This is a genomic window from Ensifer sp. Root127 (genome assembly GCF_001425225.1).
In the GTDB taxonomy this organism is placed as follows: domain Bacteria; phylum Pseudomonadota; class Alphaproteobacteria; order Rhizobiales; family Rhizobiaceae; genus Ensifer; species Ensifer canadensis.
Map to the genome: position 1 here is coordinate 1 of NZ_LMDX01000026.1, position 47,451 is coordinate 47,451.

At 62.9% G+C, this 47,451-nt stretch carries 33 protein-coding genes; 10 read left to right on the top strand and 23 right to left on the bottom strand.

Annotated features, from left to right (window positions below; genetic code table 11):
• Both ASD03_RS26170 and ASD03_RS26175 read right to left on the bottom strand, forming a co-directional pair.
• A partial coding sequence (locus tag ASD03_RS26170) for a biotin carboxylase N-terminal domain-containing protein (protein ID WP_156408075.1) occupies positions 1–1,199 on the bottom strand: 1,199 nt, incomplete at its 3' end.
• Positions 1,200–1,314: 115 nt separating this feature from the next.
• Positions 1,315–2,055 (bottom strand): autoinducer binding domain-containing protein, encoded by a 741-nt coding sequence (locus ASD03_RS26175; protein ID WP_057210879.1) that lies wholly within the window; start codon positions 2,053–2,055, stop codon positions 1,315–1,317.
• Positions 2,056–2,443: 388 nt separating this feature from the next.
• On the opposite strand from ASD03_RS26175, the gene ASD03_RS26180 reads away from it, so the two are divergent.
• Both ASD03_RS26180 and ASD03_RS26185 read left to right on the top strand, forming a co-directional pair.
• Positions 2,444–4,201: a glucan ABC transporter ATP-binding protein/ permease gene (locus ASD03_RS26180; protein WP_025425240.1), complete on the top strand. Its 1,758-nt coding sequence runs from the start codon at positions 2,444–2,446 to the stop codon at positions 4,199–4,201.
• 349 nt (positions 4,202–4,550) lie between these two features.
• Positions 4,551–4,853, top strand: coding sequence for a hypothetical protein (locus ASD03_RS26185; protein WP_025425241.1), 303 nt, complete (start codon positions 4,551–4,553; stop codon positions 4,851–4,853).
• 248 nt (positions 4,854–5,101) lie between these two features.
• Here ASD03_RS26185 and opgC read toward each other — a convergent pair whose 3' ends face one another.
• The 3 genes from opgC to ASD03_RS26200 form a co-directional block, all read right to left on the bottom strand.
• The gene (gene opgC / locus ASD03_RS26190) at positions 5,102–6,259 is read right to left on the bottom strand and encodes an OpgC domain-containing protein (protein ID WP_025425242.1); all 1,158 of its coding nucleotides are present in this window, start codon (positions 6,257–6,259) and stop codon (positions 5,102–5,104) included.
• A gap of 212 nt (positions 6,260–6,471) precedes the next feature.
• Positions 6,472–15,087: a cyclic beta-(1,2)-glucan synthase gene (gene ndvB, locus ASD03_RS26195; RefSeq protein WP_057217355.1), complete on the bottom strand. Its 8,616-nt coding sequence runs from the start codon at positions 15,085–15,087 to the stop codon at positions 6,472–6,474.
• Between the two features lie 370 nt (positions 15,088–15,457).
• Positions 15,458–16,351 (bottom strand): LysR family transcriptional regulator, encoded by an 894-nt coding sequence (locus ASD03_RS26200; RefSeq protein WP_025425244.1) that lies wholly within the window; start codon positions 16,349–16,351, stop codon positions 15,458–15,460.
• 113 nt (positions 16,352–16,464) lie between these two features.
• On the opposite strand from ASD03_RS26200, the gene ASD03_RS26205 reads away from it, so the two are divergent.
• From ASD03_RS26205 to ASD03_RS26220, 4 genes are read left to right on the top strand one after another with little or no spacing between them, the layout of a single operon-like run.
• Complete coding sequence (locus ASD03_RS26205) at positions 16,465–17,865, top strand: VOC family protein (protein WP_025425245.1); 1,401 nt, start codon at positions 16,465–16,467, stop codon at positions 17,863–17,865.
• A gap of 10 nt (positions 17,866–17,875) precedes the next feature.
• On the top strand, positions 17,876–19,297 hold the full coding sequence (locus tag ASD03_RS26210) for an FAD-binding oxidoreductase (protein ID WP_025425246.1): 1,422 nt from the start codon (positions 17,876–17,878) through the stop codon (positions 19,295–19,297).
• Positions 19,298–19,327: 30 nt separating this feature from the next.
• On the top strand, positions 19,328–20,860 hold the full coding sequence (locus ASD03_RS26215; protein WP_025425247.1) for an aldehyde dehydrogenase family protein: 1,533 nt from the start codon (positions 19,328–19,330) through the stop codon (positions 20,858–20,860).
• Positions 20,861–20,869: 9 nt separating this feature from the next.
• Positions 20,870–22,102 (top strand): pyridoxal phosphate-dependent aminotransferase, encoded by a 1,233-nt coding sequence (locus tag ASD03_RS26220; protein ID WP_057210881.1) that lies wholly within the window; start codon positions 20,870–20,872, stop codon positions 22,100–22,102.
• A 182-nt stretch (positions 22,103–22,284) separates the two neighbouring features.
• On the opposite strand, the gene ASD03_RS26225 is transcribed toward ASD03_RS26220, so the two are convergent.
• Complete coding sequence (locus ASD03_RS26225; RefSeq protein ID WP_025425249.1) at positions 22,285–22,833, bottom strand: cupin domain-containing protein; 549 nt, start codon at positions 22,831–22,833, stop codon at positions 22,285–22,287.
• 149 nt (positions 22,834–22,982) lie between these two features.
• Between ASD03_RS26225 and ASD03_RS26230 the strand changes: the two genes are divergently transcribed.
• Entirely contained in the window at positions 22,983–24,320 is a 1,338-nt protein-coding gene (locus ASD03_RS26230; protein ID WP_025425250.1) for an aspartate aminotransferase family protein, read from the top strand.
• 87 nt (positions 24,321–24,407) lie between these two features.
• Here the strand turns inward: ASD03_RS26230 and ASD03_RS26235 are convergent, their stop codons facing one another.
• The 9 genes from ASD03_RS26235 to ASD03_RS26275 form a co-directional block, all read right to left on the bottom strand.
• Positions 24,408–25,679: a glycerate kinase gene (locus ASD03_RS26235; RefSeq protein ID WP_025425251.1), complete on the bottom strand. Its 1,272-nt coding sequence runs from the start codon at positions 25,677–25,679 to the stop codon at positions 24,408–24,410.
• Positions 25,680–25,684: 5 nt separating this feature from the next.
• Positions 25,685–26,002 (bottom strand): Dabb family protein, encoded by a 318-nt coding sequence (locus tag ASD03_RS26240; protein WP_025425252.1) that lies wholly within the window; start codon positions 26,000–26,002, stop codon positions 25,685–25,687.
• An 8-nt stretch (positions 26,003–26,010) separates the two neighbouring features.
• Positions 26,011–27,666, bottom strand: a complete 1,656-nt coding sequence (locus tag ASD03_RS26245) for a GMC family oxidoreductase N-terminal domain-containing protein (RefSeq protein WP_025425253.1) — start codon at positions 27,664–27,666, stop codon at positions 26,011–26,013.
• Between the two features lie 107 nt (positions 27,667–27,773).
• On the bottom strand, positions 27,774–28,553 hold the full coding sequence (locus ASD03_RS26250) for a 3-ketoacyl-ACP reductase (RefSeq protein ID WP_025425254.1): 780 nt from the start codon (positions 28,551–28,553) through the stop codon (positions 27,774–27,776).
• Complete coding sequence (locus ASD03_RS26255) at positions 28,550–30,049, bottom strand: GMC family oxidoreductase (protein ID WP_025425255.1); 1,500 nt, start codon at positions 30,047–30,049, stop codon at positions 28,550–28,552. Before ASD03_RS26255 ends, ASD03_RS26250 begins: the two co-directional genes overlap by 4 nt.
• 6 nt (positions 30,050–30,055) lie before the next feature.
• Positions 30,056–31,171 carry a sn-glycerol-3-phosphate ABC transporter ATP-binding protein UgpC gene (gene ugpC / locus ASD03_RS26260; RefSeq protein ID WP_025425256.1) on the bottom strand — a complete coding sequence of 372 codons (1,116 nt, stop codon included), beginning with the start codon at positions 31,169–31,171 and terminating at the stop codon, positions 30,056–30,058.
• A gap of 4 nt (positions 31,172–31,175) precedes the next feature.
• Positions 31,176–32,057 (bottom strand): carbohydrate ABC transporter permease, encoded by an 882-nt coding sequence (locus ASD03_RS26265; protein WP_025425257.1) that lies wholly within the window; start codon positions 32,055–32,057, stop codon positions 31,176–31,178.
• Entirely contained in the window at positions 32,054–32,935 is an 882-nt protein-coding gene (locus tag ASD03_RS26270; protein WP_025425258.1) for a sugar ABC transporter permease, read from the bottom strand. The genes ASD03_RS26265 and ASD03_RS26270 overlap by 4 nt, the downstream gene beginning before the upstream one ends.
• 179 nt (positions 32,936–33,114) lie before the next feature.
• On the bottom strand, positions 33,115–34,359 hold the full coding sequence (locus ASD03_RS26275; RefSeq protein ID WP_025425259.1) for an ABC transporter substrate-binding protein: 1,245 nt from the start codon (positions 34,357–34,359) through the stop codon (positions 33,115–33,117).
• A 304-nt stretch (positions 34,360–34,663) separates the two neighbouring features.
• Between ASD03_RS26275 and ASD03_RS26280 the strand changes: the two genes are divergently transcribed.
• Positions 34,664–35,728, top strand: a complete 1,065-nt coding sequence (locus ASD03_RS26280; RefSeq protein ID WP_025425260.1) for a LacI family transcriptional regulator — start codon at positions 34,664–34,666, stop codon at positions 35,726–35,728.
• Positions 35,729–35,930: 202 nt separating this feature from the next.
• Here ASD03_RS26280 and ASD03_RS26285 read toward each other — a convergent pair whose 3' ends face one another.
• From ASD03_RS26285 to ASD03_RS26305, 5 genes are read right to left on the bottom strand one after another with little or no spacing between them, the layout of a single operon-like run.
• The gene (locus ASD03_RS26285) at positions 35,931–37,439 is read right to left on the bottom strand and encodes an aldehyde dehydrogenase family protein (RefSeq protein ID WP_025425261.1); all 1,509 of its coding nucleotides are present in this window, start codon (positions 37,437–37,439) and stop codon (positions 35,931–35,933) included.
• Positions 37,439–38,218, bottom strand: a complete 780-nt coding sequence (locus ASD03_RS26290; RefSeq protein WP_025425262.1) for an enoyl-CoA hydratase/isomerase family protein — start codon at positions 38,216–38,218, stop codon at positions 37,439–37,441. Before ASD03_RS26290 ends, ASD03_RS26285 begins: the two co-directional genes overlap by 1 nt.
• Entirely contained in the window at positions 38,211–39,830 is a 1,620-nt protein-coding gene (locus ASD03_RS26295) for an acyl CoA:acetate/3-ketoacid CoA transferase (RefSeq protein ID WP_057217357.1), read from the bottom strand. Before ASD03_RS26295 ends, ASD03_RS26290 begins: the two co-directional genes overlap by 8 nt.
• A gap of 4 nt (positions 39,831–39,834) precedes the next feature.
• A complete protein-coding gene (locus tag ASD03_RS26300; protein WP_025425264.1) occupies positions 39,835–40,836 on the bottom strand; it encodes a Gfo/Idh/MocA family oxidoreductase in 1,002 nt (333 codons plus the stop codon).
• On the bottom strand, positions 40,833–41,876 hold the full coding sequence (locus tag ASD03_RS26305; RefSeq protein WP_025425265.1) for a LacI family DNA-binding transcriptional regulator: 1,044 nt from the start codon (positions 41,874–41,876) through the stop codon (positions 40,833–40,835). The genes ASD03_RS26300 and ASD03_RS26305 overlap by 4 nt, the downstream gene beginning before the upstream one ends.
• 317 nt (positions 41,877–42,193) lie before the next feature.
• Here ASD03_RS26305 and ASD03_RS26310 point away from each other — a divergent pair, with 317 nt between their 5' ends.
• Positions 42,194–43,366 (top strand): dihydrodipicolinate synthase family protein, encoded by a 1,173-nt coding sequence (locus tag ASD03_RS26310; protein ID WP_025425266.1) that lies wholly within the window; start codon positions 42,194–42,196, stop codon positions 43,364–43,366.
• Between the two features lie 65 nt (positions 43,367–43,431).
• Here ASD03_RS26310 and ASD03_RS39340 read toward each other — a convergent pair whose 3' ends face one another.
• The 3 genes from ASD03_RS39340 to ASD03_RS26320 form a co-directional block, all read right to left on the bottom strand.
• On the bottom strand, positions 43,432–43,569 hold the full coding sequence (locus tag ASD03_RS39340; protein ID WP_156408076.1) for a hypothetical protein: 138 nt from the start codon (positions 43,567–43,569) through the stop codon (positions 43,432–43,434).
• Between the two features lie 92 nt (positions 43,570–43,661).
• Positions 43,662–45,725 (bottom strand): M3 family metallopeptidase, encoded by a 2,064-nt coding sequence (locus tag ASD03_RS26315; RefSeq protein ID WP_025425267.1) that lies wholly within the window; start codon positions 45,723–45,725, stop codon positions 43,662–43,664.
• 132 nt (positions 45,726–45,857) lie between these two features.
• Positions 45,858–46,499 (bottom strand): LysE family translocator, encoded by a 642-nt coding sequence (locus tag ASD03_RS26320; protein WP_025425268.1) that lies wholly within the window; start codon positions 46,497–46,499, stop codon positions 45,858–45,860.
• A gap of 515 nt (positions 46,500–47,014) precedes the next feature.
• Between ASD03_RS26320 and ASD03_RS26325 the strand changes: the two genes are divergently transcribed.
• Positions 47,015–47,451 (top strand): isocitrate/isopropylmalate family dehydrogenase (locus ASD03_RS26325; RefSeq protein WP_244494701.1); only part of this gene is annotated, 437 nt, incomplete at its 3' end.

Genomic DNA, 47,451 nt, shown 5'->3' on the forward strand with positions numbered 1-47,451 from the left:
GGATCGTAGTAGCGGGTGATGACCGCGCCCGAATAGGCGGTGCCGCCATCGAGCCGGATGCCGAAGCCGGTTGCGCCGCGATAGGCAGTGATGCGGCCATAGTCCGGAATGAAGTTCTGCTCGGGATCTTCCGTGGTGATGCGGCACTGCAGCGCGTGGCCGTTGAGGCGGATATTTTCCTGCGACGGCACGCCGGATTCCGGCGTGCCGATGGCATAACCGTCGAGGATGTGGATCTGCGCCTTGACGATATCGATGCCGGTGACCACCTCGGTCACCGTGTGCTCGACCTGGATGCGCGGATTGACTTCGATGAAGTAGAATTTGCCGCTGTCGGCATCCATCAGATACTCGACAGTACCGGCGCCGATGTAGTTAGTCGCCTCGGCAATGCGCTTGGAATAGGCGGCAAGCTCTTCGCGCTGGCTGGCGTTGAGGTAAGGCGCCGGCGCGCGCTCGACGACCTTCTGGTTGCGCCGCTGGATGGAGCAGTCGCGCTCGAACAGATGCACGACGTTGCCGTGGGTATCGCCGAGAACCTGGCTTTCGACGTGGCGGGCACGCTCGACCAGCTTTTCGAGGTAGACCTCGTCCTTGCCGAAGGCGGCCTTGGCCTCGCGCTTGGCTTCCGTCACCTCGCGGGCGAGATCCTTCGGGTCGCGGATCGCGCGCATGCCGCGCCCGCCGCCGCCCCAGGAAGCCTTCAGCATCACCGGATAGCCGATCGCCTCGGCCATCTTCGCCACTTCAGCCATGTCTTCGGGAAGCGGTTCCGTCGCCGGCACGACCGGTACACCGATCGAGATCGCCAGGTTGCGGGCGGCAACCTTGTTGCCGAGCTGGCGCATGGTTTCCGGCTTCGGGCCGATGAAGGTGATGCCGGCCTCGGCGCAGGCCTCGGCGAATTCGGGGCTTTCCGACAACAGGCCGTAGCCCGGATGAATGGCATCGGCGCCGGAAAGCTTGGCGACGCGGATCACTTCCTCGATCGACAGGTAACTCTCGATCGGCCCGAGGTCCCGCGACAGATGCGGGCCGCGGCCGACCTGATAACTTTCGTCCGCCTTGAAGCGGTGCAGCGCCAGTTTGTCCTCTTCAGCCCATATCGCGACCGTTTTCAGACCTAGTTCATTGGCCGCGCGAAACACGCGGATTGCAATTTCGGAACGGTTGGCAACAAGGATCTTCGAAATGGGCAAGTCGGACTCCTCAAGACTTGAAACGCGGGAAATGCTGCACCCGCGAAGTAAAGTATTAGCGGGTCGCGGAATGAAGCGCAATTTCAGAGTCGAGCGGAAATCCGAGAGAAATGGATCAGGAAATGAGCCCCAGCCGGAAGGCGATCGCCACGACGTGGTGACGGTTCTTGCCCTTCAGTTTCTCCTGGATGCCGTTCATGTACCAATCGACTGTGTGACTGGAAATATCGAGCACCTTGCTGATATCGTTCGAGGTCATGCCGTCGGCGAGATAGTTGAGCGCTTCCATTTCGCGCCGCGTCATCTGCACTTCGACACGCGATGCGAGTTCGGCTGAAATCTCCGGATCGGTCAGTTCCAGCAGTTTCCAGAACAGACGCTTGGCAATCTGGTCGAACAGGCTGATTTCAATAGGGCTCAAATCGACGACGCGGCCGCCGACCGTGAGATTGCCCAACAGGCCGCGGCGGCCGTGCACCGGAAAGATGTAACCGTCATAGAGGCCGTGGTTGCGGGCCTCGATCATCATGCTTTCCATGCGCTTGCGATGCGGGTCGGAACGGAAGGCAAACAGTGTGTCGCGCCAGCGGAAGCCGCGCTGGGCGTGACCGAGGTAGCGGATGGTCGGATCGATCACGACAAACTTCTTGCGGATGTAGATCTGCGGCCAGCCTTCCGGCCAGCGACCGGCGAGCAGCAGCCTCAACGGGTTTTCGTGAGGCTTCGGCTGCCTGACGACCCCGTAGAAGTCGAAGCCGCAGCGGTCGAGCAACCGTTCGAACTCCGGTACGATTTCTTCGCGCGTCTTCATCTCTTCGATCAGCGCAAGAAATTGCACAAGCAGCGTGATATTCATGGATCACCTTCCAGGTAGAACACGTGTGCGAGGGCCGGAAACCGGACATGAATGAACCGTTCAGGGGCCATTCATGTTGCACCCGCGATAATTCGACATACCACGCCCGGTCTTGTGCGAAAATCGCGAGAAATCGGAATTGGACGGAAAAGATAGCAGACTATGAATACTCTCGCCAAGCCCAACGACGGGCGAACGGAGTTTCGCTATCAAAACCGCCTCAAGCTCCTGTTTTTCCTAAAATATCGCAAATGACCGTCCCAGAGCGGCCTTGGCGGCCGGCAAATCGCGGCCTCGTGCCCGACGGCCGGAGGTGTTGAGGCGTGACGCATTTGCCGCACGAATGTTTGGTGCGGCGCAAAATCCGGTACCCGGAAGGGGTGAGACAGTGTCATTGTTCCAAGTGTATGCAAGAGCGCTTCAGTATCTTGCGGTTCACAAGTTCCGTGTCTCGGCGATCGTGCTCGCCAACGTCGTGCTCGCCGTCATCACGATTGCGGAGCCGATCCTGTTTGGTCGCATCATCGACGCCATTTCCTCCAAAGGCGCAGTAACGCCGATGCTGCTGATGTGGGCAGGCCTGGGTGTGTTCAACACCGTCGCCTTCGTCCTCGTCGCCCGCGAAGCGGATCGGCTGGCCCATGGCCGTCGCGCCACGCTGCTGACGGAAGCCTTCGGCCGCATCGTCTCGATGCCGCTCTCCTGGCACAGCCAGCGCGGTACGTCGAACGCGCTGCATACGCTGCTTCGCGCCTGTGAAACGCTGTTCGGTCTCTGGCTCGAATTCATGCGCCAGCATCTGGCAACGGCGGTAGCGCTCGTCCTGCTCATCCCGACCGCGTTTGCGATGGATGTACGCCTGTCGCTGGTGCTCGTCGTCCTCGGTGTCTCCTATGTGCTGGTCAGCAAGGCTGTCATGAACCGCACCAAGGAAGGCCAGGCCTCGGTCGAGAACCACTATCACACGGTTTTCTCCCACGTTTCCGACGCCATCAGCAACGTTTCGGTCGTTCACAGCTACAACCGCATCGAAGCCGAAACGCGCGAACTCAAGAAGTTCACCGAACGCCTGATCTCCGCCCAGTTCCCCGTGCTTGACTGGTGGGCGCTGGCAAGCGCGCTCAACCGCGTCGCTTCGACCATCTCGATGATGACGATCCTCGTCATCGGCACCGTGCTCGTCCAGCGCGGCGAACTCGGCGTCGGCGAAGTCATCGCCTTCATCGGCTTTGCCAACCTGCTGATCGGCCGTCTCGACCAGATGAAGGCTTTCGTTACGCAGATCTTCGAAGCCCGCGCCAAGCTTGAAGACTTCTTCCAGCTCGAAGATTCGGTGCGCGAACGCGAAGAGCCGGCCGGTGCGATGGACCTGGGCGCGGTCAAGGGCGAAGTGGAATTCCGCGACGTGTCCTTCGACTTCGCCAACACCACGCAGGGCGTGCGCAACGTGTCCTTCACGGCCAAGGCCGGCCAGACGATCGCGATCGTCGGCCCGACCGGCGCCGGTAAGACCACGCTCGTCAACCTGCTGCAGCGCGTTCACGAACCGCGTGACGGCCAGATCCTGATCGACGGCGTCCATATCGCCAAGGTCACGCGCAAGTCGCTGCGCCGCTCGATCGCCACCGTCTTCCAGGACGCCGGCCTGATGAACCGCTCGATCTGCGAAAACATCCGGCTTGGCCGCGACGACGCGTCGCTCGACGAAGTGATGGCTGCCGCCGAAGCGGCTGCCGCCAGCGACTTCATCGAAAGCCGCAACAATGGCTACGACACCGTCGTCGGCGAACGCGGCAACCGCCTGTCTGGCGGCGAGCGCCAGCGCGTTGCGATTGCCCGCGCCATCCTCAAGAACGCACCGATCCTGGTGCTCGACGAGGCGACCAGCGCGCTCGACGTCGAGACCGAGGCTCGGGTGAAGGATGCGATCGATGCGCTTCGCAAGGACCGCACCACCTTCATCATCGCCCACCGCCTGTCGACGGTGCGCGAGGCCGATCTGGTGATCTTCATGGATCAAGGTCGGATCGTCGAGATGGGCGGCTTCAACGAGCTCAGCCAGAGCAACGGCCGCTTCGCCGCCCTGCTTCGCGCCAGCGGCATCCTGACGGACGAAGACGTCCGCATGAGCCACACGGCGGCCTGAGCCGACGCCTTATAGATCACGCAATGCAAAAGGCCCCGGACCCTCCGGGGCTTTTTTCGTTCATGCCGCTCGCATTGACTTGGCTCTTGCAATCCCGTTCAAGTACTGCGCCGTCGTTTGCTGGACGGCACTGCATGCAGCCGCCATTGGCGTCATGGGTTCTCGGTCAGAACGGCCAGCGAATTCGGCGTTAGCGAAGGCCAGCGAACATCCTTCGGAAGGTAGGTCACGATTGACCGTTTTATTCGATGGTCGGGTCATGGCTGATTATCATCAGTTCTAGCTCGCAGACGCTTCCAACAACCTACATCTCCCATCGAACTGGACAGACGAAGACTTCAAGATCCGAATGCTTGCAGGCAACGATGCGCTGGTCGTCGTGACTGCTCGGAACAGGGATGTTGCGGTTATCGTGGAACTGCACGAACAGATGCCGAAGATCGACATCGAAAATGCGGATCATGTCGTCATCGGACGGCTCCACACGTCAGGCCAAATCGTCATAGCCGGGCTAACTGACTATCTTCAAGAGGTTCATGTTCGCGTTCCTGCGGGGCATCTGGACGCCATGGTCGTGTCGACCGGACTTCGCACCCTGAGTGACGTCGGCCTACGCCGGGCGTCTTTATTAGACGCGCAAAGGTCGCTGTAGCCCTTTGAATGGCTGCAGTTTTTGTCCTTCAATCGAATAAGATTAAAGGAAACATGCAGTAGATGGCGATGATCGGTACCGCGTGTATCTCTGGGCCCTGCGAAGCAGGCGGAATTACTGTCCTGCGCGCCAATGGCAAGACGATCGAACTCGAGGGTAGGGGCCCCCAAGTTCCGCGGCCGGCTGCCTACACATTTGAACCGGCGGCCGAGCCTTGATGCAAACCCTTGGTCGTCCTTATCGTTTCATCATGTCGCTCGCATCGGTTTCGCGCTGACGACGCCCCGCAACCATTCCAGATAGTAGCCGTAAACGAAGTGCAGGCCGATGCCGACGATCACGAAGAGCGTGCCGGCGATCGGGTTCCGGCCGGTCACGAACAACAGCACCTGACCGACCATCGCCAGGATAGTGCCGAAAATGAAGATCGGCAGGGAATGGCGGCCGACCATCGCCAGCGGGTGGTCGGCATCGAGCCGGGCGAGGCGATTGACGGCGGGAATGACGGCGACGAGATAGGCGATCGCGAGAACATGGCTTAGCCGCGTCAGTGACAGGAAGGTCTTGTCGAAACCGGTCAGCACCGCCGGAAGACCGAAGGACAGGTCGATGTTCCACCAGGAGAAGAGAACCCACAGCGCCGAAACGACGAGATAGATCGCGGCGATCGCGATCAGCAGCGGCCTGCGCGGCAGGACTGCGCCCTGGCGGATCGCGGTCATCGAGACGATGCCGATGACGAAGAGGAACTGCCAGGACCACGGATTGAGAAACCAGTAGCCCTCGTCGAGGAAGTTGGAGGGCACCAGCTTGAACACCCCGGCCACAAGCCAGAGCAGCGCGGAAAACACGAGGAGCAGCCGGCTGCTGATGCCGTTCAGCCAGAGGATGCCGGGCAGCATCAGGAACAGCACCGCATACATCGACAGGATGTTGTTATAGCCGAGTTGGTGCCCGAGCAGGACCATCGCGACGATGCCTTGCTCGGTCTGCTCGACGAAGGGTCGGATGTTTATCTCGCTGATCAGGTCCTGCCGGCCGAAATAGAGGGCGCCGCCGGCAAAGATCGCCAGTGTGACGATACTGGTCATGATATGGGCGACGTAGAGCGCCAGCGCCCGCCGCCAGATCTTGAGCGTCAGCGCCAGGCATGCGCCGGACACGAACTTGCCGCCATAGGCAAGCCCGACGGAGAGGCCAGAGATGAGCACGAAGGCCTCGGCCGAATCCGAGAAGCCGAAGTTCTTGTGGGTCAGATATTCGAGATATTGCCCGGGCACGTGGTTGACGAAGATCGTCAGAAGGCAGAGCGCCCTCAACACGTCGAGGCGCGTGTCGCGCTCCTTGGGAACCATGCGGGCGGATATCGTCGGGTTCGAGCCGCCCCCAAATGTGTTTTGCAGCATGCGGTCTAGTATCCGGGATCTGGCGCCCCTGCCCCACCCCTGTTGAAACGGGCACCGGACATGCGCTTAGCCCCAGGGGCAAGCGCATGTTCGATGCCGTCGATCGATGCACGAGCCCGTCAGGGTTCGTGCCGCCGGCAAATCAGCAAGAAAAAACCGGCCTTGCCCGTTCGGGTGCAAAGCCGGTTCCAACGTTCATTCAATACCGGCAGTTACAGCAAAATGCCTTCATGCGCGTTTTTTGTGACACTATTATTGATGCTGACGATCGGCTCGCGACTTTTTGCATCGCGCTTGACCGAAATCTTGTGCTTCGTGCCGTTCAGCGTCACTTCCGCCGAGTAGCCGTCCCAGGCCTCCGGCAACACCGGTCGGATGACCAGCTTGTCGCCTTGTCGGCGGATGCCGAGAATACCCTCGACGCCGGCGCGGTAGAGCCAGCCGGCCGACCCGGTATACCAGGTCCAGCCGCCGCGTCCGGCGAGCGCGCCTTCGCCATAGATATCGGCGGCGACCACATAGGGCTCGACCCGATAGTGGTCCGCGTCTTCGCGGCTGAGGGCATGCGAGACAGGGTTCAGCATCTGGAAGACACGCCAGGCTTCCTCGGCCCTTCCCTGCTCGGCAAAGGCCAGCGCCACCCAGGTCGCCGCATGGGTATATTGGCCGCCGTTCTCCCGTACGCCAGGCGGATAGGCCTTGATATAGCCCGGGTCCTGCCTGGTTCTTTCAAGCGGCGGCGTGAACAGCCGGACAATGCGGCGATCCGGATCGACGAGTTCGGCCATGACCGCATCCATCGCATTCTGCGATCGCTGCTCGTCACCCTCGCCTGAAAGCACGCTCCAAGACTGGCCGATCGAATCGATCCGGCATTCGTCGCTTTCGCTCGATCCGAGCGGCGCGCCATCGTCGTAGTAGCCGCGACGATAGTAGTCACCATCCCAGCCGGCTTCGTCGAGCACCTTTTTCAAGGTGGCGAGATGCGCTTCCCAATGGCTGACGCGCGCCTTGTCCTTGCGCTCGCGGGCAAAGGGCAGGAAGCCGCGCAGCGTGCCCGCCAGGAACCAGCCGAGCCAGACGCTGGTGCCGCGGCCGGCAATGCCGACGCGGTTCATGCCGTCGTTCCAGTCGCCGCCGAGAATGAGCGGCAGGCCATTTTCGCCGCTGCGCTTGATCGCGAGATCGAGTGCGCGGGCGCAATGCTCGTAGACGTCGGCGATCTCGTCCGAGATCTCCGGCTTGTAGAAGCTGTCGTGCTGCCCTTCCTCGAGCGCCGGTCCGGTGATGAAGGCGATCTTCTCACCGAGAATGTCGGCGTTCCCCGTCACTTCGCAGTAGTGCGTGACGGCATGGGCAAGCCAGACGACATCGTCCGAGATCATTGTTCGCACGCCGGCGCCGGTGCCCGGCAGCCACCAATGCTGCACGTCACCCTCGACGAACTGCCGCGCGGCCGCGTTGAGGATCTGTGCCCGTGCCAGTTCCGGCCGATGGATCAGGAACGCCAGCGTATCCTGCAGCTGGTCGCGGAAGCCGAAGGCGCCGCTCGCCTGGTAGAAGGCCGAGCGTGCCATGATCCGGCAACCAAGGCTCTGATAGGGCAGCCAGTTGTTGATCATGGTGTTGAAGGCCGCATCCGGCGTTTCCACCTTCACGATGTCGGTGAACTCGGTCCAGAAGGACTTGGCGGCGTCCATGACGGTGTCGAACGCAGTCTGGCGCAACTCGCCGAGAACCGAGCGCATCTGCTCGTCGTTGTCGGCGTCGCCGAGGATGAAGGTGAGCTGCTTTTCGGCACCGGGCTCGATCACCAGATCGGTCGCCAACGCCGCACAGGCGTCGCCATCCACATCGATCGAGCCGGAAAGCTCGGCGCCAGCGAAAACGGCCTGCGGCACCAGAATGCCGCCGACCCGCCCGAGGAACTCGCGACGGCTTGCCGTATGGCTCACACCTTCACCGCCATCGACAGCAAAGAAGGCCGAACGACCGGCATAGTCGATGCTGTAGGGGTTGGTTGCAACCAGCGCATCGGAGGCTTCGTCCCAGGTCGACAGAACGAAGGGCGCCATGCGGGCCCGGTTGTTGCCGAGCACCCATTCGGCAAAGCCGTAGACCTTCAGCTGGCGGGCAGCCGTGGAGCGGTTGCGGATCGAGATGCGGACCAGCTTGGCCGGCAAGGTCCGGTGCACCGTGTGGGCTGCCTCGATATCGAGATCGTCCTGTGTGCTGCGGAATGTCGAATAGCCAAGTCCGTGGCGCGTCTCGAAGACGACCGACCGGCTGCGCGACAGGGCAGCGTATGGCGTCAGCACTGCGCCGCTCGCCATGTCGCGGATGAAGACCGCTTCGCCCGGCCGGTTGACGACCACATCGTTGGCCCACGGCGTCAGCTGGTAGTCGCGCGAGTTGCGGCTCCAGGTGAAGGCGGCCCCTTCGGCCGAAACGTGGAAGCCGAACTGCTCGTTGGAGATGACGTTGATCCACGGCTGCGGTGTCGCCTCGCCGCCGCGCAGGCGCACGACATATTCGCGCCCACCTTCGGCAAAGCCGCCGTAGCCGTTCCAGAAATCGAGACCGTCACCGACAATCTCCGCATCGACGGCGTCGGCCGGCTGCTGCGGGGCGGCGAGCAGAGCGAAGTTGCTTTCGCTGCCCTTCACCGGTGGCGTCGAATAGAGCGAATTGGCGCGGGCGATCTGGTCGGAGATCGTGCCGTTGCGGGCATGGAAGACGGCGCGGGAAGCCGACAAGAGCGTCGACCAGGTCTCCGCCTCCATCAGGTCGCGGCGCACCGAGAAGATGTGCTGGCGCGGACCGTCGGAGAGGCCGCGAAGCCTCAGGTTCTCGCACATCGAATCGAGCGCGTGCTGCATGTCCTGGGCATAGGACGAGGCCCGCTCGTTGATGATCACCAGATCGGCGGTAATGCCGCGCGCGCGCAGATATTCCTGTGCCCTGAGGGCCTCACGAGCGATGCCGAGGTCACCGTCATCGTTGATGCGCAGGCAGAAGATCGGGAAGTCGCCCGAGATTGCCAGCGGCCAGAGCGTTGACTGCGACGCGAGCCCCGCCTGAACCGTTGCGGTATCGGCGCGCAGGTGCATGTCGGGGTAGACGAGGTAGCGTCCGAGCATCTGGAAGCTTGCGGCCTCCTGCGAGGTGACGCCGACATGGCGCATCTGCACCTGACTGCGCGTCCAGGCATGGATCAGCTCGTGATTGAAGGTTTCCGTGTGCCTGTAGCGATCGATGGCGCGGTCGACGGCCTCGCGGTTCGGGGCCGCGATCGTCCAGAAGACGACGCTGACCTTCTTGCCGGCCGGAACCCGAACGACACGTCGAAGCGACATGATCGGGTCGAGCGTAAAGCCATCGGTTCCCGAAAGCACCGCGTCGGTGTCGAAGGCGGCGGCCTCGGCAAGGGTGCGCCCCTGGCCGATGAAGCGGCGACGGTCGGTCTCCGCCTCGGTCGGACGGTCGCTGCCGGCATTATCGGTGACGAGATGCGCCACTTCCATATCCGGATCGCCTGAGCTGCGCTTGTTGCGGCTGACATGGATGACGTCGCCGCGCCGGCTGATCTCCGTGCGCAGGAACATCTTGGAGAAGGCGGGATGCGCGCTGTCGGCCTCGTCGGTCGACAGCACCGGTTCGGCATAGGACGTCACCTCGATGAAGCGGTCCTGCGTTCCGGTGTTGAGCAGGATGACGCGGCGGCCTTCGGCATCGTGCTCGGTGGCAACGATGCACTCGACTTCGCTGGTGAGGTCGCCGACGGTCTTGACGAATTCGGCCTTGTCGTCACCGAACCGCGTCAGGAGCTTTTCGCCGACGGCGCGCCGGGGCTCGGCGGTGGCCGACCACCAGTCGCCCGTCGTCGTGTCGCGCAGGAAAATGAAGGTGCCCGTGCGGTCCTCGACCGGGTCCGGCTTCCAGCGGGTGACCGACTGGCCGTTCCAGCGGGCATAACCGGCACCGGTTGCCGTCAGCATGACGGCGTAGTGGCCGTTGGACAGGAACACGGTTTCGCGGTCCTGGGCGAGCGGGTTTTCGATGACCCGAACCTCCGGACGCAACAGATCGTCCTGGCCCTTGCCGAGCGATTCCGGCTCGCGCTTGGCGTTCATGATCGGAATATCGCGCGGCGCCTTTTCCTGCAGCAGCAGTTCGGCCGCCTCGATTACCGGATCGGCGTGGAACCATTCGCGCAGCCTGCCGGTGAATACGACGTTGGCGACAGCGGCGATCGACATGCCATGGTGGTGGGCATAGTAGTTGCGCACGACGGCGCATTTCTGCCCCTCGGGCACGCGCGTCGGCGTGAAGTCGACGGCATCGTGGAAGCCGTAAACGCCGAGCGCCCCGACTTCGCGCAGTCGACCGAGATTGGCGAGCGCCGCCTTCGGATCGTACATGCAGGCGAGAATGGAGGCGTAGGGCGCGATGACGGCGTTCTGCCCGAGGCCACGCTTGAGGCCAAGCGTCGGCACACCGAAGTTGGTGTACTGGTAGGTCAGCTCGTGGTCGCGCGCATTGAAGGCCGCTTCGGAGATGCCCCACGGCGTGCCGAGACGGCGGCCGTGATTGATCTGCTCCTTGACCACCAGATTGTTGGTCTGGTTGAGGATACCGCCCTGCCGCTCCTGCATCACCAGCGGCGGCATCAGATATTCGAACATCGAACCGGACCAGGAGATCAGCGCGCCACGCGCGCCGATCGGCACGATCGGACGGCCGAGCTTGTACCAGTGCTCGGTCGGCAGGTCGCCCTTGGCGATCGCGAACAGGCTGGTCAGACGGGCCTCGGACGCCAGAAGATCGTAGCAGGCCTCGTCGAGCTCATTGGCGTTGACGCGGAAGCCGATTGACAGCAGGCGACGCTCGGGCCGGAACAGGAAGCCGAAATCCATCGAGAAGGCGATGTCGCGAGCACGATCCTTTAGAACCGCCAAGCGCTGGCGCAGCGCTTCGATGGCGCCAAGATCGAACACGCCGTCGGCAATATGCGCTTCGCAGGTGGTGACCAGCGCGTTCGCCCACTTCGTCACTTCGCTGCTCTGGGCCGTGCGAACCTCATGGTCGAGGTTGACGGTCAGCTTGTGCATGTCGCGCGCCAGAACGGCGAGATTGATCACGCGGATCGATGCGAATTCATGCTCGCGCTTGACGGCAGCCAGAGCATTCTGGAAGCCGACGATGCGCTCCTCGATCAGGCGGCGCAGCGGGCGAACGGTCTTGCGGTCGTCAGGCAGGTCGTTCAGCACCTCGGCAAGAATGGCGACGACGTCGCCAATGCCGTCAAGGCTGCCCTGGACATGCGCCGACGGCGCTTCCGCCCATTCCCGACACATGGACGACACGGCGATCAGGTGGCCGGCAAGATTGCCGCTGTCGACCGACGAGATGTAGCGCGGCTCCATCGTTTCGAGCGTGTTGGTGCGGTACCAGTTGAACAGGTGGCCGCGATATTTCGGCATCCGGTCGATGGTCGCAATCGTCTGCTCCAGGCGGTTGATCGTTTCTTCGAAGCCGATCCAGCCGAAGTCGCGTGCCGACATGACCGAGAGTAGGTAGACGCCGATATTGGTCGGCGAGGTGCGCTCGGCCAGCACCGGCTGCGGCGTTTCCTGGAAGTTGTCCGGCGGCAGAAAATTCTGCTCGGCGGTCACGAAGGTCTCGAAATAGCGCCAGGTGCGCCGCGCGATCAGGCGCATTTCCTCGATCGCCTCGTCGGAAACGACCAGCTGGTCCTCGGTTTCGGCCGATTGGCTGACGAACCACGCGACAGCGGGAGAAAGCGCCCAGAGCAGGGCAAAGGGAATGCCGATGAAGGGCAGGCCGGTATCGGAAATCGCCGCAAGCGCCAGCGACAGAACCGACAGCGCCGGTGCGATCCACATCGCCTTGTAATAATCACCGATGCTTCCATGCCCGGCACTTTGCACCTGGGCAGCGGTGCGCCATTCCAGCATCAGCTTGCGGCTGACGAAGGTGCGGTAGAGCGAACGCACGATCGCGTCGCCCATCATCGCCGCGCCATGGGCGATGAAGACGATGCGAAGGGCGACCTGGGCATTGGCGGCACGAACTTCGGTCAGCACAGCATGGAGGTGGGCACGGGCGACGATGTCGTTGCGGCGCGGCAGGAGGCCATTGATCAGCGACAGCGTCGGGGCGACGAACAAGCTGAAGATCAGCACGATCTGCCAGATCAGCGCCTCGGTCGGCTGCATGTAGTACCAGCCCATGACAGAGGCGACGAGCCAGGCGCAGGGGATCAGCGAACGGCGCAAATTGTCGTACATCTTCCACCGGCCGAGCATCGACAGGCCGTTCGACGGGTTGAAGATATAGGGCAGCAGCTGCCAGTCGCCGCGGGCCCAGCGATGCTGGCGCGACATCTCTACCTCGTAGCGGGTCGGGAAATCCTCGACGAGTTCGACGTCCGTCACCAGCGCGCAGCGCACAAACGAGCCTTCGAGCAGGTCGTGGCTGAGAACGGCATTTTCCTCGATCCGCCCCTTGAGCGCGGCCTCGAAAGCATCGACGTGATAGAGGCCCTTGCCGGTGAAGCTGCCTTCGCCAGCGATGTCCTGGTAGACGTCGGAAACGGTGAAGACATAGGGGTCGATGCCACGATTGGCCGAGAAGATGCGCTGGAAGGCCGAGGCTTCGCTTCCAGTCGTCAGCGACGGCGTCACGCGCGGCTGTAGCAGGCTGTAGCCGGCAATCACCTTCTGTGTTTCCGGGTCGACGATCGGGCGGTTGATCGGGTGGTACATCTTGCCGACGAGCTTCGTCACCGCGTCGCGCATCAGGCGCGTATCGGCGTCGAGCGTCATGACATATTGAACGTTCTCCGGCACGGTATTGGCGCCCTGGAGGAACGAGGTGTCGCGATCGCCGCGCAGCAGCATGTTCAGCTCATGCAGCTTGCCGCGCTTGCGCTCCCAACCCATCCATACGCCTTCCGCCTCGTTGAAGAGGCGGCGGCGGTGCAGCAGGAAGAAACGCGTCCTGCCGTCATAGGCATAACGCGCCGAAAGCTCGGCAACCTCGCGCCGGGCATAGTCGAGAACATCGGTATCGGCCGGGGTTTCCTCGAACTTGCTGTCGATCCAGTCGCTGAGCAGCGCGAAAGAGATCTCGCCGCGCGGATTGGCGAGGTAGTGAACCTCGAGATTGCGCACGAGTTCGTCGACATGGTCGCGCTTGGAGATCAGGCAGGGCACGACGACGAGCGTGCGGGCATATTCCGGAACGCCATCGAGGAACTCATAGCCGACCAGGCGCGACGGTTTGACGAACAGCGTGACGAGCGTGTTGAACAGACCCATCGCACCTTCGGACGCCGGCAGCGCAAACAGCAGAAGCATGATCAGCTTCGCGCCGTTCGGAATATCCATCGGGCTGACGAAGGCATAGACGGCGACCATCGCCAGGATCGTCAGGAGAATGTTCGGTCCGGCGATCGCAAACCAGTCGAGCTTGCGGCTGAGGCGAATGATGCTCTGCAGCACCGACGGCCGGTAGCCGATCTTCTGCTCGAGCGCCTTGCGCTGCTTGCCGACAAGGAAGGAGCCAACGTTCGGCTCATGAAGCTGCGGCTCGACTGCAGCCACCGCTTCCGCTTCCTTCACCATCTCGATGGCGATCTGGGTGACTTCGTATTCGCTGTGGCCGGAGCGGCGCGCCAGCTTTTCGATCGTATCGCGGTATTTGTTGCGCGAGCCGAATTCGAGCGCGGCGTAATCGGAACCATCGCGCAGCGCCGCATCGATCTTGCTGACGCTTTCGAACCAGACGGCCCAGTCGGTATCGTCGATCTCGCGCAGGCTGCGGATGATGTTGCTCATCGTCGCATTGCCTGACGACAGGCGGTTCTGCTCGGCGACCAGCGCGTCCTCGACGTCGCTGCCGCGCTTCTCGAGCTGTTCCTCGATCCAGGCGATCACCGAGCCGGAGGTCTGCGAGCCATCGCGCATGCGGTAGAGCAGCTGGGCGACGAAGGTATTGTCCGCCGCAAGCGCCTCGGATTCGGCCAGCAGCGCTCGCAACTTTTCCGGGTCGTTGTGACGGATGATCTGGTCGGCGATGTCGTTGGCCTTGCGCCGCATGCCGCGCGAACGCTCGACGCGGATGGCGATGCGCCGCAGGTTCTCGATGAGAACGAAGCGCAGGATCGAGGGCAAGGCCCACAATTCGCCGATCTTGAACGTGTCGTGCTTCTGGAAGCCCTCGACCATCGCGGTAATGCTTTCCCGCGAGACCGTGCTGTGCGTATGGGCGACATAGAGCCAGGCGAGCGCCATCGTGCGCGGAATGACTGTTCCGGAGACGGACAGCGTGGGCAGCTGGCGATAGAACTTGCGCGGGAAGTCGCGGCGGACTTCCTGGATCGCTTCCTCGACCACGTGGTGGTTGTCGAGCAGCCATTCGGCGGCCGGCGTGATCGACGCCCCCGCTTCGACATCAGCCGCTGTTGCCCGATACACCCTCAGGATTTCGTTTTCATTCTCGCGGTGGCGCGGGCGGAATTCGAACGGGAAGAAGCCCGGCAGGGACGGTGCGCCCTTGAGCGCAAGGGTCTCGCCGCTTTGCCGCAGATCCTCCATCGAGAAAAAGGTCGAGCGGATCGAATCGTTGTAATCGATCTGTTTCGCTTCCGGTTCGCGAGAAGAGGAGGTCGGCGTGTTGTGAAGGGGCATGGGTGCTGGTTCTGAATCCAACCGGGGTTGATCGGCCCGGCTCTCGTTGTTCTGCCGGGTTGGCTGCGGTCCTGAAGTTCCAGGCTTGGCCGGCACGTTGCTAGACACGGTCATGTGTCCTCCCATCCGCCGTCATTTTCCGGCAAACCGGAAACTGGCGGAAACTGGCGCCGCCCTTGAACTGGGCATCAGAGAAAGCAAAGCCGGCGGCGCATTGGTTTTCAAGGCCGCGTGATGCATGAAAGTGGCATTTTTTAGCCGTGGTGCCAACAGCTTGCAAGGATCGGCGGCGCAAGTTTGGACGAATTGCGCACACTCTCATCGGGCGAAAACGCAATAGTCCGCGCTCGCCTATGGCAACCTCAAATCTATGTATCAATTTTGCCCCTTCCCGGCGCATCTCTGGGTAGCAGTCCGTCGCGAAACGCCGACGGCGTCAGGAAGGTTCCGGCCATCGGTCGAAACATGTTCGAGGATGGGAAACCTACCCGACCTGTTCAGTGATCCATTCGCGGAAGGCGAGACTGATCGGGTTTTCGAGTTTGCCTTCCGGAACCGCGAGATAATAACTGTTCTCCGTCTGCATCGGCCGGTCGAGAACGATGCGCAATGTTCCCGCTGCCAGCTCCTGTTCGATCAGATAGCGGGGCAGCAAGGCGAAACCGAGACCGGCCGTGGCCGCCTCGATCACCATCGAGAACTGATCGAAGCGGTTACCGCGATAGGCACCCCTTCCATCCATGCCGTTGGCCTCGAACCATTGCGCCCAGAGTTTGGGTCGCGTCGCCAGGTGCAGCAGCGGACCGCCGACGATATCCTCCAGCGTCGCCACCGGATTGGCCGCAAGCAGGGTCGGGCTTGCCGCCGGCACGATGATCTCGCTGCAGAGATAGCTGCAGGTGGCATGCGCCCAAACCGGCTGGCCGTAGTGGATGGCGATGTCGAAGTTCTGCTCGTCGAAATCGAAGGGTGCCGACCGCGACGCGATATTGACCACGGTATCGGGGTGCTGGCGAAGAAAATCCGGCAGCCGCGGCACCAGCCAACGGCTGCCGAAGGTCGGCAGCGACGCGATCGACAATGTCGAGTCGGCGCGCGCCGAGGCCATTGCCCGCACCATCAGCTCTTCGGTCTGGTTGAGCAGGCGGCGAACCTCGGGCAGGAACTTCTGCCCGGCCTCGGAGAGAATGACGCGCTGGCGCACCCGCTCAAACAGGAGAACGCCGAGCTGGTTCTCCAGATCCTTGATCTGACGGCTGACGGCACTCTGGGTCAGATTGAGTTCGGCGGCTGCCTGCGTGAAGCTGCCGTGCCGTGCCGCGCATTCGAAAGCCTGCAGCGTCGTAACATCAGGAACCAGTCTGCGGCTTAACTTCATTCCAGCCTCGCATCAACATAGTCACAAGCAGCGCGATCAATGGCCGCTTCCTTTGGATATGATCCGAAATGAGAATGACCTTGTCCTTCACCCATAGCGCGAGGCGAGCCCCAGTGAAAGAGAATAGTTTCGTATCCGCCGATGATATCCGTTCGGCCTTTTCCGCAGCCATGTCGGTCATGTACCGCGAGGAAGTGCCTGCTTACGGCACGCTGATGGAACTGGTTGCCAAGGTCAACGACGATACGCTCAATGCCGACCCGGCGCTGAAAGAGCGCCTCGATGCGACGGATTCGCTTGATCGCATTTCCGAGGAGCGCCACGGCGCAATCCGTCTCGGCACGCCTGCTGAACTCTCGATGATGCGTCGCGTCTTTGCTGTCATGGGCATGTACCCGGTCGGCTACTACGATCTTTCGACCGCCGGCGTACCGGTGCACTCGACCGCCTTCCGCCCGGTTGGCGAAACCGCTCTGAAGCGCAATCCCTTCCGTGTCTTCACCTCGCTTCTTCGCCTTGACCTGATTGCGGACGAGAGTCTGCGCGCCGCATCCGAGGCGATCCTGGCCGAGCGTCGGATCTTTACGCCTGTTGCCATCGAACTCGCCGAAAAGGCCGAGCGTGATGGCGGCCTCGACAAGGCCGACGCCGAGCGTTTCGTCTCCGAAGTGCTGGAGACCTTCCGCTGGCACGACAGGGCCAATGTCAGCGCCGACATGTACAAGCGCCTGCATGACGCCCACCGGCTGATCGCCGACGTCGTGTCGTTCAAGGGCCCGCATATCAACCACCTGACGCCGCGCACGCTGGATATCGACCAGGTCCAGGCGCTGATGCCCGAATTCGGCATCGCGCCGAAGGCCGTCGTCGAAGGTCCGCCGACCCGCAAATGCCCAATCCTGCTTCGCCAGACCTCGTTCAAGGCGCTGGAAGAGGCCGTTTCCTTCCGTGATGGCGGCGGCGACTGGAAAGCCGGCTCGCACACCGCCCGCTTCGGCGAGATCGAGCAGCGCGGCATTGCGCTCACTCCCAAGGGCCGTGCGCTCTACGACGAGCTTCTGGAAGCCTCGCGCAAGATCGTGCGCCCGGCAGCCGACGGCTCCAACGCCCGCGACTATGAAGCCGCGCTTGCCAAAGCCTTCGAAAGCTTCCCCGACACCTGGGCAGGCATTCGCGAAGCCGGCCTTGGCTATTTCAGCTATTCACTGACCGAGAAGGGCTTGAAGACCCGGATTTCCGACCGCCGCGATATCAACACGCTGATCGCCGACGGCCTCGTGCAGTTCGACGCCATCGTCTACGAAGACTTCCTGCCGGTCAGCGCCGCAGGCATCTTCCAGTCCAATCTCGGCGACGGCGCGCAGCAGGCTTTTGTCGCAAGCCCGAACCAGAAGCGCTTCGAGATTGACCTCGGCGCCACAGTGCTCAACGAGTTCGATCACTATGCCGGCATCGAAGAGGCATCGATCGAAAGCTGCCTGCGGGCCTTGACCGCAGCCATGGCTGCGGAATGATGCGTTCACGATGATTGAACAGGTACACATAGACGCGCTGACCGGCATCCTTGGCGACAAGGGTGTGGTCACGCGTGCTGAAGACATGGAAGCCTACGAGACCGGCGCGCGCTACGATCGTGGCCGGGCTTCGGTCGTTCTGCGGCCGGCGACAACAGTGGAAACCTCGGCAACCGTTGCCTATTGCGTGCGTCATGGCATCGCCCTGATCCCGCAATCGGGCAATACCGGACTGGTCTCGGGCTCGACCCCTGATAGTTCCGGCAACGAAGCGATCCTCAGCCTCGACCGCCTCACCAAAGCGTTCGAACTCGATCTCGACAATCGTTCGGTGCGCGTCGATGCCGGGTTCAGGCTTTCCGATCTCAACCGCCGGCTGGAAGAACATGGCCTGTTTTTCCCGATCGATCTCGGCGCCGATCCGCGCATCGGCGGCATGATCGCCACCAACACCGGCGGCTCGCGTTTCCTGAAATACGGCGACGTGCGCCGCAACACGCTGGGCCTCACCGTGGTTCTCGCCGATGAAGACGGCACCGTGCTCGATCTTCAATGCGACCTGCGCAAGAACAACACCGGCGTCGACTGGAAGCAGGTCTTCGTCGGCACGTCGGGCGCCTTCGGCATCATCACGGAATGCGTGCTCAATCTGGAGCGCCTGCCGCAGCAGACGGCGACCGCATTGCTGGTGCCGGCAAGCGGCGCCCATGTGCTGCCGCTGCTGCGCGCCATGGAAGAGCGGCTCGGCGCCTACCTCTCGGCCTTCGAGGGCATGTCGAGCAACGCCGTCAAGGCGGCGTTCGCGCATGTGCCTTCGCTGAAGAACCCGTTCCAGGGCGGACACGTCCCTGAATACGTCATTCTCGCGGAAATCAGCCGCACCTGGGCCCCACGCGAAGGCGAGCAATCGCTCGACGCCGTGCTTGAAACGGTGCTGGCCGAGATCTGGGAGATGGAGACGGCACCGCTCGCCGACGCGTTCGTCGGCCCGCCGCATGAGGTCTGGGCGCTGCGCCACGCACTTTCGGAAGGTGTGAAACACCTGGGCAAGCTGATCGCCTTCGACGTCTCCTTCCGCAGGGGTGACATCATGGCCTTCTGCGACCATATGAAGGCCGAAATGCCGACGAGGTTTCCTGATGTCACCGTCTGCGACTTCGGCCATATCGGCGATGGTGGTGTACACTTCAATCTCGTGGTGCCGAAGGACAGCGCGCTGCTCAGCGATCCGACATTCGAGCAGCGTTTGAGAGAATGGGTTTTCGCCGTGGCGGTCGAGGAGTATCACGGCAGTTTCAGCGCGGAACATGCGATAGGCCGCCGCAACCAGGCCTACTACGACGTTTATACAACCGACAAACTCAAGGACATGGCCGCGGGCCTGAAGACGCTCACCTCGCCGGGGAAACTCGGCAGCGTGCGCTTCGGATAGGCCAGGGCAGGAAAACGGGAGTCAGACCAGATGAACATTGCAACGAAGAAGATCGACGTCACCAAGGAGGCAGCAGCCCTCCTCGAGAAGATGGGCGTCGCCAAGGAACTCTACACCGGCGGCGACATGCCGTCGTTCAGCCCGGTCACGGGCGAACAGATCGCCAGCCTGAAGACGGTTTCGGCCACGGAGGCTGCCGCCAAGATCGACAAGGCGCATGAAGCCTTCAAGGCCTGGCGCCTCGTTCCGGCACCGAAGCGCGGCGAATTGATCCGCCTGCTCGGCGAAGAGCTACGCGCCTTCAAGGCCGACCTCGGCCGCCTCGTTTCGATCGAAGCCGGCAAGATCACCTCCGAGGGCCTCGGCGAAGTTCAGGAAATGATCGACATCTGCGATTTCGCAGTCGGCCTTTCCCGCCAGCTCTACGGTCTGACGATCGCCACGGAGCGTCCCGGCCACCGCATGATGGAAACCTGGCATCCGCTCGGCGTCGTCGGCGTCATCTCCGCCTTCAACTTCCCGGTCGCCGTCTGGTCGTGGAACACGGCGCTGGCGCTCGTCTGCGGCAACTCCGTCGTCTGGAAGCCGTCGGAAAAGACCCCGCTCACGGCGCTTGCATCGCAGGCTATCTTCGAACGCGCGCTTGCCCGCTTCGGCGACGCCCCGGAAGGCCTGTCGCAGGTTCTGATCGGCGACCGCGCCGTCGGTGAAGTCCTCGTCGACAACCCGAAGGTTCCGTTGGTCTCGGCCACCGGCTCGACCCGCATGGGCCGCGACGTCGGCCCGCGTCTTGCCAAGCGCTTCGCCCGCGCCATCCTCGAACTCGGCGGCAACAATGCCGGTATCGTCTGCCCATCGGCCGATCTCGACATGGCGCTGCGCGCCATCGCCTTCGGCGCCATGGGCACCGCCGGCCAGCGCTGCACGACCATGCGCCGCCTGTTCGTGCATGAAAGCGTCTACGACCAGCTCGTTCCCCGCCTGAAGAAGGCCTATGGCTCGGTCTCGGTCGGCAATCCGCTGGAAACCACCGCACTCGTCGGCCCGCTGGTCGACAAGGCCGCTTTCGACGGCATGCAGAAGGCAATCGACGAAGCCAAGGCCCATGGCGGCGCCGTCACCGGCGGCGAACGCGTCGAGCTCGGTTATGCCAACGGCTACTACGCCAAGCCCGCCCTGGTCGAAATGCCTGAGCAGGCAGGCCCGGTCCTCGAAGAAACCTTCGCGCCGATCCTCTACGTCATGAAGTACAGCGACTTCGACGCAGTCGTTGCCGACCACAATGCGGTTGCAGCCGGCCTGTCCTCGTCGATCTTCACCCGCGACATGCAGGAATCCGAACGGTTCCTGGCCGTCGACGGCTCGGATTGCGGCATCGCCAACGTCAACATCGGCACCTCAGGTGCGGAAATCGGCGGCGCCTTCGGCGGTGAAAAGGAAACCGGCGGCGGCCGCGAATCGGGCTCCGATTCGTGGAAGGCCTACATGCGTCGCGCCACCAACACGGTGAACTACTCGAAGGCCCTGCCACTGGCACAGGGCGTCTCCTTCGATATCGAGTAGGACCAAGCGATGACCATCAACGCAACGGTCAAGGAGGCGGGCTTCAAGCCCGCCTCGCGGATCTCTTCGATCGGAGTATCCGAAATCCTCAAGATCGGCGCGCGCGCGCAAGCGATGAAGCGCGAGGGCAAGCCGGTCATTATTCTCGGCGCAGGCGAGCCGGATTTCGACACGCCTGACTACGTCAAGCAGGCCGCCTGCGAGGCGATCCAGCGCGGCGAAACCAAATACACCGCACTCGACGGCACGCCGGAACTGAAGAAGGCGATCCGTGAAAAGTTCCAGCGCGAGAACGGCCTCGCCTACGAACAGGACGAGATCACCATTGCCACCGGCGCCAAGCAGATCCTGTTCAACGCCATGATGGCGACGATCGACGCCGGCGACGAAGTTGTCATTCCGACGCCGTACTGGACCTCCTATTCGGATATCGTCCAGATCTGCGAAGGCAAGCCGGTGCTGATCCCCTGCGACGCGGCCTCCGGTTTCCGGCTCACCGCCGACAAGCTCGAAGCGGCGATCACGCCGAAGACGCGCTGGGTGCTTCTCAACTCACCCTCCAACCCTTCGGGTGCCGCCTACAGCGCTGACGACTACCGGCCGCTGCTCGACGTGCTCTTGAGGCATCCGCATGTGTGGCTGCTGGTCGACGACATGTACGAGCACATCGTCTATGACGGCTTCCGCTTCGTCACCCCGGCCCAACTGGAGCCTCGGCTCAAGGACCGCACCCTGACGGTCAACGGTGTCTCCAAGGCCTATGCCATGACCGGCTGGCGCATCGGCTATGCCGGTGGTCCGCGCGAGCTGATCAAGGCGATGGCTGTCGTCCAGAGCCAGGCGACCTCCTGCCCGTCTTCGGTCAGCCAGGCCGCTTCGGTGGCAGCCCTGACCGGCCCGCAGGATTTCCTGAAGGAACGCACGGCCAGCTTCCAGCACCGCCGCAATCTCGTCGTCAACGGCCTCAACGCCATCGACGGTCTCGACTGCCGCGTTCCGGAAGGCGCCTTCTACACCTTCTCCGGCTGCGCCGGCATGCTCGGCAAGGTGACGCCTTCGGGCAAGACGATCGAGACGGACACGGACTTCTGCGCCTACCTGCTCGACGACGCCCATGTCGCCGTTGTCCCCGGCTCGGCCTTCGGCCTGTCGCCGTTCTTCCGCATCTCCTATGCGACGTCGGAAGCGGAACTGAAGGAAGCGCTCATGCGCATCGCCGACGCCTGCGCTCGGCTTTCGTAACTCGGAAGTAGCCCCTCACCCTAGCCCTCTCCCCGCTTGCGGGGAGAGGGGACGGTCGCGCAAACAGCTGCCTCTCTACTCCTGTTCGCAAAGAGAGTATGAGGCGCTGGCGGCATATCCCTTCTCCCCGCAGGCGGGGAGAAGGTCGCGGCAGCGGGATGAGGGGCGCCCGCTCCCTTCCTTCAAAACGTCGGCGGCGTGCAGGCGCTGATCACCTCGCAAGGTACCGGCCCGACGCAACGAAATCGGTGCGGTCGCCGGCTTTCGAAATAGTACGCATCCCCAGGCCCGAGAATCCGCCGCTCGTCGTCGACGGTGACCTCAATGCGCCCCGACAGCACGATGCCGCCCTCCTCGCCTTCATGCACCAGCGGCACTTTTCCAGTGTCCGCGCCCGGCTGATAACATTCCTTCAGGATCTGCAGGCTGCGGCCAAAGAGATTGTCGCCGATCTGGCGATAGGAGATCGGCCCTTTGCCGATCTCGACCAGTTCCTCTGCGGCGTAGAATGCCTTGCGCGGCCGTTCAGGCTCGAACGAAAAGAACTCCGCAAGTCCGATCGGTATGCCGTCGAGGATGCGCTTCAGTGCGCCGACCGACGGATTGGACGCATTCGACTCGATCAGCGAGATCGTCGAGTTGGTCACGCCCGCTCGCTTGGCAAGTTCGCGCTGCGAAAGATTGTGCATCAGCCGGAGGTGGCGAAGCCGGTTTCCAATGTCGACGCTCATGGGTGTCCATCTCGGTGTTCAGGTTGTTCGAAATATCGCAATTTCGCAAACCTCGTTGTATAAAATTCAATGGCTTGAACGACAACAGAAAAGGACTTGTTTGGCAATTCAAATCATGGCGTCAATCCCCTGATCTTCAGGAGGATGCCATGAACCAGCACACCAAACCCAACGCCCCCGTACTCGACAGCTACTGGATGCCCTTTACCGCCAACCGGCAGTTCAAGGCGGCACCGCGCTTGCTCGCCTCCGCCGAGGGCATGCACTACACCAGCACCGATGGCCGCACGATCCTCGACGGCACCGCCGGTCTCTGGTGCGTCAACGCCGGCCACGGCCGCCGCCAGATCGCGTCAGCCGTCGAACGCCAGCTGTCGACGATGGATTTCGCCCCCTCCTTCCAGATGGGCCACCCGATCGCCTTCGATTTTGCCGAACGCCTTGCCGAAATCGCGCCGGGGCCGGAAGGCCAGAAGCTCGACCGCGTGTTCTTCACCGGCTCGGGCTCGGAATCGGTTGACACGGCGCTGAAGATGGCCATCGCCTATCAGCGCGCGATCGGCCAGGGCACTCGCACGCGGCTGATCGGGCGCGAGCGCGGCTACCACGGCGTCGGCTTCGGCGGCATTTCGGTGGGCGGCATCCTCAACAACCGCCGCGTCTTCCCGCAGCTTCCCGGTTCCGACCATCTGCGCCACACCCACGACCTTGCCAAGAATGCCTTCGTCAAGGGCCAGCCCGAGCACGGCGCCGAACTTGCCGACGATCTCGAACGGCTGGTGGCGCTACACGGCGCCGAAACCATCGCCGCCTGCATCGTCGAGCCGGTTGCCGGTTCGACGGGCGTGCTCATCCCGCCGAAGGGCTATCTCGAGCGGCTGCGCGCGATCTGCGACAAACACGGCATCCTGTTGATCTTCGACGAAGTCATCACCGGCTTCGGTCGCCTTGGCGCTGCGTTCGCCACCGACTTCTTCGGCGTCACCCCGGACCTGGTGACGGCGGCGAAGGGGCTCACCAACGGCGCCATCCCAATGGGCGCGGTCTTTGCCAGCCGCAAGGTGCACGACGCATTGATGCACGGCCCGGAAAACCAGATCGAGCTCTTCCACGGCTACACCTATTCCGGCCACCCGGCCGCCTGCGCCGCGGGTATCGCCACGCTCGACATCTATCGCGATGAGGGCCTGATGACCCGCGCCACCGAGCTGCAGGACGCCTGGCATGATGCCATGCATTCGCTGAACGGCCTGCCGCATGTCATCGACATCCGCACCATCGGCCTCATCGCCGGCATCGAGCTGCAGTCACGCGAGGGTGCTGTCGGCGCCCGCGCCTATGAGGTCTTCGTCGATTGCTTCGAAAAGGGGCTGCTGATCCGCGTGACCGGCGACATCATCGCCTTCTCGCCGCCGCTGATCGCCGACGAAAATCACTTCGGCGAAATCGTCTCGATCCTCGGCGATGCCTTGAAGCGCGCCAAGTAAAAACAAGAGATCATGGTCGCCGCCGAAACGTTTGGCGGCGACCATGACACGCAGATTTTCTGTTCTGCCTTGAGCCGGAGAATCCGGCTAACGGATTAGCATCGCCCTGAAGTCATTGACATTGGTTCCAGTCGGACCGGGCGCGAAAAGATCGCCACTCACTGAGAATGCCGACCAGGCATCGTGGCGCGCCAGATGCGCCCGCGGATCAGCACCGGCAGTACGCATGCGACTGACGCTGCCGCCATCGGCAAAGGCGCCGGCATTGTCCTCAGACCCGTCGATGCCGTCCGTATCCGCCGCCAGGGCATCGATCCCGTCGAGCCCCTCGATGTCGAGCGCCAGCGACAGCAACAGCTCGCTGTTGCGGCCGCCTTTGCCGTAATCCTTGCCCGATATCGTCACAGTCGTTTCGCCGCCGGAAAGCAGCACGACCGGCTTTTCGAAAGGTTGATTGCGCTGGGCGACTTCACGCGCCAGCGCCGCATGCATGCGGCCGATATCGCGCGCCTCGCCTTCAATCGCATCAGAAAGAATGCGCGCCTCTACACCCAATTCCTGCGCCGTCCTTGCTGCAGCCTCCAGCGAGACACGCGCCGACGCAATCACGTGGCATTCGTGCCGACGGAAAACCGGTTCGGACGGATCAGGTGCCCGCGCGGCACCGGATCGCAAGTGGGCCACCACGCCATCGGGAAGAGCCATGCGATAGCGGCCGACGATCTCCAGCGCCTCCTCCACCGTCGACCCGTCAGGCACTGTCGGGCCCGAGGCAACGAAAGCGGGGTTGTCGCCGGGAACGTCGGAAACGACGAGGCTGACGACACGCGCCGGCCCAGCGGCCGCCGCAAGACGGCCTCCCTTGATGCGCGACACATGTTTGCGCACGACGTTCATCGCGGAAATCGGTGCGCCGGAGGCAAGCAGCGCCCGGTTGACGGCGATCTCGTCGGCAAGCATCAAACCCTCCGGCGGCGCCGGCAGCAAGGACGATCCACCACCCGAAATCAGAGCGACAACCAGATCGTCAGCGGTCAGGCCTTCCACCAGCTTCAGCAGCTCTTCCGACGCCCGAAGGCCAGCCTCATCCGGCACCGGATGGGCGGATTGCAACACGCGAATGCGCTCGCAGCGTTCAATCGGCCCGTGGCGCGCAACGACGGCGCCGGTCAGCGGGTGATCCCACAGCTTTTCGAAAGCTGCGGCCATCTGGCTTGCGGCCTTGCCCGCGCCGACAACGATCGTTCGTCCCTTCGGCTTTTCCGGCAGATGCGCGCGGATCGCCTCATAGGGATCGGCGGCGCGGACGGCCGCGTCGAAAAGGGCGGTGAGAAAGGGACGCGCTTCGAAGGCCGCCATCGTCTTCAGCCCGCGATTTCGAGATCGTAGACGAAAATGCCGTCGATGCCGCCTTGCGCCGCCGCGACGATCTTTGCACCGGTCTGCCGATGCTCCGGATCGTCGAGATAGGCGTCACGCGCGGCTGCGTCGGAGAAATCGACGATGAAACCCTCGGCATACCCTTTGTCCATGCCCACTTCCGGGCTGACATTGGCGCCGGCATAGGTCGCGAGAAGGCCGGGAAGCCGGCTTTTTAGCGCCGCGATCTCGGCGAAGATCGACGCTTTCTCATCCGCCGAAACGTCTGGACGAAAGCGAATGAAGACACAGTGGCGGATCATGGTTTTCCTCAACGGATATCGGCGCGGGCACGTGGCCGGGCATCGTTTCGTTCATGGGCGAAGATCTCCGGCGGCAAGGGCTGGCGCTCGCGAATGATGTCGGCGCCCTTTTCGCCCATCATGATCGTCGGCCCGTTGGTGTTGCAAGAGGGAACGCGCGGCATGACCGAACTGTCGCAGACGCGAAGGCCCTCCAGCCCACGCACTTTCAGATCGAGTCCGACCACGGCCATGGCGTCGGTGCCCATCTTGCAGGTGCCGACCGGGTGGTGGTCGGTCTTGGCATTGGCGCAGCCATAGTCGAAGAACTGCTCGTCGGAGACGACAGTGTTGCCCGGCAAACGTTCCGCCAGCACGAAAGGCTTGAGGGCGGCCTGCTGCATGATCTCGCGGGCTATCTTCAGCCCCTCGATCGACATCTTGCGGTCGTGCGGATCTTCCCAGTAATTCGGATCGATCAGCGGCGCTGCGGCCGGATCAGCGTCGGAAAGCCTGACGGTGCCGCGTGAGCGCGGATGCAGATAGGCGGAATTGAGCGTCACGCCGGCGTTCTTCAGTCGCGCGACGCCAGCCTCGATGCCGGAGCCGAGGCCGAGGTGGAACTGGATATCCGGCGAGCGGGCATCCGGGTCGGCGTACCAGAAGCCGCCGGTCTCAAACAGGCTCGATGCCACCGGGCCGGAGCGGAAAAGCACGTATTGCAGGCCGGCCCAGAGCGTCCGGTGCAGCTTCGCGACGTTGTCATAGGTGTGATCGCCGGTGCATTCGGAAATGACGAACAGATCGAGGTGGTCCTGCAGATTGCCACCGACGCCGGGTAGGTCGTGCTTTACCGGCACGCCCACCGACTTCAGGTGATCCGCCGGGCCGATACCGGATTGAAGGAGCAGCTTCGGCGAACCGATGGCGCCCGACGTGACCAGAACTTCCCGCTCCGCCCGGATCGTCTCGCTTCCCTTCGCCGTCACCACCTCGACGCCGACGGCGCGCGTACCCTCGAGCACGATCCGGGCGACGCGCGTTCCGGTGCGAACGGTAAGGTTCCGGCGGTCCTTGATCGGTGAGAGATAGGCAAGCGACGCGCTCGAACGCCGGCGATTGCGCTGCGTCAGTTGGTAGAAGCCGACGCCGGCCTGCTGACGGCCGTTGAAATCGTGATTGTAGGGAATGCCGAGTTCCTGGCCGGCGCGGATGTAGGCATCGCAGATCGGCAAGGTAGAAACCGGCATCGAGACGCCGAGCGGACCGCCATAGGCATGATAGTCGTCGGCGAAGCGCTGGTTGTCTTCGGCGCGCTTGAAATAGGGAAGAACGCTGCGATAGTCCCAGCCGGCACAGCCGTCCTCGGACGCCCAGAGGTCATAGTCGGCCGCATTGCCGCGGGTGTAGAGCTGGGCATTGATCGACGAACCGCCGCCGATGACCTTGGCCTGGGTGTAGCGCAGCACCCTGCCCTTCATGTGTTTCTGTGGCACGGTCTCCCAGCCCCAACTTGCAACTCCCTTGGTCATCTTGGCAAAACCGGCCGGCATGTGAAACAGCGGGTTCCAGTCGCCGCCACCCGCCTCCAGCAACAGGACGCGGACCGACGGATCCTCAGAGAGACGGTTGGCGAGAACGCAGCCGGCAGGGCCGGCACCGGTGATGATATAGTCGTATGTCATTGCCTGTCTTCCTCCACGGCACGGCATTTGGAACGTTCCAAATTTCCGACGTGTTAAACTCGAAACCTGCTCGCCGTTGCGAGCCCCGGACTGCCCTGCACTATTTTCTAGAGTCGACCGATCGACAGGCCGCCATCGGCCTGGATGACTGAGCCGGTCGCAAAGCCGAATTTGCCGCTGGCAAGCCCTGCGGCGATGTTGCCGATGTCTTCTGGCTCGCCCCAGCGTTTCATCGGCACCAGTCCGCCGTCGATCAGGGCGTCGTATTTCGCCGAGACGCCAGCGGTCATGTCAGACCGGATGACCCCGGGCCGGATTTCGAAGACGGAGATGCCTGTGTCGGCCAGCCGCAAGGCGAGCCCCTGGCTGAAGGCGGCAAGGCCGGCCTTGGTCATGCAATAGTCGAGCCGCTCGGGCGAACTCATGGTCGCGGAAACCGATGTGATGTTGATGATTGAACGTGGTGCCGCACCTGGCGGCTCGGTGAGCATCGAGAGCAACACGGCCTGGGTGAAGAACACTGTGCCGCGCAAGTTGGTGGCGACGATCGTGTCGAAATTCTCCGGCAGAAGGTCGAGAAAGTCGCCGCGCACGACGGAGGCGATGCCGGCGTTGTTGACGAGGCAGCGGATCGGGCCCAGTTCCTGGCGGATGCAGGCGACGGTGGCGGCATGCGCGCCGATATCGGCGAGATTGGCCTCGAGGTAGATGGCGCGACCGCCTTGCGCCGATAGCTCGGAGAGCGTGGCTTGCGTCGCTTGATCCGCCGCACCGAGCCCCGTCAGCGCTATGTCGAAGCCGTCGCGCGCCAGTGCCCGGGCCACGCCGAGTCCGATTCCTCGCCGGCCACCGGTGACAACAGCCACGGGACGCGTCGATGTCGTCATGCTCTCAGCTCCTTCGCAACGATATGGTCGGCAACGCGCAGCGCCTGTGCCGCCACCGTCAGCGCCGGGTTGACCGCAGCGGACGTTGGCAGGAAGCCGGCATCGACGACAAAGAGGTTCGGATGATCGAAGGCGCGGCAATAAACGTCGAGCGGCGCCTGACCGGGATCGGTGCCCATCCGGATCGTGCCGCACTGGTGCGACGGCGTGCGCTTGTCGAAGGCCTGGGAGAGCACGATCGGATAGCCTGCAGCTTTGAAGTGGGCGCGCATCTTCGCTTCGAGCCCGGAAAGCGCCTCCATGTTCGAGCGCCGCCACTGCATGATGATGCCCTTGCCGTCGACCATGATGCGGCTTTCCGGGTTCGGCAGGTCCTCCGTCATCATGTACCAGTCGACCGCATGACCGGCCATGAAATCCAATGCGAAGCGCGGCGCCCAGACCGGCGCATTGGCCTTGAGGATGTCACCGTTGATCTTGCCGAGCAGCTGGACATTGCCGAGTGGCAAACCGTCCCTGCCGCCGGTCAGGTAATAATCGTTCAGCATCAGCGTCTTCTGGTAGATGCTGTCATTGCGCCTGAACGGATTGATCGCCAGCATGGCGCTGCAATTGTGGTTCATGAAGTTGCGGCCGACCTGGCCGGAGGCGTTGGCGAGCCCCTTGCCATCGCCGGAGCGCAGCAAGATGGCGGCCGAGTTGATCGCGCCCGCCGACAGGATCACCAACTTGGGCGACAGGCGCTTCTTCTCGCCCCTATGGGTGTAATGGACCGCCTCGATCCGGCCGCCCCGACCTTTCTCCAGCGTGTCGACATGCGCGGAGGTGATCAGCTCGATGTTGGGGTCATTCAGCGCGGAGGCGAGCGATGCGGTCTCGGCATCCTTCTTGCCCTTGCCGGTGTTGGGAAACCCGTCCCATGGCGTGCGCCCGCCTGCCAGCCACGTCTCGATGTCGACGCCAAGCGGCAGCGTCGCCGGATTGAGCCCCTGCGCCTTCAACTCGGCGCGCGCGCGAGCAATTGCCGGCTCGTCCGGTACCGGGCCATAAGGGTAGGGCGAGGCGTGGAACGGCTCCGTAGGGTCCTGACCCAATTCGCCACGCACCTCGAACAGTTGCTCGGCTTTGCCGTACCACGGCTCCAGCTCTTCATAGAGAAAGGGCCATGCCGGCGAAACGCCGCCAAGATGCTGCATCTCGGTGAAATCCTCTGCACGGTAGCGCAAGAGCACCGCACCGAAGAGTTTGGAATTGCCGCCAACGAAATAGAAATTGCCCGGATTGAACTCCGTGCCGTCGGCTTCGCGCCACATCTCCTTGGGCCGGAAATGGCCCTTGACGAAGATCGAACTATAGCTGCGCGCTTCCGGTGTGTCGGGCAGGCGCTCGCCGCGCTCGAGTATGGCTATGCGCGCCCCGGAGCCGGCAAGCCCCGCCGCAACGGTGGAGCCGCCGATGCCCGACCCGATGATGACGATATCCGGCTGCTGCTCCATCGGCCGTTACGCGATCCGTTGCTGCGTCTGAGGATCGAAGAACACCGCCTTGTCGAGATTGAAGGCGAGCTGCGACGTCTGGCCGGGTGCGATGCGCGCATCGGCACGCAGGCGGGCGACGACCTCCTTGCCGCCAAGGCGGGTCACCGCAAAGGTGTCCGAACCGGCGGGCTCGACCACCTCGATCAGGCATTCGCCTTCGACGATCGCCTTGGCATTGCGGTCGGCACCGTCAGGGTCGGTCAGTGCTTCCGGGCGGATGCCGAAGACGACGTCCTTGCCGGCATAGGTAGAGAGTGCGCCGCTGGCATGCGGAACGGTGAGCTTCATCGGCTCGGCGTTCGGGCGCGCGAGCGTGACGGCAACATCGGCGCCGTTCCTTTCGATCCGGGCCGTCAGCAGGTTCATGGCCGGCGAACCCATGAAGTCGGCGACGAACATGTTGGCCGGATTGTTGTAGATTTCGGCCGGCGTCCCGAATTGCTGCAGCACGCCATCCTTCAATACCGCGATCTTGGTCGCCAGCGTCATCGCCTCGATCTGGTCGTGGGTGACGTAGACGATGGTTGTCTTCATCCGGTGGTGGAGACGCTTGATCTCGGTGCGCATGTCGACGCGCAGCTTGGCGTCCAGGTTCGACAGCGGTTCGTCGAAGAGAAAGACCTGCGGCTTGCGCACAAGGGCGCGGCCCATGGCGACACGCTGGCGCTGGCCGCCGGAAAGCTGGCTCGGCTTGCGATCGAGCAGATGGCCGATCTGCAGCATGTCGGCGACCTGCTTGATCGCCTTCTCGCGTTCGTCCTTCGGCACGCCGCGGATTTCCATGCCGAAGGCGATGTTGCCCGCAACCGTCATGTTCGGATAGAGCGCGTAGGACTGGAACACCATGGCGATGTCGCGCTTGGACGGGTGCAGATCGGCGACCGACCGGCCGTTGATGGCGATCTCGCCCGAGGTGATTGGCTCCAGCCCGGCAATGGTGTTGAGCAGGGTGGACTTGCCGCAGCCGGACGGGCCGACGAGCACGAGGAAGCCGCCTTCGTCGATCTCCAGATTGATGTCCTTCAGGATCTCGAGCGAGCCGTAGGATTTGCGCAGGTTGCTGATTTTGAGGAACGACATGAGCTTATCCTTTCACGGCGCCGGACATCAGCCCGCGCACGAAGTAGCGGCCGGACACGATGTAGACGATGAGCGTTGGCAGGGCGGCGAGGATCGCGCCCGCGAAATGAACGTTGTATTCCTTGACCCCGGTCGACGAGCTGACGAGGTTGTTGAGCGCCACCGTCATCGGCGTCGAAGAGGCGCCGGAGAAGGATGCCCCGAACAGGAAGTCGTTCCAGATATTGGTGAACTGCCAGATGACCGAGACGACGATGATCGGACCGGACGACGGCAGCAGGATCCGCCAGAAGATCTGGAAGAAGCTGGCGCCATCGATCTGCGCCGCACGCACGAGTTCCGTCGGGAAGGCTTCGTAGTAGTTGCGGAAATAGAGCGTGGTGAAGCCGAGGCCGTAGATCACGTGGACGAAGATCAGGCCCCAGATCGATCCGGCAAGGCCGATGATGCCAAGCACGCGCGCCATCGGGATCAGCACGATCTGGAACGGGATGAAGCACGACAGGAGCAGCATGCCGAAGAAGATGTTGGCACCGGGAAAGCGCCACTTGGTCAGGACGTAGCCATTGAGCGCGCCGATCATCGTCGAGATCGCGACGGCCGGCACCACCATCAGGATCGAGTTGATGAAGAACGGCTTCAGGCCTGTCGGCTGAACTCCGATCTGCGCCGTCGACCAGGCCGAAAGCCAGGGTTCCAGTGTCAGGGTCTGCGGTAGGTTGAGCATGCCGCCCTGGCGGATCTCGTCGAGCGGTTTCAGCGAGTTGACCAGCATGACATAGAGCGGCAGCAGCGAATAGAGCGCAAAGACGATGAGTACCGTGTAGATCAGGGCACGCGTCAGGCGGTTGTGCGAGATGACATTGTCTGGGCTGGGGGCGCTCATGGGCGTTTTCCTCCGCGGATTTCGGAGTAGAGATAGGGAACGATGATCGAGAAGATCATCACCAGCATGATGATGGCCGACGAGGCGCCGATGCCCATCTGGTTGCGGGTGAAGGTGTAGGAATACATGAAAGTCGCCGGCAATTCGGTCGCCTGGCCCGGCCCGCCGCCGGTGAGCGCGATGATCAGGTCGTAGGCCTTGATCGCCAGATGGGCGAGAACGACGAAGGCGGAGAGGAAGACCGGCCGCATCAAGGGAATGATGATCCGCCGGTAGATCGTCGATGTCGGTGCGCCATCGATCTGCGCCGCCTTGATGATCTCGTTGTCGACGCCGCGCAGACCGGCAAGGAACATCGCCATGATGAAGCCGGTCGATTGCCAGACGGCGGCGATCACCACGCAATAGATCGCGTAGTTGCGGTCCTTGATCCAGTTGAACGAAAAGCTCTCCCAGCCCCAGAGGTGCATGGTGTTTTCAAGCCCGATGCCGGGATCGAGGAACCACTTCCAGGCCGTGCCGGTCACGATGAACGACAGCGCCATCGGATAGAGGTAGATCGGCCGTAGGAAGCCTTCCGCCCGGATCTTCTGGTCGAGCAGGATCGCAAGTCCAAGCCCCAGCACCGAGCAGATGGCGATATAGAGCGAAGCGAAGATCGCCAGATTGCTCACCGCCCGCCACCAGTGCGGCAGGGCCCAGAGCTTCTGATAATTGCTGAAACCGACGAAATTGTAGGACGGCAGCATCTTGCTGTCCGTCATCGACAGGAAGCCGGTATAGGCGATGAAGCCATAAACAAAGATCAGGACGATAACGAAGCTCGGGGCAAGGACCAGCTTCGGTATCAGGTCCTGCAGTCGACTGCGGTTATCCATGAACGTTCACCACTTCTGGCGCTCTGCCGTCGGGAAACTCCCTGGTATCGGCATCCGCGCAGGTTCTTTGTATCAAACCGCTCCCCTGCGTCCGCGATGGACGCGACGCTTCGAAGACGCTTGCATGTCAGAATGAGTGTCCGGGACGCTTGCTCGCGTCCCGGACCGGGCCTCGCCCGTTACTTCGCAGCCGCGACGGCGGCGACGAGTTCCTTGACCGCCTCATCGGAGGTCAATTCACCGTTGAACTCGCGCGTCACGACGTCGTAGATCGCGTTCTTGACGGCAGCTGGGTTGGCATGGCCATGGGCCATGGAACCGAACAGCGTGCCGTTGGTGTTGGCTTCGGCGAGATCCTTGATGCCCTTCTTGCCGCAAGCGTCGAAGTCCGTATCCGGAACGTCGGTGCGTGCAGGAACCGAACCCTTGACGACGTTGAAGGCCGACTGGAAGGTCGGGCTTTCGATCGCCGAGGCCATCTGCAGCTGTGCCGGGATCTTGTCGTCAGCAACCTTGAACATCGCGAACTGGTCGGAGTTGAAGGTGACGGACCCTTGCGTACCCGGGAAGCGCATGCAGACGAAATCGGTGCCTGGCACCTTCTTCGCCTTCAGGAACTCGCCCTTGGCCCAGTCGCCCATGAACTGCAGGCCGGCCTTGTTCTCGATCACCATTGCCGAAGCGAGGTTCCAGTCGCGGCCGGAGAAGTTGTCGTCGACATAGGAGCGCAGCTTCGTCATGCGGTCGAAGGCTTCCTTCATCTTGTCGCCACCGAGCGCTGCCGGATCGAGATCGATGAAGGCCTGCTTGTAGAAATCATTGCCGAGCGAGAGCACGACGGCGTCGAAGATCGTCGCGTCCTGCCACGGCTGGCCGCCATGGGCGATCGGCGTGATGCCCTGAGCCTTGAAGTTGTCGAGAAGGACGATGAGCTCGTCCCAGTTCGCCGGCTCCTTGCCGCCGGCCTTGTCGAGGGCAGCCTTGTTGATCCAGACCCAGTTGGTCGAGTGGACGTTGACCGGAGCGGCGATCCAGTGGCCGTCATACTTCGAGAACTGCTGCAGGGCCGTCGGGATGACCTTGTCCCAGCCTTCCTTGGAAGCGGTATCGTCAAGGTTGCCGAGTGCGCCTTCCTTGGCCCAGTCGAGAATATCGAAACCGAGCATCTGCACTGCGGTCGGAGCGTTGCCCGAGGTGACGCGGGCGCGAAGCACGGTCATGGCTTCCGTGCCGCCGCCGCCGGCGACCGGCATATCGGTCCAGGAAATACCCTTGCTTTCGAGGTCCTTCTTCAGAACGTCGAGCGCAGCAGCCTCACCGCCGGAAGTCCACCAGTGCAGCACTTCCACGTTTTCTGCTGCGCGCGCGGCGGTGGCCGCCATCATCAGCGCCACAACAGCCGTCGTCGTCATCAACTTGCGCATCGTTATCCTCCCGTTTGCAAGTTATCGAAGCGGAACCTCCTCCCGCCTCGGATATCGCACCGCCTAAGGCAGCGGCTGGCCAATTTAAAACGTTATAAATTCAGCAAGTCAAGCATTCCGCACGCGTGCACTTCCTCACCTCACGAAGCAATTGAATTTGCTGAATTATATACAACAGTTTGCGTTTCGCAGTGCAGCAATTCATGCCGCGTCGCGAGATTTAAAACGTTTTCATGATTCGATTGCCTAAGCGTTCGTGCCACGTTACAAAAGCCGCTCTTGACCGCCTTGAGGATGACTAGCATTGGCCGATTCCCCCAAGCCCGCCCGTTCCGAAGACATTGGTTCGCCCGCCAGACGGGGCAAGCCGACCCTTCGCACGATCGCCGAGATCACCGGGCTTGCGGTCACCACCGTTTCGCGCGCCCTCGCCGAAGCGCCGCAAATCTCCGCCGACACCCGCAAGCGGGTTCGCGAGGTGGCGATCGAAATCGGCTATTCGCCCGATCGCGCCGCCCAGCGCCTGAAGACCGGCCGCACCAACGTCATCGCCGTCCTGCTCGACCCACACGAGGAAATCCTCGGCTATGGCACCTCGATCATGAGCGGCATCGCCAAGGCGCTGCAGGGCACGTCCTATCACCTGATCGTCATGCCGAACTTCCTCAACACGACCAATGTCGAGGCGGTGAACTACATCACCCGCAACAGCATGGCTGATGGTCTGATCTTCTCGCGCACCGAACCGCTCGATCCGCGCGTCATGTTGCTTTCGGAGATCGGCTTTCCGTTCGTCACCCACGGACGCACCGAGCTTTCGACCCCGCACGCCTATGTCGACTACGACAACTTCACCTTCTCCTACCAGGCCACCCGCCGGCTGATCGCCAAGGGGCGCCGCAAGCCGGCACTGATCAGCGGCCCAACCGACTTCACCTTCGGCGGCCACCTGCAGCACGGCTTCATGACCGCCGTGCGCGAGGCGGGCTGCGCCTACGAAATTCTCTCCGGTATCGATCTCGACAGCCCGGCCGGCGACATCCGCGACCGTGTTCGCCAGCGTTACGCCGAGCCCGACCCGCCTGATAGTTTCATGTGCGGTGGCGAAGTCTGTGCTCTCGCCACCATTACCGGCATGAGCGATTGCGGCCTGACGCTCGGCAACGAATACGACATTGTCGCCAAGCAGACGTCGCACCTCCTGGGCGCGATCCAGCCCCAGGTGGAAACGATCTATGAGGATCTGACGGCTACGGGCGAGGACATGGGCCGCGTGCTGCTCCAGCGCATCGGCGGCGAAACCGACGTCAACAAACTGCAGCTTCTGCTCTCTCCGCAGATCCCCGCCAACTGGTCGGCATCGAACTGAACCGCGCGACAACGACAGGCCGGCGGCGTGCCATGACGCCCCTGCCCGTTTCGTTGCTGCGATCCCTGCCGACATCATCCGTCTCCCCTTGTCCCCTAGAGCGTTTCCGGTTTAAACGGAGTCACGGCGACGCTCTATCTCTTTGTTTTTACGTATTTCCTGACGGAAAACCGCTTCGCACTTTTCCTGGAAATGCTCTAAGTTAGCGCGGCATCCACCAGCCGGTGCGGGCGCCGATATGCATGTTGAGCGTTTTGGTTTCGGTATAATCCTCGACCGCATGCCGACCGAGTTCGCGGCCGAGGCCGGACTGGCGATAACCGCCGAACGGCAGCTCGGAAGCCCCATCCATGAAGGTGTTCATCCAGACCGTGCCGGCGCGCACGCGGCGGCCGATCGTCAGGCAGGTGTCGAAATCGCGGCTCCAGACACCGGCCGACAGACCGTAGTCGATGGAGTTGGCGATGCGGATTGCCTCGTCGGTGGTCTCGAAGGTCAGCACCGACAGCACCGGCCCGAAAACCTCCTCGCGGGCAACAGCCATGTCGGGTCGCACCTGTGAAAGAATGGTTGGCGCCATGAACTGTCCCATGCCGAGATCGAGTGCAGCGCCGCCATGAGCGACAGCGGCACCATCCTTCGATGCGGCAGAAACATAGCCGGCAATCTTTTCCAGATGCTGCGGCGTGATGATCGCGCCGACCTGGGTTTCCGGATCGAGCGGATCGCCGACCTTGACCTTGGCCGCGAGTGCGGCGATGCGCGCCGTCACCTCCTCGGCAATGTCGCGGTGAAGGATCAGCCGCGAGCCGGCATTGCAGCATTCGCCGGCGTTGAAGTAGGCGCCGAACACGGCCGCATCGATGAACTCGTCGAGGTTGGCGTCGGGGAAGACAATCTGCGGGTTCTTGCCGCCGAGTTCGAGCGATACCTTCTTCAACGTCTGCGCCGCATTGGCCATCGTCAGACGGCCGACGCCGGTGGAGCCGGTGAAGGAGATCATGTCGACATCCGCGTGCGTCGTCATCGGCGCGCCGACCTCGGGACCCGTGCCGGTGAGAATGTTGACGACACCGGCCGGTACGCCGGCCGCTTCGAGAATTTCGCCAAGCACGAGCGTCGAGGCTGAGGTCAGTTCGGAAGGCTTGACCACTGTCGTGCAGCCGGCGGCAAGCGCAAAAGGCAGCTTCTGGCTGACGATCAGGAACGGGAAGTTCCACGGCGTGATGATCGAAACGACGCCGATCGCTTCGCGCAGAACCACACCGAGCGTGCCGTCTCCCAGCGTATTGTAGCTTTCGCCGTGAAGATCACGGGCAAGAGCAGCAGCATAACGCCAGATATCGGCAGCGCCACCCAGTTCGCCCTTGGCCTGGCTGATCGGCTTTCCCGATTCGATGGCGTCGAGGAAAGCAAGCTCGTCGGCGCGCGCGGCAATCATGTCGGCCGCCTTGAGCAGGATCAGAGACCGCTCGGACGCCGTCATGCGCGGCCAGGGGCCATCGTCGAAGGCGCGACGGGCAGCAGAGATCGCCCGCTCGGCATCGCCGCTCGCTGCTGCCTGATAGCGGCTGACGACGACGCCGTGGCCGGGGGCGACGCGCTCGATCGTGCGTCCGTCGGCGCTGTCGACCCATTTGCCGTCGATCAGCATCTGGAACGTGCGCACCTTGTGATCGCTAAGTGCCTTGGGCCTCACCAGAACCGTCATTACCATTCTCCCTTGAACTGGGCTTCGCGCTTTTCGGAAAAGGCAGCGACCCCTTCCCTGAGGTCGCCTGTCTTGGCGACGAGGATGGACCCCAGCGCTTCGACCGCGGCACCATTGTCCTCGCCGTTCGCCGAGGCGATCATCAGTTTTGAAATCTCGAGCGCGGCCGGGCCGCGCTTTGCCACGCGGGCTGCGTAGTCGCGCGCCGCCTGCATCACTGTTCCGGTCTCGACGACCCCATCGACAAGGCCTTCGGCCTTCGCCGTCTCTGCCGTAAACATCTCACCGCCGAGTACCATGCGCCGCACGATCTGCGCGCCGAAACGGACGACGAGACGTTGCGTGCCCGACCAGCCGGGAACCATGCCGAGGCTCGTTTCCGGCAGGCCGATCTTGATCTGGCTTTCGGCGATCCGGATGTCAGCCGCCGCGGCTAGTTCCAGGCCGCCGCCGAGGGCATGGCCGTTGAGCGCTGCGATGACGGGCATTCTCAACGTCGCCAGCCGCTCGAAGACGCGATGGCCAAAGCGCACCCAATCATGACCGAAGGCTGCGGCATCCATGCCGCCCCAGGCCTTGATGTCGCCACCGGCGGAGAAGGCCTTGCCCTCACCCGTCAGGATCAGCACGCGCACGTCGCGCATCACTTCCACCGTATCGCAGGCGGCAGCGAGCGCCTTCAGCATGTCGATGTCGAAGGCATTGAGCTTGTCCGGACGCGCGACAGTCATCGTCGCGATCGGGCCGTCGACTGCGATCTGGATGCGCTCCTCAGACACGGGCGCCTCCCGCAAGCGTACGGGCAGCCTTGACCGGCAGTTTCAGGCCGATCGGCGCCTCGTGGAAAAGTGCCGCATCCATGGTCTTCAATCGATCGGATACAAGGAGCGGAAATTCGGACTGGTCGAGAATATGTGCCTGCAGGTCGACACCCGGCGCGATCTCGGTCAGCATCACGCCTTCGGGCGTCAGCTTCATCACGCAGCGCTCGGTGACATAGGTGATGTCCTGCCCCTGCTCGACGCCGCGGCGGCCCGAGAAGGTGACGTGTTCGACCTCGTTGACGAGCTTCTTCAGCTTGCCTTCCTTCTCGATCACCAGCTTGCCATCGGCGACGGCAAGCTTCGCGCCGGCGTTGAACATGCCGGAAAAGACGATCTTCTTGGCTCGAGCAGTAATGTCGACGAAGCCGCCGGCGCCGGCCGTCACATGCGGCCGGAAGGAGAGCTTCGAGACATTAACCGAACCGTTGCGGTCGATTTCGAGGAAGGAGAGCAGCGAGGCATCGAAGCCCGCGCCCTGGAAATAGGTGAACTGGTAGGGCGAAGGCATGAAGGCGTCAGCGTTCGACGCGCAGCCGAAGGCGAAATCCAGGAGCGGTACGCCGCCGACAGCCCCCTGTTCGATCACCCAGGTGACGGCGCCATGCAGGCCCTCCTCGAGCAGGATGCGCGGCACGTTGGCCGAAATGCCGAAGCCGAGGTTGACGGCGCTGCCCGTTTGCAACTCCTGCGCCACCCGGCGGGCAATCACCTTCTGGATGTTGAATTCCGGCACGCGGAAACTGTCGAGCGGACGGAAGATCTCGCCGGAGATGGCCGGATCGTAGAGCGTCTGCGTCGTCTGCTTCTGGTCGGGATCGACGACGACATAGTCGACGAGCACGCCCGGCACACGCACGTCGTGCGGCTTCAACGAGCCTTCCTTGGTGATGCGCTTGACCTGGGCAATGACGATGCCGCCATTGTTGCGGGCGGCCAGCGCCTGATCGAGACAACCGAGATAGGCACCCTCGTGCTCATAGGTAAGATTGCCGCGCTCGTCCGCAGTCGTCGCGCGAATAATCGCCACCTGCGGTGCGATCGCCTTGAAATAGAGCCAGTCCTCGCCCTCAAAGGCGACCTTTTTGACCACCGGCTCGACTGACGCCGAGGCATTCATGGCGCAGCCTTCGCGCGACGGATCGACGAAGGTGTCGAGCCCGACCTTGGTCATAACGCCAGGGCGCTTGGCGGCGGCCTCGCGGTGCATGTCGAAGAGAACGCCGGAGGGGATATTGTAGGCTGCAACCTCGTCGGCGCCGATCATCTGCCAGATCAGGGGCGGTTCGGCACTCGACGGACCCGAGGGATAGGAGCCGCCGATGATCCTCTTCAAAAGTCCCTTCTTGGCGATGTAATCGACACCCTTGATGCCGCTCATGTCGCCGGCGGCGATCGGGTGCAGCGTCGTCAGGTCGCGAGGATGGCCGGTTGCGTCAAAACGCTCGCCGATCGCCTTTAGCATCAGATCGGGGCAGCCAAGACCACTCGACGACGAGACCGAAACGACGGCACCATCCGGGATCAGCGCGGCGGCCTCAGTGGGTGAAATATGCTTGTTCATCGACATCAACTCAAAGTCCCGTTTCGATCGCAGCCGCCTGACCGGTCGCTGCCGCCTTGACGACCGCAAGGCCGGTTGCCAGCGACCAGACACCGTCCTCGCCGGTTGCCGAGGGCTGGCCATGGCCTTCGATCGCTGAATGAAACGCCGCAAGGGCGGTTTCATAGAGATTGGCCGGATCGAGCGGCAGTTGGCTTTCGCCCTCGGCATTACGCAAGGTGACGGTGCCGACCGGCTTCTGCGTCATGACGTTGCGGCCAATCAGCGACCCCTCCGTGCCGTGGACTTCGAACCCGGTCTCGGCAAACTTGGTGGTGAAAGCATCGTGGAACTGGGCGATGACGCCCGACTGGAAGCGCAGCACCCCCATGACGCCGTCCTCCACCCCCTCCTTGCCCATGCCGGCGCTATGGCTGATGGCAACGGCTTCGGCCGGATCGTCGTTAAGGACGAAGCGCAAGGTGTCGGCATCGTGCACGGTAATGTCGAGAATGACGCCGCCACCGGCTTCCGGCCGCTCCAGCCGCCAGCCCTGCAGATGCGGCGGCAGATAGACCGCATGGAAGACCCGTGCCGCGATCGGCCGGCCGATCCGCCCTTCGGCGATGGCATCCCGCATCGCCCGGTGGGCAGCGGCGTTGCGCAGGTGATGGTTGGTGCCAAGCACCACGCCGGCTTCGCGTGCGGCGACAACCATTTCGCGCGCATCCTCCAGCGTCATCGCCAAGGGCTTTTCACATAGCACGTGCTTGCCGGCCCGAATTGCCGCCAGCGTCTGCTCGCGGTGCAGCTCGTTGGTGGTCGAGACGTAGACGGCATCAACATCGGGATCACCGACCAGTTCCTCGACCGACGTCACCGACTTGCCGATGCCATTTTCCGTGGCATAGGCAGCACCGCGCTCAGCGCTGGTGCTCATCACCGAAACCACTTCGCCACCGGTGGCGCGAATTGCGCCAATGACCCATTCGCGCGCGATCGTGCTCGCGCCGATCAGACCCCATCTGTTCATGACAATGCCTCCCTCGTTCTGCGCTCGATCGCAGCACCGCAGCTCTGGCGAACGACGAGACGCACCGAACCGATAATCGCTTCGGCCTCCGCCTTGCCCGCATTGATCTGCTTCAGCAGCAATTCCGCCGCCCTCTGCCCCATGCCTTGCGGATCGACGGACACGGTCGTCAGTGCCGGCACCGCCGTCTTCGCCTCGATCACATCGTCGAAGCCGATCACAGCAAAGTCGGCGCCCGGCTCCAGCCGCCGCGCCCGCAGGCCGTCGCAGACACCGAATGCGACCGCGTCGTTGAAGCAGAGCGCGGCCGTTGGCCGGTCGGAAAGCATCATCGCCTGCTCGATGGCCGTGACACCGCCGGCGCGCGATGGCGCCGAGCCGATGACAAGCGCCTCGGCCGCATCAAGTCCCGCCTCGAGCAAAGCTTCGCGGTAGCCGCGCATGCGCGCCTCGAATACGGCGGTGTCGTGGAAACCACCGAGGAACGCGATGCGCCGATGACCCCGCTCGATCAGGTGGCGCACCGCCGCCATGGCGCCGGCATGATTGTCAGACGTCAGCGATGAAACGCCCGCGTCGGCGATATCGCGAACGACGAGCACGACGGGGATGCCGCTATCGACCAGAGGCGCCAGATCGGCAGCCTCGGTGCCGCGCGCCGGGGAGATGATCAGCCCGGAGACCCCATGCTCGCGCATGGACGCCACGACCTCGCGTTGCCGCTCGATCTTTTCATTCGTGTTGGCGAGAAACTGGACGAAGCCGGCTGACTGCACCACGGTATCGACGCCAACCGCCAGTTCGGCAAAGAAGCTGTTGGTCAGGTCGTTGACGACGATGCCGATGATCTTCGACTTCGATTGGCGCAGGTTGGCAGCGCTGCGATTGTAGACGTAACCAAGCTCGCGAATGGTCGCGTTGACCTTGGCGCGCGTCACCTCGTTGACCAGCGAGCTGCCCTGAAGGACGAGCGACACGGTCGACTTCGACACGCCGGCTGCGTGTGCGATATCCACCACCGTTACCCGTTCCTTGACCAAAGCACCCTCCCAAACCCGCCTTATTTTTCACATTCATAATTGGAACGTTCCAAATTCGTCAAGAGGTGGAGGATCACTTTTTTGGTTTCCGTACTATTCTATGGCCATCTCAGTCCCAGCGATACAGGTAATAGATCCACGGCATCACCGTTGTAATTGTTTATAAATATCCTTGTTTACAATGGCTTATGCCATATTTTTCTTTTCATTCCGGAGCCTTGGCACCTCGATTGGCATCGGATGCCAGATTTCCCACTTGAAATTTGGAACGATCTAAATTATTCGAATGCAACGATCCGAGGAGGAGAAGAAAGCCGATGACAAGCCTGACGCTGCCACGCCATGACGGTTCACTTGAGCGATACAGTCTGGCGGGCATCCCGATCGAGCGGCCAAGCGCCGCCCCAACCTTCAATCGCATTGCCTATGCCGCCGCTCATGTTGTGTCGGATCCGTTTCGCGATGCCGATCCCTGGGGCAATGCCGCCATCGACTGGGAGCGGACGATGGCCTTCCGCCATCATCTCTGGGGCCTGGGCTTCAAGATCGCCGAGGCGATGGACACCGCCCAGCGCGGCATGGGCCTCGCCTGGCCGGGCGCGCAGGAACTGATCCGCCGCTCCCTCACCGAGGCGCGAAGCGTGCCGGGCGCTGACCTTGCCTGCGGTGCGGGCACCGATCACCTGGCGCCCACTGAGGCACGCTCGCTCGACGACGTGATTGCCGCCTACGAGGAACAAATCGGATTCGTCGAGGGTGAGGGCGGCCGCGCCATCATGATGGCAAGCCGCGCGCTTGCCCGCGTCGCCCGCTCGCCCGACGATTATCGCCACGTCTACGGTCACATTCTGCGCCAGACAAAAAACAAGGTCGTGCTGCATTGGCTCGGCGACATGTTCGATCCGCAGCTCAAGGGTTACTGGGGCTCTGACGATTTCAATGAGGCACTCGACGCGGTGCTGTCGATCATCCAGGCCAACCGCGACAAGGTTGAAGGCATCAAGATCTCCCTGCTCGACAACGCCAAAGAAGTCGCCTTGCGCAACCGACTGCCGGAGGGCGTACTTTGCTTCACCGGCGATGACTTCAACTATGCGGAGCTCATCGAGGGCGACGGCGCGAAATACAGTCACGCACTTCTCGGCATTTTCGATGCGGTGGCACCTTCCGCCTCCAAGGCGCTTGCGGCATTGGCCAAGGGCGATGTGGCCACTTTCCGTGGCGTCATCGAGCCGACCGTGCCGCTGTCGCGCAAGATCTTCGAGACGCCGACACAGTACTACAAGGCCGGCGTCGTTTTCCTCGCCTGGCTGAACGGCCACCAGGGCCATTTCACCATGCCGGCAGGCATGCAGTCGGCGCGTGGCCTGCTGCACTACTCCGACATCTTCCGGCTTGCCGACAAGGCCAACGTGCTTGATCGACCCGAGTTGGCGGCAAAGCGGATGCAGAGCTTTGTTACGACCCTCGGCGTCGAACAGGCCGGCTGACAACGAAAAACGGCGCCCGCAACGGGCGCCGTCGATGACCGGGGCAGCGACCCCGGCGGATGGCCTCAGAACGTTGTCGTCAGGCTCATCCAGAAACGGCGGCCCTCCATCACCGTGTTGAAATCCGTCTGCTCGACCTTCTTGTCCAGGAGATTGTAGACGGCGGCACTGAGGGTCAGGCCTTCGCCGAGCAGTCTCGGCAACGCCTCCGACTTCGAGGCGGCGCGCAACACGGCGCGCGCACTGTGGTCGGGCCGATCGCGCCAGATGGCGCGGTAGGACCGACAATCATGCCTCAGGCCGCCAGGCCCTTCTTGGCCAACATGGCATCGGGGCTCGGCAGCTTGCCGCGGAACCCCTTGTAGGCGTCTTCCGGATCGATGGAGCCGCCGACCGAATAGACGTTGTCCCTGAGCTTGCGCGCCATGACGGGATCGAAAGGATTGCCCGTCTCTTCGAAGGCGGCAAACGCATCCGCATCGAGCACTTCCGACCACATGTAGGAATAGTACCCCGCAGAGTAGCCGTCCCCGGAGAAGACATGCAGGAAATGCGGGCTGCGATGCCGCATGACGATCGACTTCGGCATGCCGATCTTTTCCAGTGTCGCCGTTTCGAGCGCCATCGGCTCACCCTGCGTTTCCGCCGTGTGATAGGCCATGTCGACCAAGGCGGACGAGGTGAACTCGACCGTGGCGAAGCCGGAGTTGAAGGTGCGTGCGGCCAGCACCTTGTCGAGCAGCGCCTCGGGCATCGGCTCGCCGGTCTGGTAGTGCACCGCATAGCGCTTGAGGATATCCGGCACCGTCAGCCAGTGTTCGTAGAGCTGCGAAGGCAGTTCGACGAAATCTCGCGACACGCCCGTACCGGATACGGAGGGGTAGGTGACGTTGGATAGCATGCCATGCAACGCATGCCCGAACTCGTGGAAGAGGGTGCGCGCGTCGTCGAGCGACAGGAGCGCCGGCTTGCCTTCAGCGGGTTTGGCAAAGTTGCAGACGTTGTAGATGATCGGCAGTTCGCCGACGGTGCCGTTCTTGAGCGTCAGCTTGTGCTGAGACTGGAACGAACTCATCCAGGCGCCGGAGCGCTTCGACGAACGCGCGAAGTAATCGCCGAGGAACAGCGCCACAAGCTTGCCGGCGGCGTCGCGGATCTCGAAGACGCGCACATCCGGATGATAGCCGGCCATGCCCTTCTTTTCCGTCGCGGTGATGCCGAACAGGCGCTGGGCGACATCGAAGCAGGCGTAGATGATCTTTTCGAGCTGCAGATAAGGCTTCAGCTCGCCTTCCGAGAAATTGAACTTTTCGGCACGCAGCTTTTCCGCATAGTGGCGCCAGTCCCACGGCATGACGTCGTGATTGCGGCCTTCGGCTGCGATCAGCTTGGCAAGATCGGCCTCTTCCTCGCGGGCACGGGAGACCGCCTTTTCCCAGACCTGCATCAACAGGCCGTTCACGGCTGCCGGTGTCTTGGCCATGGTGTTGTCGAGCTTCAGCGCCGCGTAATTGGCATAGCCGAGCAGCCTGGCCTTCTCGGCCCGCAGAGCCAGCGTTTCGGCGATGAGGCCGCGATTGTCGGTCTCGCCGCCATTCTCACCGCGGGCGATCCAGGCCCGGAAGGCCTGCTCCCTCAGCTCGCGATTGTCGGAGAAGGTCAGAAACGGCTCGATGATCGAACGCGACAGCGTCACCGCATATTTGCTCTTTTCGCCGCGGTCGCTGGCGGCAGCCGCCATGGCGTCGCGCAGGAAGTCCGGCACCCCGGCCAGATCCTCGTCGCTCTCAAGGAAGAGGGCCCAGTTCTTTTCGTCGGCAAGCACGTTCTGACCGAACTTGGCGCCGAGGCCGGCAAGCGTCTCGTTGATCGCCGCCAGCCGCTCCTGCTCATCCTTCGCCAGCTTCGCGCCGGATTTGACGAAACCCTTCCAGTGCCGCTCCAGGACCCGCGTCGCCTCAAGGTCGAGACCGAGGGTTTCGCGGTTTTCCCACAGCGTGTCGATCCGCTTGAACAGCGCTGCATTCGTGCCGATCCTGGAATAGTGCCGGGACATTTTCGGCGCGATGTCGCGTTCCAGCGCCTGGATGGTTTCGTTGGTGTCGGCGCCGGCCTTGTTCCAGAAGAGCGAGGAGATGCGCGACAGCTCATCGCCGGCAATCTCAAGCGCGATCACGGTGTTGTCGAAGGTCGGCGCATCAGTGCTTCCGGCGATTTCGTCGATCTCCGCTTCATGCACCTTGAAGGCCGCCTCGAAGGCGGGCGCGAAATCCGTGTCCTTCACCAGGTCGAAGCGGGGCAAGCCCTCATGTCCGGTCCAGGTCGTCAGGGCAGGATTGAGCGGGGTGCTGGCGGTCATGAAGGATCCTTTCGCATGCGGATGCCGGCTAATGGCCGGGGAGGGGAGCGCCCACGCAGCTGGAGACAACGTCGGGCGGAAGAGCTTGAGGTGGTTGCCGGCGGCCCCAGCGTCAAGACTTGGGCTTGGGTTTCAGGGCTTGCGCAGACCGAGAAGGCCGGGGGCGGCGTGCCACACGGCCTGGACGGCAAAGCCGATGAACAGCAGCCCTGAGAGCCGAACGATCGCCAGCTCATGGTGGCGATAGAAACGCCGAACGACCGACGCGCCGATGATTACGATCAGGATCAGGTCGGCAACGAGAAAGCCGATAAGCGAGACGCCGAGCAGCATCGGCAGGGCGTCGAATTCAAGCGCGTTGGCGGAGCCGGCGAGCAGGGCGGTGAAGGTCGCGAGCGCCACCGGATACCCCTTCGGGTTTGTCAGGCCGAAGATAAGCCCGCGCCGGAGCGGTCGCTCCACCGTGATCAGCGCCCTGTTTTCGCCCGTCGGCCGGGCGCGCAGCGCGGTCCAGCCGATCCAGCCGAGATAGAGGCCACAGAAGAGGCCGAGAATGTCGAAGATCGTCGTGCCGACCGAACGCGCGCCGACGATCGCAACCAGCGCCAAGCCCGACCAGAGGATATCGCCGGCGAGATGGCCGCCCATGAACAGGGCGCCTGCCTTGCGGCCCTGGCCGGCACCGATGCCGAGCAAGGCCAGAAAAGCCGGCCCGGGAATGAGCGTATAGGAAAGGGCGGCGAGAAAGGCACCGATCAGCAGCGTCTCGGACATGGCGGGTCCCCGGTTGTGTCAGCGACCATTCGATCCCCAGCCAACGATTCCGTCAAGCGGAAAGGCTGCTCCGAGAGAATGTCGAAACGGGAACTGCAAAAACGCTCCAGGATTTCCAGGCGCACGGTCGCTTCGCGAAAATCGGTAGGCGCGAACGGCAAGACAGACCTCCACCGAAGAGTGGCGGCATGCAGTGACACGAAGAACTGTGTTCTAGCGACGGGAACCGCTGGCTCGACGGTTGCCGAAGACAAGGGCATTGACGCTGGCGCCGAGAAGCGTCGTGATCTCGTGAGTGAAATTGCGCATGATCTCGATCCTTTTCCGTGTGTGTGCGGGCGTTGCGGCTTCGGGCCGCGGATGTGAGAATTCCACCCTTTCGGCGTGCACGCTGTTTCTCCGGTAACCGGCGCGGGGCCGGGATGTTGGCGCACAATTCTTTCGTCGCGATCATTTCCCTCGATACGAAGTTGCGCTAAGACGCGCGCGAGTTTTCCCCGCGAGAAGGACTTTCCATGACAGTGCGCAATCTCTTCCTTCTGCCCGGCGACGGCATCGGCCCGGAAGCCATGGCGGAAGTCCGCAAAATCATCGCCTACATGAATGCCGAGCTTGGCGCCGGCTTCGTGACGGACGAAGGCCTCGTCGGCGGTTCTGCCTATGACGCCCACGGCCAGGCGATTTCGGAAGGGGACATGGCCAAGGCGCTTGCAGCCGACGCCGTGCTGTTTGGTGCCGTCGGCGGTCCGAAGTGGGATGCCGTGCCTTACGAGGTCCGTCCCGAAGCCGGTCTCTTACGCCTGCGCAAGGACCTGCAGCTGTTTGCCAACCTGCGCCCGGCCATCTGCTATCCGGCGCTTTCCGCCGCATCGTCGCTGAAGCCGGAACTGGTCGAAGGCCTCGACATCCTGATCGTGCGCGAGTTGACCGGCGGTGTCTATTTCGGCGAGCC

Excerpts from the sequence above, each read along its gene's own strand:
- ndvB (WP_057217355.1), bottom strand. The coding sequence starts at position 15,087 with ATGACCGTGTCTAGCAACGTGCCGGCCAAGCCTGGAACTTCAGGACCG.
- ASD03_RS26310 (WP_025425266.1), top strand. The coding sequence starts at position 42,194 with ATGACAAGCCTGACGCTGCCACGCCATGACGGTTCACTTGAGCGATAC.
- ASD03_RS26275 (WP_025425259.1), bottom strand. The coding sequence starts at position 34,359 with ATGCGCAAGTTGATGACGACGACGGCTGTTGTGGCGCTGATGATGGCG.
- ASD03_RS26265 (WP_025425257.1), bottom strand. The coding sequence starts at position 32,057 with ATGAGCGCCCCCAGCCCAGACAATGTCATCTCGCACAACCGCCTGACG.
- ASD03_RS26210 (WP_025425246.1), top strand. The coding sequence starts at position 17,876 with ATGATTGAACAGGTACACATAGACGCGCTGACCGGCATCCTTGGCGAC.
- ASD03_RS26215 (WP_025425247.1), top strand. The coding sequence starts at position 19,328 with ATGAACATTGCAACGAAGAAGATCGACGTCACCAAGGAGGCAGCAGCC.
- ASD03_RS26295 (WP_057217357.1), bottom strand. The coding sequence starts at position 39,830 with ATGTCGATGAACAAGCATATTTCACCCACTGAGGCCGCCGCGCTGATC.
- ugpC (WP_025425256.1), bottom strand. The coding sequence starts at position 31,171 with ATGTCGTTCCTCAAAATCAGCAACCTGCGCAAATCCTACGGCTCGCTC.
- ASD03_RS26240 (WP_025425252.1), bottom strand. The coding sequence starts at position 26,002 with ATGATCCGCCACTGTGTCTTCATTCGCTTTCGTCCAGACGTTTCGGCG.
- ASD03_RS26285 (WP_025425261.1), bottom strand. The coding sequence starts at position 37,439 with ATGACGGTTCTGGTGAGGCCCAAGGCACTTAGCGATCACAAGGTGCGC.
- ASD03_RS26320 (WP_025425268.1), bottom strand. The coding sequence starts at position 46,499 with ATGTCCGAGACGCTGCTGATCGGTGCCTTTCTCGCCGCCCTTTCCTAT.
- ASD03_RS26175 (WP_057210879.1), bottom strand. The coding sequence starts at position 2,055 with ATGAATATCACGCTGCTTGTGCAATTTCTTGCGCTGATCGAAGAGATG.
- ASD03_RS26255 (WP_025425255.1), bottom strand. The coding sequence starts at position 30,049 with ATGGAGCAGCAGCCGGATATCGTCATCATCGGGTCGGGCATCGGCGGC.
- ASD03_RS26230 (WP_025425250.1), top strand. The coding sequence starts at position 22,983 with ATGAACCAGCACACCAAACCCAACGCCCCCGTACTCGACAGCTACTGG.
- ASD03_RS26250 (WP_025425254.1), bottom strand. The coding sequence starts at position 28,553 with ATGACGACATCGACGCGTCCCGTGGCTGTTGTCACCGGTGGCCGGCGA.
- ASD03_RS26200 (WP_025425244.1), bottom strand. The coding sequence starts at position 16,351 with ATGAAGTTAAGCCGCAGACTGGTTCCTGATGTTACGACGCTGCAGGCT.
- ASD03_RS26300 (WP_025425264.1), bottom strand. The coding sequence starts at position 40,836 with ATGAACAGATGGGGTCTGATCGGCGCGAGCACGATCGCGCGCGAATGG.
- opgC (WP_025425242.1), bottom strand. The coding sequence starts at position 6,259 with ATGCTGCAAAACACATTTGGGGGCGGCTCGAACCCGACGATATCCGCC.
- ASD03_RS26185 (WP_025425241.1), top strand. The coding sequence starts at position 4,551 with ATGCTTGCAGGCAACGATGCGCTGGTCGTCGTGACTGCTCGGAACAGG.
- ASD03_RS26315 (WP_025425267.1), bottom strand. The coding sequence starts at position 45,725 with ATGACCGCCAGCACCCCGCTCAATCCTGCCCTGACGACCTGGACCGGA.
- ASD03_RS26220 (WP_057210881.1), top strand. The coding sequence starts at position 20,870 with ATGACCATCAACGCAACGGTCAAGGAGGCGGGCTTCAAGCCCGCCTCG.
- ASD03_RS26270 (WP_025425258.1), bottom strand. The coding sequence starts at position 32,935 with ATGGATAACCGCAGTCGACTGCAGGACCTGATACCGAAGCTGGTCCTT.
- ASD03_RS26225 (WP_025425249.1), bottom strand. The coding sequence starts at position 22,833 with ATGAGCGTCGACATTGGAAACCGGCTTCGCCACCTCCGGCTGATGCAC.
- ASD03_RS26245 (WP_025425253.1), bottom strand. The coding sequence starts at position 27,666 with ATGACATACGACTATATCATCACCGGTGCCGGCCCTGCCGGCTGCGTT.
- ASD03_RS26235 (WP_025425251.1), bottom strand. The coding sequence starts at position 25,679 with ATGGCGGCCTTCGAAGCGCGTCCCTTTCTCACCGCCCTTTTCGACGCG.